Source organism: Candidatus Krumholzibacteriia bacterium, from assembly GCA_035268685.1.
In the GTDB taxonomy this organism is placed as follows: domain Bacteria; phylum Krumholzibacteriota; class Krumholzibacteriia; order JAJRXK01; family JAJRXK01; genus JAJRXK01.
Genome location: DATFKK010000015.1, coordinates 1 through 57,671 on the forward strand (window position 1 = coordinate 1; position 57,671 = coordinate 57,671).

General features: G+C 68.6%; 50 protein-coding genes (1 of these 50 running past the window's edge). 21 read left to right on the forward strand and 29 right to left on the reverse strand.

All coding sequences use genetic code 11. From position 1 onward, the window contains the following. Both VKA86_01230 and VKA86_01235 read left to right on the forward strand, forming a co-directional pair. On the forward strand, positions 1 to 577 hold a 577-nt coding region (locus VKA86_01230), incomplete at its 5' end, for a hypothetical protein (GenBank protein HKK69809.1). Further along, positions 574 to 993 (forward strand): OsmC family protein, encoded by a 420-nt coding sequence (locus VKA86_01235; protein ID HKK69810.1) that lies wholly within the window; start codon positions 574 to 576, stop codon positions 991 to 993. The genes VKA86_01230 and VKA86_01235, both read left to right, overlap by 4 nt. 112 nt (positions 994 to 1,105) lie before the next feature. Here the strand turns inward: VKA86_01235 and VKA86_01240 are convergent, their stop codons facing one another. After that, positions 1,106 to 1,522: a bacteriohemerythrin gene (locus tag VKA86_01240; GenBank protein ID HKK69811.1), complete on the reverse strand. Its 417-nt coding sequence runs from the start codon at positions 1,520 to 1,522 to the stop codon at positions 1,106 to 1,108. A gap of 194 nt (positions 1,523 to 1,716) precedes the next feature. On the opposite strand from VKA86_01240, the gene VKA86_01245 reads away from it, so the two are divergent. The 3 genes from VKA86_01245 (at position 1,717) to VKA86_01255 (ending at position 5,948) form a co-directional block, all read left to right on the forward strand. Beyond that, entirely contained in the window at positions 1,717 to 3,315 is a 1,599-nt protein-coding gene (locus tag VKA86_01245) for a CHAD domain-containing protein (GenBank protein ID HKK69812.1), read from the forward strand. Continuing rightward, the gene (locus VKA86_01250; GenBank protein ID HKK69813.1) at positions 3,312 to 4,127 is read left to right on the forward strand and encodes a ParA family protein; all 816 of its coding nucleotides are present in this window, start codon (positions 3,312 to 3,314) and stop codon (positions 4,125 to 4,127) included. The genes VKA86_01245 and VKA86_01250 overlap by 4 nt, the downstream gene beginning before the upstream one ends. A 69-nt stretch (positions 4,128 to 4,196) precedes the next feature. Further along, entirely contained in the window at positions 4,197 to 5,948 is a 1,752-nt protein-coding gene (locus tag VKA86_01255; GenBank protein HKK69814.1) for a serine/threonine-protein kinase, read from the forward strand. Here the strand turns inward: VKA86_01255 and VKA86_01260 are convergent. From VKA86_01260 to VKA86_01290, 7 genes are all read right to left on the reverse strand, one after another. Beyond that, positions 5,945 to 6,370 carry an OsmC family protein gene (locus VKA86_01260; protein HKK69815.1) on the reverse strand — a complete coding sequence of 142 codons (426 nt, stop codon included), beginning with the start codon at positions 6,368 to 6,370 and terminating at the stop codon, positions 5,945 to 5,947. The two genes, VKA86_01255 and VKA86_01260, sit on opposite strands and share 4 nt — an antisense overlap. Then, entirely contained in the window at positions 6,367 to 6,846 is a 480-nt protein-coding gene (locus VKA86_01265) for an FKBP-type peptidyl-prolyl cis-trans isomerase (protein HKK69816.1), read from the reverse strand. The genes VKA86_01260 and VKA86_01265 overlap by 4 nt, the downstream gene beginning before the upstream one ends. A 188-nt stretch (positions 6,847 to 7,034) precedes the next feature. Beyond that, complete coding sequence (locus VKA86_01270) at positions 7,035 to 8,369, reverse strand: hypothetical protein (protein HKK69817.1); 1,335 nt, start codon at positions 8,367 to 8,369, stop codon at positions 7,035 to 7,037. Further along, the gene (locus VKA86_01275; protein HKK69818.1) at positions 8,357 to 9,121 is read right to left on the reverse strand and encodes a hypothetical protein; all 765 of its coding nucleotides are present in this window, start codon (positions 9,119 to 9,121) and stop codon (positions 8,357 to 8,359) included. The genes VKA86_01270 and VKA86_01275 overlap by 13 nt, the downstream gene beginning before the upstream one ends. A gap of 208 nt (positions 9,122 to 9,329) precedes the next feature. Beyond that, positions 9,330 to 10,601, reverse strand: coding sequence for an arginine deiminase family protein (locus VKA86_01280; protein HKK69819.1), 1,272 nt, complete (start codon positions 10,599 to 10,601; stop codon positions 9,330 to 9,332). 19 nt (positions 10,602 to 10,620) lie between these two features. Further along, on the reverse strand, positions 10,621 to 11,433 hold the full coding sequence (locus VKA86_01285; GenBank protein HKK69820.1) for an exodeoxyribonuclease III: 813 nt from the start codon (positions 11,431 to 11,433) through the stop codon (positions 10,621 to 10,623). Between the two features lie 91 nt (positions 11,434 to 11,524). Continuing rightward, a complete protein-coding gene (locus VKA86_01290; protein ID HKK69821.1) occupies positions 11,525 to 12,289 on the reverse strand; it encodes a hypothetical protein in 765 nt (254 codons plus the stop codon). A gap of 339 nt (positions 12,290 to 12,628) precedes the next feature. Here VKA86_01290 and VKA86_01295 point away from each other — a divergent pair, with 339 nt between their 5' ends. The 6 genes from VKA86_01295 to VKA86_01320 all read left to right on the forward strand — a co-directional run bounded on the left by VKA86_01295 (position 12,629) and on the right by VKA86_01320 (position 18,746). After that, positions 12,629 to 13,120 (forward strand): hypothetical protein, encoded by a 492-nt coding sequence (locus tag VKA86_01295; GenBank protein HKK69822.1) that lies wholly within the window; start codon positions 12,629 to 12,631, stop codon positions 13,118 to 13,120. A gap of 108 nt (positions 13,121 to 13,228) precedes the next feature. Beyond that, complete coding sequence (locus tag VKA86_01300; GenBank protein ID HKK69823.1) at positions 13,229 to 14,224, forward strand: malate dehydrogenase; 996 nt, start codon at positions 13,229 to 13,231, stop codon at positions 14,222 to 14,224. Positions 14,225 to 14,369: 145 nt separating this feature from the next. Beyond that, positions 14,370 to 15,236: a hypothetical protein gene (locus tag VKA86_01305; GenBank protein ID HKK69824.1), complete on the forward strand. Its 867-nt coding sequence runs from the start codon at positions 14,370 to 14,372 to the stop codon at positions 15,234 to 15,236. Beyond that, positions 15,199 to 16,644 carry a trypsin-like peptidase domain-containing protein gene (locus VKA86_01310; protein ID HKK69825.1) on the forward strand — a complete coding sequence of 482 codons (1,446 nt, stop codon included), beginning with the start codon at positions 15,199 to 15,201 and terminating at the stop codon, positions 16,642 to 16,644. The genes VKA86_01305 and VKA86_01310 overlap by 38 nt, the downstream gene beginning before the upstream one ends. Then, positions 16,641 to 17,738: a DUF3524 domain-containing protein gene (locus VKA86_01315; protein HKK69826.1), complete on the forward strand. Its 1,098-nt coding sequence runs from the start codon at positions 16,641 to 16,643 to the stop codon at positions 17,736 to 17,738. The genes VKA86_01310 and VKA86_01315 overlap by 4 nt, the downstream gene beginning before the upstream one ends. Positions 17,739 to 17,987: 249 nt before the next feature. Continuing rightward, positions 17,988 to 18,746, forward strand: a complete 759-nt coding sequence (locus VKA86_01320) for a DUF4114 domain-containing protein (protein ID HKK69827.1) — start codon at positions 17,988 to 17,990, stop codon at positions 18,744 to 18,746. A 69-nt stretch (positions 18,747 to 18,815) separates the two neighbouring features. On the opposite strand, the gene VKA86_01325 is transcribed toward VKA86_01320, so the two are convergent. Continuing rightward, positions 18,816 to 19,496 carry a M24 family metallopeptidase gene (locus tag VKA86_01325; protein HKK69828.1) on the reverse strand — a complete coding sequence of 227 codons (681 nt, stop codon included), beginning with the start codon at positions 19,494 to 19,496 and terminating at the stop codon, positions 18,816 to 18,818. A gap of 77 nt (positions 19,497 to 19,573) precedes the next feature. Between VKA86_01325 and VKA86_01330 the strand changes: the two genes are divergently transcribed. Beyond that, complete coding sequence (locus VKA86_01330) at positions 19,574 to 20,197, forward strand: class I SAM-dependent methyltransferase (protein ID HKK69829.1); 624 nt, start codon at positions 19,574 to 19,576, stop codon at positions 20,195 to 20,197. Positions 20,198 to 20,216: 19 nt separating this feature from the next. Here the strand turns inward: VKA86_01330 and VKA86_01335 are convergent, their stop codons facing one another. Genes VKA86_01335 through VKA86_01350 form a run of 4 tightly spaced genes read right to left on the reverse strand, consistent with a single transcriptional unit; the run spans position 20,217 to position 26,852 of the window. After that, positions 20,217 to 23,432 (reverse strand): efflux RND transporter permease subunit, encoded by a 3,216-nt coding sequence (locus VKA86_01335; GenBank protein HKK69830.1) that lies wholly within the window; start codon positions 23,430 to 23,432, stop codon positions 20,217 to 20,219. After that, complete coding sequence (locus tag VKA86_01340; protein HKK69831.1) at positions 23,429 to 24,628, reverse strand: efflux RND transporter periplasmic adaptor subunit; 1,200 nt, start codon at positions 24,626 to 24,628, stop codon at positions 23,429 to 23,431. Before VKA86_01340 ends, VKA86_01335 begins: the two co-directional genes overlap by 4 nt. Beyond that, the gene (locus VKA86_01345) at positions 24,625 to 26,148 is read right to left on the reverse strand and encodes a TolC family protein (protein HKK69832.1); all 1,524 of its coding nucleotides are present in this window, start codon (positions 26,146 to 26,148) and stop codon (positions 24,625 to 24,627) included. The genes VKA86_01340 and VKA86_01345 overlap by 4 nt, the downstream gene beginning before the upstream one ends. After that, complete coding sequence (locus VKA86_01350; protein ID HKK69833.1) at positions 26,145 to 26,852, reverse strand: TetR family transcriptional regulator; 708 nt, start codon at positions 26,850 to 26,852, stop codon at positions 26,145 to 26,147. The genes VKA86_01345 and VKA86_01350 overlap by 4 nt, the downstream gene beginning before the upstream one ends. Positions 26,853 to 27,047: 195 nt before the next feature. Between VKA86_01350 and VKA86_01355 the strand changes: the two genes are divergently transcribed. From VKA86_01355 to VKA86_01370, 4 genes are all read left to right on the forward strand, one after another. Next, the gene (locus VKA86_01355) at positions 27,048 to 27,710 is read left to right on the forward strand and encodes an alpha/beta fold hydrolase (protein ID HKK69834.1); all 663 of its coding nucleotides are present in this window, start codon (positions 27,048 to 27,050) and stop codon (positions 27,708 to 27,710) included. 37 nt (positions 27,711 to 27,747) lie between these two features. Next, complete coding sequence (locus VKA86_01360) at positions 27,748 to 28,308, forward strand: pyruvoyl-dependent arginine decarboxylase (GenBank protein ID HKK69835.1); 561 nt, start codon at positions 27,748 to 27,750, stop codon at positions 28,306 to 28,308. 151 nt (positions 28,309 to 28,459) lie between these two features. Continuing rightward, complete coding sequence (locus VKA86_01365; GenBank protein ID HKK69836.1) at positions 28,460 to 30,070, forward strand: S1 RNA-binding domain-containing protein; 1,611 nt, start codon at positions 28,460 to 28,462, stop codon at positions 30,068 to 30,070. A 13-nt stretch (positions 30,071 to 30,083) separates the two neighbouring features. Further along, a complete protein-coding gene (locus VKA86_01370; protein HKK69837.1) occupies positions 30,084 to 30,407 on the forward strand; it encodes a Rieske 2Fe-2S domain-containing protein in 324 nt (107 codons plus the stop codon). An 82-nt stretch (positions 30,408 to 30,489) separates the two neighbouring features. Here the strand turns inward: VKA86_01370 and VKA86_01375 are convergent, their stop codons facing one another. Beyond that, a complete protein-coding gene (locus tag VKA86_01375; GenBank protein ID HKK69838.1) occupies positions 30,490 to 31,608 on the reverse strand; it encodes a hypothetical protein in 1,119 nt (372 codons plus the stop codon). Positions 31,609 to 31,974: 366 nt separating this feature from the next. Here VKA86_01375 and VKA86_01380 point away from each other — a divergent pair, with 366 nt between their 5' ends. Both VKA86_01380 and VKA86_01385 read left to right on the forward strand, forming a co-directional pair. Then, positions 31,975 to 33,951 (forward strand): M1 family aminopeptidase, encoded by a 1,977-nt coding sequence (locus VKA86_01380; GenBank protein ID HKK69839.1) that lies wholly within the window; start codon positions 31,975 to 31,977, stop codon positions 33,949 to 33,951. Positions 33,952 to 33,980: 29 nt separating this feature from the next. Next, the gene (locus tag VKA86_01385; protein ID HKK69840.1) at positions 33,981 to 34,649 is read left to right on the forward strand and encodes a hypothetical protein; all 669 of its coding nucleotides are present in this window, start codon (positions 33,981 to 33,983) and stop codon (positions 34,647 to 34,649) included. A gap of 620 nt (positions 34,650 to 35,269) precedes the next feature. On the opposite strand, the gene VKA86_01390 is transcribed toward VKA86_01385, so the two are convergent. After that, a complete protein-coding gene (locus VKA86_01390) occupies positions 35,270 to 36,049 on the reverse strand; it encodes an SDR family oxidoreductase (GenBank protein HKK69841.1) in 780 nt (259 codons plus the stop codon). A gap of 141 nt (positions 36,050 to 36,190) precedes the next feature. Here VKA86_01390 and VKA86_01395 point away from each other — a divergent pair, with 141 nt between their 5' ends. Both VKA86_01395 and VKA86_01400 read left to right on the forward strand, forming a co-directional pair. Continuing rightward, the gene (locus VKA86_01395) at positions 36,191 to 37,699 is read left to right on the forward strand and encodes a sigma 54-interacting transcriptional regulator (GenBank protein ID HKK69842.1); all 1,509 of its coding nucleotides are present in this window, start codon (positions 36,191 to 36,193) and stop codon (positions 37,697 to 37,699) included. An 8-nt stretch (positions 37,700 to 37,707) separates the two neighbouring features. Further along, positions 37,708 to 38,802 carry a VWA domain-containing protein gene (locus VKA86_01400; GenBank protein ID HKK69843.1) on the forward strand — a complete coding sequence of 365 codons (1,095 nt, stop codon included), beginning with the start codon at positions 37,708 to 37,710 and terminating at the stop codon, positions 38,800 to 38,802. A gap of 16 nt (positions 38,803 to 38,818) precedes the next feature. Here the strand turns inward: VKA86_01400 and VKA86_01405 are convergent, their stop codons facing one another. Then, positions 38,819 to 39,106 (reverse strand): DUF1330 domain-containing protein, encoded by a 288-nt coding sequence (locus VKA86_01405; GenBank protein ID HKK69844.1) that lies wholly within the window; start codon positions 39,104 to 39,106, stop codon positions 38,819 to 38,821. Further along, the gene (locus tag VKA86_01410; protein ID HKK69845.1) at positions 39,103 to 39,966 is read right to left on the reverse strand and encodes an alpha/beta fold hydrolase; all 864 of its coding nucleotides are present in this window, start codon (positions 39,964 to 39,966) and stop codon (positions 39,103 to 39,105) included. The genes VKA86_01405 and VKA86_01410 overlap by 4 nt, the downstream gene beginning before the upstream one ends. A gap of 40 nt (positions 39,967 to 40,006) precedes the next feature. On the opposite strand from VKA86_01410, the gene VKA86_01415 reads away from it, so the two are divergent. Further along, positions 40,007 to 40,696: an HAD family hydrolase gene (locus tag VKA86_01415; protein ID HKK69846.1), complete on the forward strand. Its 690-nt coding sequence runs from the start codon at positions 40,007 to 40,009 to the stop codon at positions 40,694 to 40,696. A 6-nt stretch (positions 40,697 to 40,702) separates the two neighbouring features. Here the strand turns inward: VKA86_01415 and VKA86_01420 are convergent, their stop codons facing one another. From VKA86_01420 to VKA86_01475, 12 genes are all read right to left on the reverse strand, one after another. After that, on the reverse strand, positions 40,703 to 41,902 hold the full coding sequence (locus VKA86_01420) for a DHHA1 domain-containing protein (protein ID HKK69847.1): 1,200 nt from the start codon (positions 41,900 to 41,902) through the stop codon (positions 40,703 to 40,705). Positions 41,903 to 42,019: 117 nt separating this feature from the next. Further along, complete coding sequence (locus tag VKA86_01425; protein HKK69848.1) at positions 42,020 to 42,670, reverse strand: hypothetical protein; 651 nt, start codon at positions 42,668 to 42,670, stop codon at positions 42,020 to 42,022. Positions 42,671 to 42,810: 140 nt separating this feature from the next. Next, entirely contained in the window at positions 42,811 to 43,953 is a 1,143-nt protein-coding gene (gene alr, locus VKA86_01430) for an alanine racemase (GenBank protein HKK69849.1), read from the reverse strand. 7 nt (positions 43,954 to 43,960) lie between these two features. Further along, positions 43,961 to 44,899, reverse strand: a complete 939-nt coding sequence (locus VKA86_01435; GenBank protein ID HKK69850.1) for a transcriptional repressor — start codon at positions 44,897 to 44,899, stop codon at positions 43,961 to 43,963. Between the two features lie 119 nt (positions 44,900 to 45,018). Continuing rightward, entirely contained in the window at positions 45,019 to 45,771 is a 753-nt protein-coding gene (locus tag VKA86_01440) for a hypothetical protein (protein ID HKK69851.1), read from the reverse strand. 194 nt (positions 45,772 to 45,965) lie between these two features. Next, a complete protein-coding gene (locus tag VKA86_01445; GenBank protein HKK69852.1) occupies positions 45,966 to 47,453 on the reverse strand; it encodes a SpoVR family protein in 1,488 nt (495 codons plus the stop codon). A 35-nt stretch (positions 47,454 to 47,488) separates the two neighbouring features. Beyond that, complete coding sequence (locus VKA86_01450) at positions 47,489 to 48,592, reverse strand: DUF444 family protein (GenBank protein ID HKK69853.1); 1,104 nt, start codon at positions 48,590 to 48,592, stop codon at positions 47,489 to 47,491. A 19-nt stretch (positions 48,593 to 48,611) separates the two neighbouring features. Next, positions 48,612 to 50,681, reverse strand: coding sequence for a serine protein kinase (locus VKA86_01455; protein ID HKK69854.1), 2,070 nt, complete (start codon positions 50,679 to 50,681; stop codon positions 48,612 to 48,614). A gap of 211 nt (positions 50,682 to 50,892) precedes the next feature. Further along, positions 50,893 to 51,594: a hypothetical protein gene (locus VKA86_01460; protein HKK69855.1), complete on the reverse strand. Its 702-nt coding sequence runs from the start codon at positions 51,592 to 51,594 to the stop codon at positions 50,893 to 50,895. An 82-nt stretch (positions 51,595 to 51,676) separates the two neighbouring features. After that, positions 51,677 to 52,825, reverse strand: coding sequence for an ATP-binding protein (locus tag VKA86_01465; GenBank protein ID HKK69856.1), 1,149 nt, complete (start codon positions 52,823 to 52,825; stop codon positions 51,677 to 51,679). 275 nt (positions 52,826 to 53,100) lie between these two features. Then, positions 53,101 to 53,451, reverse strand: a complete 351-nt coding sequence (locus VKA86_01470) for a hypothetical protein (protein ID HKK69857.1) — start codon at positions 53,449 to 53,451, stop codon at positions 53,101 to 53,103. Positions 53,452 to 53,598: 147 nt separating this feature from the next. Beyond that, positions 53,599 to 57,671, reverse strand: the 3' portion of a protein-coding gene (locus VKA86_01475; protein ID HKK69858.1) for a sigma 54-interacting transcriptional regulator. The gene runs 106 nt beyond the window's last position; 4,073 of the gene's 4,179 nt are visible here — the last part of the coding sequence; its start codon lies off the right edge, out of view; the stop codon is at positions 53,599 to 53,601.

Consider the following 57,671-nt stretch of genomic DNA (forward strand, 5'->3'; position numbering starts at 1 on the left):
CTACGACTCGAGCGCCGGTCGGTGGGAGGTCCAGGGCTCGGCGGCCTCCGGCGACAGCCTGGCGTTCGAGTACTCCGCCACGGTCGCCTACTTCGACTCGCTCGGCCGCCCCATGCCCACGATCGTCGACACCCTGACCGAGCGCGGGGCCCTGATCGAGTCCGTCGACCTGTTCTTCCGCACCGGCGACTTCGACAGCACCGCCTCCTACGAGGCGCGTCTGCGGATGCAGCTCGAGGCCGACGTGCACGTCGGCGGCACGGCCGTGGCTCCGGCCGACACCTTCTTCGTCACGGGCACGTCCTCGGTGTACCGTCGGGCACTGGCCCCCGACGACACCTCCGAGGTCGGGCTCGACGACGTGGGCATGGCCGGCGAGGTCGGCCCCGAGCGCAGCCGCGAGACGCGCTGCTTCCGGGCCAACGAGTTCAACCTGTTCTGGGACCGGTGGCGCGCCGACGTGGCGATCACCAACGCCTCGGTCATCCGCTTCGACTGGCTCGATCCCGACGAGACGATCGGCGACCGCGAGCGGATCCGTTTCACCCAGCAAGTGACCTTCAGGTGCGTGGAATGACGACTTCGATCGACATGCAATGGGACGGCGGCCTGCGCTTCCGGGGAACGAACTCCTGGGGCAACACCATCGTCGCCGACGCCGCCCGCGAGGCGGGCGGGAACGAGAGCGGGATCAAGCCCACCGAGCTGCTGCTCTACGGGGTGGCCTCGTGCACGGGCGTCGACATCGTGCGGATCCTCGAGAAGCGGCGCCAGAAGCTGACCTCGCTGACCATCCGTGTGGAGGCCGATCAGAACGAGGACTACCCGAAGCCCTTCCACACCGTCCGCGTGCACTACGTGGCGAAGGGCGAAGACCTCGATCCGAAGGCCCTGGCCAAGGCGATCGAGCTGTCCGAGGGCAAGTACTGCGTGGTGAGCCAGACTCTGCAGGAGCCGGCGGAGATCACCACCAGCTACGAGATCGTCGACTGACCGTTCACGGTGCCTGCGGTCGGTCGCGCTCGCGGTCGACGATGCAGTACGAGCCGAAGGGCTCGTCGGTCTCGGCGCGCAGCCGGGGACGGGACGGCGGCCGAACCGCGCGTCAGCGGGCGCCGGCCTTCAGGAGGTCCGACGCGTAGGCCATGTCGCTACCCTGGATGTGATGGGTCAACCAGTCCCTCAGGAAGCTCATGACCTCGACACCCAGCACGAAGTCCCCGCGGTCGACCCGCTCCTTCAGCTCGGTGACCTTCTTCCGGAGGGCGTCGTGTTCCCGCGCGTGGCCCGCCGCGTCGCCGTACCCGAACCGCTCGAAGAGCTCCTCTTCGTAGCGGAAGTGCTGATCCGTGTAGGCGACCAGTTCCCGGAAGATCTGGCGCAGGGCCGAGTCGGTCTCTCCGGATTCCATGGCCGTGTTCAGCTCGTTGATCAGATCGACGATCTTCCGATGCTGTTGGTCGATGGAGGGAATGCCCACGCTCAGCGCTTCGGTCCACCCGATCAGGACGTTGGTCGTCATCCTCCGGCTCCTCGTGGATTCGGCATTGATTGGCTCTCGAAGGCGAATTCATGCTGCTCTCGAGTCGAGCCGCGGCACGAGATCGGTATCGGCCGACGCGCGGCGGGCTTGAGTCCGAGCGCGACGGTTTGGACGCCGGCGTTACCCGTGTAGAATGGAATTCGACCACTGCACCCTGCCGGGAGCCGACGCGCGTGCCCAGCACCCGATTCCAGATCCCCTCGGCGTCGACCCTCGACGCCCACGAACGGACCCTCGTCCGGACCCTGGGCCTGTCTCCCGCCTCGGCCGACAGCGACGAAGACGAAGGAGTCCTGCTCGACAGTTTCGACGGCCGCCTGGTCCGCGACGGCGGTATCGCGGTCCGCCGCGACGCCCCGGACGGCGCCCGGCTGCAGTGGACCGACCTCGACCGTGCCGAGGACCGGGGGCTGCTCCGTGTCGCCCCCGCCGATACCATCGGGCCAGCCGACCTTCCCCGCGGTCCGGTCGCGGCACGCCTGGTCGGGATCCTCGACGTCCGATCCCTCGTCGCGCTGGCCCGTGTGCGCGAGCGACGGCGCCGGTGGGAGAAGCGGGACCGCCGCGGCAAGGTCGTGCTGCGTCTCCACGTCGTGGATTCGACCACCGTCATGGCCGAGGGATCGCAGACGTCGGCGTCGCTTCCGCCCCACCTCCACCTGATCGGACTCAAGGGCTTCGACCGGGACTACGCCGCCGCGCGCACGCGGATCGACGCCCTGGAGGACACGCAGCCGGCCGCGACCCCGTGGGCCATCGAGGTCCTCCGAGCGGCCGGACTGGAGCCCGGCCGCGATCCCGCGCGCGTCGAACTCCACCTGCGGGCCGGCACCCCGGTTCCCGACGCACTGCGCGAGATCTTCGGCGCCTACCTCGGCGTGATCCGCGCGCACCGCGAGGGCACGCGGCGCGCCCTCGACCCCGAGTTCCTGCACGACTTCCGGGTGGCCGTCCGACGCACCCGCGCCCTGCTCCGGGGGACGAAAGCCGCCCTGCCCCCGTCGCTGTACGAACGCTTCCGCGAGGAATTCCGGTGGTTGGCGCGGCAGACGAGTCGAGCCCGCGACCTCGACGTGTACCTGCTCGACTTCGACGACTTCACCGGACGACTGCCGCGCCCCGACCGCCCGGCCCTCGAACCCGTCCGCGTCTGGTTGCAACGCGAAACCGAACGCGAACACGAGCGCCTGGCCGACGTGCTCGCCGGCGAACGCGTCGACACGATTCTCGACGACTGGGCGGCGGCGATCCGCTCCGACGCGTTCGGCGCCGGATCGTCGACGCGGGACCCCACGGCCGGCTCCCTCGCCGCCCGCGTCGTCGCGCGCGCCCACCGCCGGGTCCTGCGCGACGGCCGCACGATCACCGCCGACAGTCCCGACGAAGCCCTGCACGATCTCCGCAAGCGGGCCAAGGCCCTCCGCTACCTCGTCGACGGCTTCCGGGGCGCCTTCGACCGCAAGACCGTGAAGAAGCAGATCCGACACCTGAAGGACCTGCAGGACAACCTGGGCCGACACCAGGACCGCGCGGTGCAGGTCGAGACATTGCGTCGCATCGCGCACGAACTCGACGGGACGCCGCCGGCGACGTTCATGGCTCTCGGCTACCTCGTCGAGCAGCTCGATCGCGATCGCCACGCCCTGCGCGACGAGTTCGCCGCCCACTTCGAGGCCTACGACGCTCCGCAGCGTCGGCGGACCTTCGAGCGCATGCTCGACGCTGCTCGCCGCGCCGAGCCCGCCTCCCCGCGCGGCGAGGCCCGAGCATGAAGACCCTGGCCCTGTATTCCATCAAGGGAGGTGTGGGGAAGACCTCGGCAGCGGTGAACCTCGCCTGGATCGCGGCCGAACGCGGAGGCCGCGTCCTGCTCTGGGATCTCGACCCGCAGGCGGCCACCACCTGGTTCCTGCGCGTGCGGGCGCGCATCCCCGGCGGTGGCCGGCACCTCCTCCACGGCGACGGCAACCTCCGCGAGCGTGTGCTCGCCTCCGACCATCCGCGCCTCGACCTGCTGCCGGCCGCACTGTCGTTGCGCAAGCTGGAGCGGCGGCTCGAACGGAAGGGGCCGGCCACCGATCGTATCGCCCGCCGGCTGGCCGGCGTCGCCGAGGACTACGACACGGTGATCCTCGACTGCCCGCCGGGCATTTCGCTCATGGCCGAGAACGTCTTCGAGGCGGCCAACGCCCTGGTCGTACCGGTGATCCCCTCGCCCCTGTCCGTCCGCACGCTCCACCAGTTGGTGCAGTTCCTCGTGCCGCGCCGATGGGACCACCGCACCGTGCTCCCGTTCTTCTCGATGGTCGATCGCCGGAAGAGCCTGCACCGGGACGTGGTCTCCCGCCTCTCGGCCGAGACGCCGGCGGTGCTCGCCGCCTCGATCCCCAACGCGACCGGGGTCGAGCGGATGGGGGTGCACCGGGCCCCACTGGTCGGCACCGCCCCCCGATCCGCCGCGGCGCGCGCCTACGAGGCTCTCCACGACCTCCTCGAGGACGCCCTCTACGGAACCGATCCCGTCGACCGCTCCGCACGCGCGCTCGAACACCGGCTCGACGTTGGCGGTCCGCGACGCATGTGACACCCTGGGCGCAACCCGGCCCTCCGCGGCTGCGTCCTCCTCGCACCGCCGTCCGCCCGAAGGACCTCCATGGATTCCGCTGCCGCGCCGACGACCGACCGCCGCGTTCCCGCCCACTTCCCCGGCGAACGCGGCTCGAGTGGCCCCGACGAGGGGGTCCGGTCCGGATTGCGAATCGCCGGCGCGATCGTCGCCGCCATCGCCGTCCTCGTGGCGATCGCGGAGTTCGCCGTCGGGCCGCGGCTGCTCCCCGCCGCAGCCACGGCTCCGCACGCGGATCCCGGCGTCGCCCTCGTCGCACGCGGGTTGGTCGTCGCCGGAGTGATCCTGGGCCTGCTCGTCCACGTGGTGGCTCGCCACGGACGGATGACCACGCGCCAGCTCGTCCACCTGGGCCTTTTCACGGAACTCCTCGGGGCGCTCCTGCTGGCCACCCACAGCCTGCTGGTGCACCGCACCGAGACGTCGGCGGGCCTGGATCCGACGGTCGACGGTCCCACCCTGGTGGGCCTGTGGGTCCTGCTGCTCCCCCTGGCGGTGCGACCTTCGTGGACCTGGGCCCTGGCCGTCGGCCTGGTGTCGGTGGCCCTCGAGCCGGGCCTGATCCTTCTGCAGTCGACCCTGGCGACCACCCTGGAGACCGACGTCGGAGCCACCGTGTGGGCCTTCCGCGCGAACTACCTGTGCGCGGCGCTGGCCGTACTACCGGCCCTGGCGCTCGAGCGATCCCGGCGTCGCGCCGACGAGGAGCGCCGCCGTGCCGAATACGCCGTCGAGGAGCGGATCGACGGCGCGGGCCCCGGTGAAGTGTGGCGCGCCACGCACCCGCGGCTGGTCCGGCCGGTGGCGGTGCGGATCGTCCGGCCGGCGAGGGGGGCGGCCTCGGAGCCTTCGCCCACGGTCCTCGACGACTTCGCGCGGGCGGCGGCCGAGGCCGCGCAGCTCGAGTCACCCCACACCGTCGCCACCCTCGACCACGGACTCGCGGCCGACGGAACCTTCTACGTCGTCTCGGAGTGGCTCACGGGCCTGGACCTGCAGCGCCTGGTCGAGGACTTCGGGCCCCTCCCGGAGGAACGCGTCGGCTATCTGCTGGGCCAGGTGTGCCACGCCTTGCACGACGCCCACCTCCGCGGGCTCGCGCACGGCGACCTGAAGCCGGCGAACGTATTCACCTGCGTGAAGGGCATCGAGGTCGACTTCGTGAAGGTCGGCGACTTCGGGCTCGACGCGCCGGTGATCCCCGAAGCCGACGGCGCTCGCGGAGTGGCACGCGGGACGCCGGCCGTGCTGGCCCCCGAGCGGGTCTCGGGCGCGCCACCCGACGTGCGCAGCGACCTCTACGCACTCGGCTGCCTGGCCCACTGGCTGCTCTGCGCAGAACCGGTCTTCGCAGGTGGACCGGTCGAGGTCATGGCCCGGCAACTCGGCGACGAGCCGACGCCCATCCGGGAGCGGATCGAACGGACCCTCGACCCCGGTCTCGAGGCCGTGGTCACGGAGTGCCTGCGAAAGGATCCCGCCGCCCGGCCGGTGGACGCGCGCGAGGTCGGGCGACGGATCGCGGCCACGGGGCTCGCGGGTCGCTGGTCCGAATCGGAGTGTCGCGCCTGGTGGCACGACCATGCACCGGAGATGCTCGGCGAATCGGGCGGCCCGTCCGGGGACCCGGTCGAGGCCGGAGAACCTCCGGTGGGCACCACCCTGCGCACGGAGGACGAGTCCGCGGTTCCGGCTGCGCCCGAACCGTCGTTCTTCCGTCGAAGAGCCGCCCGACGACGTGACACGCCCGAGGGACCCGACCACACGTCCGAGGCCTAGAACTCGTCGACGTCGAAGATCTCGATCGGCCCTTCGAGCGTGCGGTGCACCGGGCACCGGTTCGCGATCTCGTGCAGACGCGCCCGCTGCTCGTCGTCGAGATCCCCGGTGACCTCGACCTTGCGACGGAGCCGCGAGAGCTTGCCCTCGCCCGTCTCGCACTCCTCGCAGTCGTCGGCGTGGACACGATCGTGTTCGAGATCGACGCGCACGTCCTGCAGGTCCCAGCCCTTGCGCTCGGCGTACATGCGCAGCGTCATGGCGGTGCAGGTGCCCAGGGCGGCGAGCAGGAACTCGTAGGGCGTCATGCCCTGGTCGTCGCCGCCGACGTCCTTCGGCTCGTCACCGATCACGGAGTGACCGCGCGACGTGGCCTCGTGCTGGTATTTCTCGACGTGAAGGATCTGCATGTGGGTACTCATGGCAACGACACCAACTCGACGTCGAAGACCAGGGTGGCGTCGGGCGGGATCACCGGCGGTGCGCCGGCGGAGCCGTACCCCAGTTCGGGAGGAATGATCAACTTGCGCTTGCCGCCCACGCGCATCGACTGCAGGCCCTCGGTCCAACCCGAGATCACCTGGTTCAGACCGAAGGTGATGGTCTCGCCGCGGTCGACCGAACTGTCGAACTTCGTTCCGTCGGTCAGCCAACCGGTGTAGTGCACCTCGACCCGGGCACTCGGTCCCGCGGGCGATTCACCCGCGCCGGGCTCGAGATCGTAGTACATCAACCCGCTGTCGGTCTTCGTGGACTCGCCCTCGACGGGCGCGCCCGGGAAACGGTTCTTCTCTTCGCTGCTCACGATTCCTCCTGTCTCGAGATCCACCACCACGACGGCGTTCCGTCCATCGGCGAGCGCGACCGTCACGATCGCCTGCATCGAGCCGGCCTCCATGGTGGCGGCATGGGCCCGGCCACCGGCGTGTTCCTCGGCCACCTCGACCGCCCGCGCCAGACCGACGCTCTCCTCGAGCGCCGCGTGGAGACGGGCCGGGTCGGGGGGAACCGTACGCAGGTCGGTCGCGAAGGCCGACGGAGCGACCACAAGGGCCGCGAACGCCAACCGGAGCGTGCCTCGACGGATCAACGATTTCCCGGCGGACGTGGCACCGGTGGGAGCGAATCGACGAGTACGGTACGAGCCGTGCCGACCCGGAAGGTCGGATCGAAGTCGTTGCGGAATCCGGCGAAGATCGTCTTCTCGCCCAGCCCTTCGCTCAGCGTGAACGCAACGGTGTCCGAATAGGCCCGCCAGTCCGCGCCGGCGAAGTCGGGCGACTCGCTCAACAGCATCTCGCCCGCCTCGGTGACGAGGGCCGCGACGGTGACCGTACGCCGGGTGGTCACCCCCGCGCTGTCCACCACGCTCACGTTGGGAGTGCCCACCGGTCCCGCGCGCAGGAACTGCACGATCGACACGGTCGAGAATCCGAGCTCGCTCTCGGCCAGCAACTCGAAGGTCCACTGCTCGGCCTCTTCGTCGAAACCGAACTCCAGGGGAAGACGGAAGGGAACGTAGGGATCGTCGGGCTCGGCCACGACGATCCGGTCGGTGCCGGTGGTGTCCGCCGGATCGCCCACCTGCACCACGACGTCGACCACACCGGGACCGGTCGCCACGTAGGTGACGGTATCGTCCACGGCGACGGATCCCTGCCGCTCCAGCGAGGGAAAGACACCGGAAACGGGCTGGAACTGCGGTTCGAAGCGGGGACGCAGAGTGACCCCGGCGACCGGACCGATCCCGGTGGAACTGCGACCCCGGTACCTGACCCGCAAGGTGTCCGCCGCGTCGTCGAAGGGAGGAATCGGAACATCGACCTCGGTACGCACCCCGGGCGTGATGTCGAAGGTCGCCGGATCGTCGAACGACCCGTCGAAGGAGAACTCGACCTGGGTCGACACCCCACTCCGCACGAGGAAGGGAACGTCGAGACTGCGCGCCTGCGGCGTGCCGGACGCGGTTCGCACCACGAGAGGTGCGTCGACCGCGACGACGTCGCTCGGCACCACCACCACACCCTCGGGGCGCACGCGGTAGTAGTTGATCCGCTCGGGATCGAAGTCGAAGTGCGTGGCTCGGATGGGTTCGCCCGGCAGGGGTTCGGCGTAGCGCAGTCCGGTGGCGGGCGTGTCGACGTCGTCGGGATCGCCGACCGAGTGCAACAACGTGTAGCTGGTTAGAGCCGTGTCGGTGCCGGTCTCGAAGCTGGTCTGGTCGGGCAGGACGTTGCGCCACGTGACGACGACCGAGTCGCCCGCGACCGAAGCTGCGATCTGCCAGCCCGAACCGACGTCGGGGCTGTCCGGATCGAAGGGGTTGCTGTTGTCGGGCGCATCGACGTCGCGCGAGCAGGCCGCGAGGCCGGCCAGCAACGCGAGGACCACCACGGCACGCTTGAGGATCAGAACGTCCATCGCCACCCCATCTCCACTCCGAGACCACGTGTCGGCGTCGAGGCCGACGAGAAGGCGGGGCTGTCCACGGTGGGACCCGCGAAGAAGCTCCCGTGGGCGCGCCAGGCGTCGAAGACGCTGTACGCACCGATCGCGATGATCGCCACCGTCGCGTAGGTGCGCAGATCGTTCTTCGACTCGACGTCGTCGAAGGTCTCGTCCATCGATTCGCGCGCACGTCGGACCTCGGCCGAGGTGATCGCGTCCTCGTACGCGGTGACCGCCTCGAGGTAGTCGTCACGCGCGTCCTGGTACTGCGCTTCGGCCCCGGCGAGCGACAACCAAGCCCCCGCCTGGAGCGCCATCATGGTCCACCCCGACACGGGGCGACGCTGGTAGAGCTGACCCAGACCGGCGAGAACGGACGACGAGCCCATGGCCTGCCATCGGCTGAGTCGGACCAGGTCGAGGTCGATGGTGATCCGGTCCTCGGGCCCGTCCACCTGGACGGGCTCACGATGGACGGCGTAGCCCGGTGCGCGCACGGCCAGCATGCGCAGTCCGGTGGCGATCTCGATGGGTTCGTCCAGTGGCAGTTCGCCGCGGACCTCGCCGTCGATCAGGACCTCCGCGCCGGCGGGGCCCCGCAGATCGAGCCGCGCGGCGTCGGCCGACACCACGGACACCGTGATCAAGAGGATCGTGAGGAGCGCGGCCGTGCGGAACGGCGACCCGGACCGGGCCGGCACGTCGGGACTCGGTGGTTGCATCAAGAGTGGGGACTCCTGCCGGGTTCGTGAGGACGGCCGGGATTCGGCAGCGACATCCGTCGCAGTATAGGGGAGCACGGGCGGGGCCTCAATCGGCGGACCCTTCCGTACCCCCGATCACGGGGTCGAGCGCGGCGCGGCCGCCGGTCGTGAACACGATCCGCGCGGGAAGCCGCGGTCGGAAATCGGAAGGAAGCAGCATCGAACCCGTTCATCGGATCCGGTCGCGCCGCAACGCGTGGCTGAGGCAGTGCGGACCGCCCCGCGCGCGGCTCAATTCGTGGCTGGGCAGGAGGATGCAGGTCGGCTCGGGCCGATCGAGATCGACCGGCACCCGGCCCGCGATCACGTCGTCGGCCTCGACCACGCGGTAGCCGCGCCCCGCCAGACACTCGGCCGTGGCCACGTTGCGCTCGTACAGCACGATCACGCCGGGCGCCAGTGCCAGCGCATTGGCCCCGTCGGTCCACTGCTCGCGCTGTTGCTCGAGGGGATCGTCCCCCCCGCAGGGAACTGCTTCGAGATCGACACCCCGGCCGCGCAGCGCCGTGAGCATGTCCGAGGCCGGGCGCGGTCGCGGGTCCTTCTCGTGCAGATCGAACTCGTAGACGCTCGCCGTGTCGTCGTGGCCGGGCAGGATCACCGGCGGGAAGGCCAGGCAGCTTCCTGCGTCGATCTGCGTCATGACCGTGTCGAGGTGCATGTAGGCGCGCTTCTGGGGCAGCGACGCGACGATCAACCACCGCGGCCCGTTCTCCATGCGCGTGAGGGCCCGCACCACGTGGCGCACGCCCGAGCGGTTCGTCCGCTCGGAGTAGCCGATCACCGCCACGTCCTCCGACAGCACCATGACGTCCCCACCCTCGATACGCGGTTGGTGCATCCCGATGTACAGGGGACGGTCCGGGGAGGCCTCGAGCGGGTCGTGAAGCACGGGCGTGGCCGCGAGATCCGGATGGAAGCGAAACACCGTGCGCGCCAGCAGGACCTCGCGCGTGCGCGTGAGCGTGGCCATGGCCGAGAACAGCACGCTGTCGGCCACCACCACCTGCGGATCGCGCTGGAAGCACCAGTTCGGCACCGGCACGACCTCGAAGAGCTCTTCGCTCGACAGGACGTCGCTACCCTCGGTGAAGCGCACCCCGGCCACGAACATGTCCACGAGGTCCGACGGGCTCGACGCCTGCATGCGCTCGCCCACCGGCGACGACACGTCGTCGAGCATGGCGTTCAGCAGCCACGAGCGCGCGCCCTCGGCCGCGAGTGCCTCGACGAGCAGGTCGCGCATGTCGTGCACCCGGACGTCGACCGCGCCGAGCAGACGCCGGAAGCGTTCGTGCTCCTCGCGGGCCCGCTCTCCGAACAGGATGTCGTCGAAGAGCAGCTCCTCCATCATGTCGGGGACCATGCGGTCGACCTCGGGTCCCGGCGCGTGCACGAGCACCTCGCGCAGTCGGCCCACCTCGGAGCGCACGTCGAGCATTTCGGTTCCTCCGTGCGGCTCAGCGGTGCCGTCGGGGCCGCGGGGTGTGGGGACGGGGATCGAACACCAGTTCCACCGGGCAGTGGTCGCTGCCCGGTACGTCGGCGTGGATCCGGGCGTCGACGATACGATCAGTCGAGGCGGAATCCACGAAGAAGTAATCGAGACGCCAGCCCACGTTCCGCGCCCGGGCCCCGCCGCGCATGGTCCACCAGGTGTAGGCGTCCTCGGTGTCGGGATTCAGGTGGCGGAAGGTGTCGACGTAGCCGGCCTCGACCATGCGGTCGATCCACTCCCGTTCCTCGGGCAGGAAGCCGGTGTTCTTCACGTTCGCCTTGGGGCGGGCCAGGTCGATCTCACGGTGCGAGGTGTTCAGGTCACCGCAGAAGACCACGCGTTTGCCCTGGGAACGAAACTCCTCGCAACGCTCCAGGAAGAGCTCGTAGAAGCGCAGCTTGTAGGGCACGCGGCTCAGATCGTCGCGACCGTTGGGGAAGTACGCGCTGAGCAGGACCCAGTCTCCGTAGTCGGCGACGATGGTCCGGCCCTCGATGTCGAACTCCTCCTCGCCCAGGCCGAGTTCCACGGCGAGCGGCTCGGTGCGCGTGAGGAGGCCGGTCCCGCTGTAGCCCTTCCGAGCCCGCGAGGGGTTCCACACGGCGTGGTAGCCCAGGGGCGAGGCCACGGCAGGATCCATCTGTTCGGGTTCGGCGCGGATCTCCTGCAGGCACAGGACGTCGGGAGCGGTGGCGTCGAGCCAGGGCAGCAGCCCCTTCCTGTGCACCGATCGGATGCCGTTGACGTTCCAGCAGAAGAGTCGGAGTGCGGCCATGGACCTGAACCCACCGGGGCGAACGAAGAAGCCCGGCCGACGGGTGCCGACCGGGACTTCGTGATACCAGCATCGCCCGGAGGCGGCAAGCTCAGCGCTCGAAGCGGAAGAGGTGCTGCTCGCCGTCGATCAGCACGAGCGCGGTCAGCGGGAATCGCGCACCGGCGGGCTCGAAGTAGGTCCAGAAGGCCTTGCCGTCGTCCGGGCGCACGCGCACGCGCGTCGGCGAGGGCATGACCTCGGTCCGGCTCGTCGCGGCGCCGGGTTCGACCGTCGCGTAGCGTCGCAGGTCTTCGCGGTCGCGTCGGGTATCCGACGCCTTTCGGCTCTCGAGCTTCGACCCGCTCCGCAGAGGGTACTCCCGGTAGGCGAGGCCGTCGGGGTCGATTCCGCGCGTCGTGTCGAAGAGTCCGTGGACCTGTGGCCCCGGTCCGTCGGACGCCCGCGCGCCCCGGCCCCGCAGACCGTAGGTGGCGCCGCCCTCGAAGTCGGGCTTCGGCGTCAGCCAGCGTCCCTCGGCGTCGACGAGGTGCAGGTCGCTACGGGTCAGGTCGATCTCGGTGTCGGATCGGTTGAGCACGATCACGTCGAGTGCGAGAACGCCGTCGACCTCGAAAGTGGCGGCCGCCACGAGCACGTCGCGATCGCCGGCGACCAGGGCTTGCCGCATGACCGACTCGGGGCCGAGGAGGTCGAGATCGCCGAGTTCGGCGATCGGCACCGAGTACTCGGTTTCGATCCCGCGCAGGTAGTCGGCGTCGCCGAGGCCCGGATCCGTCTCCGGGGAAGGGGCGTTCGAGCAGCCGGCGACGAGGATCAGACCGAGGCCGGTGGTGAGGAGGGGTGCGCGTCCCATGCTGTCTCCCTGGTGGTGGAGCCGCGAGGTGACGGCCGCGGTCGAGGCGTCGGGCGCAGTGCGGCCGCGGCACCGTGGTGCAAGTTCCGAGCCCTGCAGAGCCGCACCCGCGGATCGGGCCGCAGCGTGTCCGGCCGTGGACCGCAATGCCCCCTCCTGTCCCGCTCGGCCCTCCGGAGAGCCTCCGCGCACCGCCTGTCGGGTCGCGGGGTGCACACCGCGGCTCGGGCGGAGGCCGATCGCGCCCAGTCGTCTACCTTGTCGTCCATGACTGCGCCGAACTCCACTGGACCCTCGCCCCGACGACGGTCCCGCCGCTTCCGCCTGGTGACGCTGAGCGTGGCGGCGGGCGTTCTGCTCGGGGTGGCGATCGCCCTGACCTTCGACCTGTTCGGGCCGCGCGAGACCGGACTCGCGTCGGTCGACGTCCTCATGCTCGATCGCAGCCCGGCCCAGGGTTCGAGCTACGTGATCGAGCTCGAGTCGCTGCGGGCGGGCTACCCCGTGATCCTGCACGTCGACCGCGACGGATTCCCGTCGATCCTGTTCCCGACCGGGCGGCTCGCCCAGATCGGGGCCGGGCACCGGGTCCGCCTACCCGACCCTCAGGGCAACGCCACCTGGTGGGCGGGCCCCGACGACGCCGGCACCCTGCTGACGGTCCTCGCGAAGAGCCCACCGGCCGACGTGGACCGCCTGGTCGAGCTGGTCGAACGGGCAGCGGCGAAGGCCGACGACTCCGAGGACGCGCTGCGCAACGTGGAACGCGTGGTGCGACGCCGCCTGGGGGAGCCCCTCGCGGTCGAACTGCTCCCGGGGCAGGGCGGCTGATCCGGGGCAGAGCAGCCGAAGTGGCCTCCTGCGGAGGCAGGGTCGCGGTACTAGTTTGGCGGGTCGTCACGCACGCGTTCTCGACTCGACCCCAGCGGAGGAGCACTCATGGCCGATGCCAAGGCCGTCAAGCGGATCGCCGTCACCGGTGCCGCCGGCCAGATCGGATACGCCCTGCTGCCGCGCATCGCGGCCGGCGAGATCTTCGGACCCGACCAGCCCGTCCAGATCCAGTGCCTGGAGATCCCCCCGGCCATGGACGCCGTGCGCGGCGTGGGCATGGAGATGCTCGATGCCGCGTTCCCCCTCCTGGCCGGGTTCACCGCCAGTGATGACCCGCGCGAGGCCTTCGAGGGCGTCGACCTGGCCCTGCTCGTCGGCAGCAAGCCGCGCAGCAAGGGAATGGAACGCAAGGACCTGATCCGCGAGAACGGCCCGATCTTCACCGGCCAGGGCAACGCCCTGAGCGACGTGGCGAACCCGGACTGCCGGGTGGTCGTGGTGGGCAACCCCTGCAACACCAACTGCCTGATCGCCCAGCACAACGCCCCGAAGCTGGAGAAGCAGAACTTCAGCGCCATGACCCAGCTCGACCACAACCGCGCGGTGGCGCAGCTGGCCGACAAGGCCGGCCGTCACAACACCGACGTGGCCGGCGTGATCATCTGGGGCAACCACTCGAACAAGCAATATCCCGACTACCACCACGCCACGATCGGCGGGAAGCCGGCGCTCGACGTGATCGGCGACGAGGCCTGGCTCCAGGGCGAGTTCATCAAGACCGTGCAGGAACGCGGCAAGGCGATCATCGAGGCCCGCGGTGCGAGCAGCGCCATGTCGGCGGCCAGCTCGGCGATCGACCACGCGCACGCGCTGTTCCGCGGCACCCCCGACGGCCGCTGGACCAGCATGGCCGTGACCAGCGACGGCAGCTACGGCGTGCCCGAGGGCCTGATCTGCAGCTTCCCCGTGCGCTGCCCGGGCGACGGCACCTACGAGATCGTCCAGGGCCTGGAGATCGACGACTTCGGGCGCGCGGCCTTCGGCAAGAGCATCGACGAGCTGCAGCAGGAGCGCGAGACGGTCTCCGACCTGCTCGGTTGAACCCTGCCACCTTGGGGTCCGTGGCGACGGCGTCCCCATCCGGGGGCGCCGTTCGTCGTCCCGGAAGCGGTGCGAGGTTGGGACGACGGCGATCCGCGGGTATGCTCGGACCACGGTCCCTCCCTCGCTCAGGAGCGTTCCCGTCGTGAAGAAATTCTTCGTCGGTTGCGGTGTCGTCGTGGTCGTCTTCCTCGTCCTGGCCATCGTGGGGATCTACGTGTTCAGTCAGTGGGCGCAGGACATGCTTCCCGAGATCGAAGACTTCGCCCGCAACCGGGCCGAGCTGGTCGAACGCTACGGTGCCCTGCCCGAATACGTTCCTCCTCTCGACGGTGCGTACGATCCGGGCCTCGTGGCCCGGTTCGTCGACGTGCGCGAATCTCTGCAGCCCCGGCAGGATGCTCTGGCCGCGGACTTCGACGAAATCCTGGGGCGCGCGCCGGAGGATCGACCCAGCGGCATCGGTGGGTTCATCGACGAGATGCGTTCGGCCATGGGAATGGTCGCGCGAACCGCCCGCTACACGGCCTTCAGCGACTCGGTCCTGATGGCCCACGAGATGGGCCGCGGCGAGTACGGTCACATCCAGCTCGCGTTCCTGTACGGATGGTCGAACCTCGCCGACGAGCGCGCCGCGTGGTCGGCGGCGCTCGAGACCGGGCGGGCGGACGACGAGGCGGTCGAGGCAGCCGCGGAACTCTTCGACGCCCACGCGCGCCGTTCCCGCGAAGTGCTGCGCGAACACCTCGCGAACCTGCGGCGGGAGATCGACACAAGTGCCGCCGGGGATTCCGCACTCGCCTTCCTCGCAGCAGTCGAGGGCGGCTCGTCGGAGCTCCCCTTCACCGACCCCGTGCCGGCGACCCTCGAGGCCGCGTTCGAGGCCCACGAGGTCCGGCTGCGAGTGACGACGCCCAACACCCTGGGCCAGTGGCTCGCCGAGGCACCGGCCCTGCTCGAGGAGGAGGATTTCGATGAGTCCCGGAGTCGTGAGGTCACCGTCGAGTTCTAGCGCAGGCCTGCGGCTCGTCACACTGGTCGTGGCGGGCCTGCTACTTTCGGTCCCGGCCGGCGCACGAGAGACTGCCGCTGCAGAAACGACGGCGTGGGCCCGCGCTCTTCCCGACCTGGTCGAGCGCGTGGAACCGGCTGTCGTGCAGGTGTTGAGCACACGTTTCGGCCGTCCGGCGTCGGGTCCCACGCAGCCGCCGGGACAGCAGCTCTCCACGGGCGCGGGCGTGATCGTGGATCCTCGCGGCTACGTCCTCACCAACCACCACGTGGTCGACGGGGCCCGCCGGGTCAGGGTCGTGCTGTCGCAGCCGCGGGAAACCGGTCAGCAGACACGGTCGGTCCTCGAGCCGCGTGGCGAGATCCTGGGCGCCCAGATCGTGGGCACCGATCTCGAAACGGACCTCGCGGTCCTGAAGATCGACGCCGAGAACCTGAACGCGCTGCCCTTCGGCGACAGCGAGGCCGTCCGACAGGGCCAGTTGGTGTTCGCGCTGGGCAGTCCGCGCGGCCTGGACGGGTCGGTGTCGCTCGGTGTGGTCAGCGCGACCGCCCGGCAGTTCCAGGACGGCAGTCCCATGATCTACATCCAGTCCGACGTGGCCGTGAATCCGGGCAACAGTGGCGGTCCGCTCGTCGACACCCACGGCCGACTGGTCGGGATCAACTCCTTCATCGTGAGCGGGTCGGGTGGGAGCGAGGGCCTCAGTTTCGCGGTTCCGAGCAACATCGCGCGGACCGTGTTCGAACAGATCCGCAACACCGGGCGCGTACAACGCGGAATCGTCGGCGTGAATCCCCAGACCATCACCCCGCTCATGGCGGAGGGTCTGGGCCTGGGACGAAGCTGGGGCGTGGTCCTGGGTGACGTGTTCCCCGGCGGCCCGGCTGCGATGGCGGGCCTCCGGACCGGCGACGTCGTTCTGAGTCTCGACGGCAAGCCGATGGAGAACGGACGACAGCTGCGGGTGAACCTCTACGGCAAACCGATCGGGGACTCCGTGCGCCTCGAGGTGCTGCGCGGTTCGCGCCGGCTGGCTTTCGACGTCTCCGTCGCCGAACGTCCCGACGATCCGCAGCGCTTCGGTGATCTGGTCGACCCGGAGGACGCGACGGTCGAGCGATTGGGGATCATGGGCCTGGATCTCGATCGCGAGCTGGCGTCGATGTTCGGCGCCGGTCTACGCAGTCGGAGCGGCGTGGTCGTCGCCGCCGTGTTGTTCAGCCTGTCCCCGCTCGAGGGCGGACTGGCACCCGGCGACATCGTCCGTGGCCTGAACGGTGTCACGATCGGCGGCGTGGACGATCTGCGCCGCGCCGTCGACGATCTCACGATCGGTGAACCGGCGGTGCTGCACGTCGAGCGCATGGGTCAACTGCTGTACGTCACGCTGCAGATCGACTCGTGAGCTGGCTGCTGCTCGAGCCCTACCACGACGGCAGTCATCGCCAGCTCGTCGACGGCCTTCGCGAGCACGTGGTGCCGGATGCCGATCTCTGGACGCTCCCGGCCCGCAAATGGAAGTGGCGGATGCGGGGCGCCGCCCTCGAGTTCTCGCGTCGCGTCCACGAGAGCGGTACGCGACCCCACGCGATCTTCGCGTCGAGCATGCTCAACGCCGCGGAGTTCCGCGCCCTGCTCCCGGCCACGCGGCGAACGGTCCCGCTCCTCCTGTACTTCCACGAGAACCAGCTCACCTACCCGGTCCAGCACTTCGATCCACGGGACCACCACTTCGCCTGGACGAACGTGCATTCCGCCCTGGCCGCCGACCGCGTGCTGTGGAACAGCGCCTACAATCGCGATGCCTTCCTCGGTGCGCTCGAACGCCTGATCCACAAGATGCCCGACGCCCGGCCGGACTGGGCGGTGGAAGCGATCGCCGCGCGCTCACGGGTCCTGCCCGTGCCGATCGACGACGCGCAGATCCTGGGCGACGTGGCCGACGTCGAACCCCGCCACGGTGTGTGTCACGTGGTGTGGAACCACCGTTGGGAGCACGACAAGGGCCCCGAACGGCTCCACACGGCGGTGGAGGCCCTGTGCGCTTCGGGACTGGACTTCGAGATGTCGGTCGTGGGGCAGTGCTTCCGGACATCGCCCTCCGTCTTCGGCGAGATCGGCGAGCGTCTCGGGGACCGACGCCGCGCGTGGGGATTCCTGGAGTCCCGGCGGGACTATCACCGGCTTCTCGCCACGGCCGATGTCGTGCTGTCGACCGCGGACCACGAGTTCCAGGGGCTCGCCGTGCTCGAAGGCGCGGCGGCCGGCGCCGTGCCTCTGGTTCCCGACGCCCTCGCGTACCCCGAGATCTGGCCCGGAGCCTGGCGCTACCGCGACGACGAGGACATGGTCACGAAGCTGCTCGACCGTGTCGGGCAGCCTGGGCGATGGCGCTCCGTGGACGCGCGCCCCACCGCGATCGGATACGGCTGGTCACGACTCGCCCACGTCTGGAACGAAGAACTGTCGGCGCTCGGCCACGGCGAGGACGTCCACTAGACCCGAAAGCGTCCGCCATCTGCCCCGTCGCGCCGCCCGAAGCGAACAAAATACGAACACATCAGCACAGCCGAGCCCGGATCGCCGGAGAAATCCGCCCTGGGGGGGTACGCAACGGACTTCGTTTTGATGTAGACTTGTCGGCAGTCAGTCGTGCCTGACACAACACGAGCCAGGGGCAGCCCCATACCCGTTCCTCGCGGTGACGGGGCCCGCGCCTACTTTTTTTTTCGCATCCTTGGAGGACTCATGCGCTCCTGGAGACTGTCCCTCTTCTTCACCCTTGCCCTCGTCCTGATGCTGGCCCCGGCTGCCCATGCGCAGTTCACGGTCAGCTTCGGCAGCAGCTGGGACGGCGTCCCGCTGCAGGACATCCTCGACGCCGAGTTCGGTCCCGGCACGGTCGACATGATGACCGGCTACGAGGGTTATCTGGCCGGCGACGCCGACCCTTCGTACTGGGAGGACCTCGGCGCGCAGTCGATCATCATCCGTGAGATCGCCGGCTACGCTGACAACAACATTCTGGGCTGGTACGAGGAGACCCTCGTCGGTGCACCCACGATCGATGGCGTGGGAGACGGCGTCATCTTCGCGGGCCCCATGTCCGAGGGCATGGAAGTGACCGTCGACTTCACCGAGGTGACCCGCTTCGGCTTCTACCTGAACCCGAACGGCACCGGCGACGGTATCAACGCGCCCGAGCCCGAGCTGTTCTACACCAACCGCAGCTACAACGACCTGGGTGCCGACGGCAGCGGTGCCGTCAACCCGCCCTTCGACGGGGATGCCCAGTTCCTGGTCTACAACGTGAGCCACCTGCGCGGTACCCCCGCCTACGTGGTCGCGGTCGAGGACCTCGACTCGGGTGCAGAGCTGTTCCCGAGCTACACCGCCGGTGGCACCGACAACGACTACAACGATCTCGTCTTCGAGATCCGGGCCGAGTCGCCGGTCGACACCGAGAGCAGCAGCTTCGGCGCCGTGAAGTCGCTGTTCGACCGTTAGGCCGGAACTGCCGAAGAGCATGAGTCGCGGCCCATCGCCTCCCCGGGCGGTGGGCCGTACTCGTCTCCCTCAGTCGTCGAGCAGGGCCTCCACGAACGCTCCGTAGCCCCGCTCCCGATCCACCAGATGCGATTCCAGGATCCATGTCAGCGGCGTCCCGTCGGGGAGCCGCCCGCGGAGGGGCGTGGGATTGCGCGGGTGCAGGTAGCTGGTGATGCGATCGTCGGCGATCCGCTCGTGCGGGAACTCACCGATGAGGTGCCCGCAGTGATGGTTGCCGAACTCGTAGCCCAGGTCCACCGCCGTGGTCCGCATGAAGTCGTAGAGATCCGCCGCCGTGCACTCGGGGTCGTCGCGGAAGCGTTGCTGTCCCCGCCGGAACGCGGTCTCGACCGCCTCGCGCACGGAATGCTTGTGGGGGTCGTCGCCCAGCACGTAGGTGCGGCCGAAATCGGCCTCCCACCCGTCGAACACCGGACCGAGGTCGACGAAGAGGATGTCGTCGGGCTCGATCACACGGTCCGGCGGATGTTCCTGGTACGGATACAGGGTGTTCGGGCCGGTGCGCACGACACGACGGTGCCACCAGCGGGGTCCGCCGAAGGCGTCGCCAGCGAGGTCGTGGATCCGCCGGCTGGCCTCCGACTCGGTGATCCCCGCCCGGAGGATCGCAGCGCACTCGACGGCGTCGAAGAGCCGCTCGGCCAGGCGCTGAGCCGCGAGCAGTCGTTCCTTCACGGGATCGGTCATGCGGACCTCCGGTGGGGGTCGACGTCGGCCGAACCCGAACCTAGACTGCCGGGGACCCTTCGCACCAGGGAGTTCTCGTGAACGACGCATCGCACTTCGACGAGCTGGCCTCGACCTGGGACGACGACCCTGTGAAACTCGAGCGCGCCCGCGCCGTCGCGCGCGCCATCGTCGACCGTGTGGACCTGCAGGGAGCCCACGTGATCGAAGACGGCTGCGGGACCGGCCTCCTGGGCTTCGCGTTGCTCGAGGTCTCGTCGCCGGCCACCATCACCTTCATCGATCCCTCCGAGGCCATGCGGGACCAGGTCACCCGCAAGATCGCGAGCCTTCCACCGCAACGGGCGTGTGTGATCGCCCCGCACGAAGAAGTGGGGGCGGGTCGGGATCTCGTCGCCTCGCTCATGGTTCTGCACCACGTCGACGATCCGGCCGGGACCATTCGTCACTGGGCCGGGTGGCTGGACCACGGAGCGTACCTGGCGATCGCCGACCTCCACCGCGAGGACGGATCCTTCCACGGTCACGATCACGGACACGGCCCCCTTCACCGCGGATTCGACCCGACCCGCGTCGCCGACTGGATGCGCGACGCCGGCCTGGACCCGCAGGAGCCCGTCGACGTGTTCACCATGGAGAAGGACGTCGACGGTGAGACCCGCCATTACCCGGTGTGGTTGATGACCGGCCGGAAGTCCTGAGACCCCCGACCGGATCGGTTCAACCTCTCGACTCGCCACCCTCGACAGCCACCTCGGCCGCCGTCTCGGGTGCGGGTTCCGGAGCGCGTGGCCGGCGCGCGAATCCACCGAACACCCAGCGCAGCCCCCGCCGGAGGGGATCGAGCGACGAATACATCACCGGCACCACCACCAGGGTGAGGAAGGTGGCCACGGCCAGCCCCCAGATCACGGCAACGCCCATCGGCCCCCACCACTGACTCGATTCGCCGCCGATGGTGAAGAGCTTGTCCCACTCGCCGTCGGTCGCGTGGTTGACGTTGAACGACACGCCGGTGGTCAGCGGGATCAGACCCAGGATGGTCGTGATGGCCGTCAACACCACCGGCCGGAAGCGCGTCCGACCGGCTTCGACGATGGCCTCGTACTTCTCCATGCCGGCCGCGCGCAACTGCTGGATGTAGTCGAGCAACACGATCGCGTTGTTCACGACGATCCCGGCCAGCGAGATCACACCGACACCGGTCATGATGATCCCGAAGGGAGTGTTCGTGACCATGAGCCCGAGGAGAACGCCGATCAGGGACAGGAGAACCGTGCTCAGGATGACGAAGGGGATCAGCACGGAATCGAACTGCGTCACGAGCACCACGAAGATCAGCATGACCGCCAGCAGGAAGGCCTTGCCCAGGAAGTCCTGCGCTTCGGCCTGGTCCTCGCTCTCGCCCGTGTACTCGAGACGGTAGCCCGGCGGCAGCGGGAAGTCGGCCAGCCGCTGCTGCGCCTCGGCCAGCAGCGCGTTGCCGTTGTAGCCGGTGGCGGCGTCGCCGCTCACGGTGACCACCCGCTTGCCGTCGATGCGCGAGATCGAGGCCAGGCCGGTGGTGAACTCGACCTCGGCGAAGCTGGTCAGTGGAATGTCTTCACCCTCGTAGAACACGGTCAGGTTCTCGAGGTCCTCGCTCGTGGCCCGGGCCGGCGAGTCGTAACGCACCACGATGTCGTATTCGTCCTCGCCGACGCGGTACTCGCCCACGTCGTCGCCCTTCACGGCCGTGAGCACGGTACTGGCCAGATCCATGGTGCGGATCCCCATGCGCGCGGCCTTGTCGAGGTCGGGACGCACCACCAACTGCGGCAGCCCACGATCGAAGTCGTCCTGGAGGTTCACCAGGCCCGGAACGTCCTCGATCCTCGCCTTGATCCGGTTCGACAACTCACCGAGCCGCTCGAAGTCCTCGCCCACGATCTCGATGTTCACCGGCTTCCCCGTGGGCGGCCCTTCCTCCTGCTTGTCGATCACCAGCTCGGCCCCGGTGAACTCGGTGAGCATGCCCCTCAGCCGTTCCAGCATGGCCCGGGAGGAGTGCTCCCGGTCCTCCTGCGCGACGAACTCCATGCTCACGCGCGTGAGGTGCGGAGGTGCCTCCTGGCTGCCGCCGAACGACTCGTCACCCGCCGCCCCCACCTCGGTCACGTAGACCTTCATGTCGGGGATCTCGCCCACCGCACGCTCCACGTCGCGCGCATAGGCGTCGCTCTGTTCGATGCGGGTCCCACTCGGCGCGCTGATCTGCACGTAGGCATAGGTGGGGTCGGTATCGGGGAAGAGCTCCACACCGGCGTTGAAGTTTGCGTACAGGCCGAACATCACGACCAGCAGCACCACCATCGTTCCGATGGTCAGCGCCCGGTGGTTCAGGGCCCAGTGCAGCGTGGGCTCGTAGCTGCGCAGGCCGAAGTCCATGAGACGATCGCCCAGTCGCTTCTTCGGACCGTCATTGGTGGGAACCCGCATGAACTTGGCGCAGAGCACGGGATTGAAGATCAAGGCGACCAGCAACGAAGACACCAGCGTGACGATCACCGTGATCGGCAGGTACTTCATGAACTCGCCCATGATCCCCGGCCAGAAGGCCATGGGTCCGAAGGCGCAGATGGTGGTCAGCGTCGACGCCACGACCGCGGTCCCGACCTGGGTCGTTCCGTCGCTCGCCGCGCGCGGGCCTCCCTTACCGGCCGTGCGGTGCCGGAAGACGTTCTCGACGATCACGATCGCGTTGTCCACGAGCATGCCCAGCGCCAGGATCAGCGAGAACAGCACGACCATGTTGAGCGTGATTCCGAAGGCGTTGACCGCGGCAAACGTGATGAGCATCGAGAAGGGGATCGCCACGCCCACGAACAGGGAGTTCGTCAGCCCCAGGAAGAGGAACAGTACCGCCACCACGAGGATCAGACCCGAGAGGATGTTGTTCTCGAGTTCGGTGACCATGTCGCGGATCACGACCGACATGTCGCTCATGACCGAAATGGTCGTGCCGTCGGGCAGGGTGGCCCGCAGGCGCTCGAGCTCCTCGTTGACCAGGTCGGCGATGTCGATGATGTTCTCGCCGGTGCGCTTCTTCACGCTCAGGGTGACGGCCTCGCGACCCTCCTTGCGTGAAATGGTGTCACGGTCCTTGGTCCCGAAGGTCACACGCGCGACGTCACGCACGTAGACCGGCGACTCTGCCCCGGGATTGACCACGATGTCGGGAATCGCCGTGACCGATTCGAACTCGCCCGGGACCCGGACCGAGTACTCGTAGGTGCCCAGTCCGATCTCGCCGCCGGGAAGGGTGACGTTCTCCAGGGATATGGAGTCCTCGAGGTCCTCCAGGGACACGCCGAAGAAGCGCAGGCGCTCCGGATCGACGTCGATCCGGACCTGGCGCTCGACACCGCCCGTCAGGTCGACCGAGAGCACGCCGGGCACCTGTTCGAGGTCCTCCTGGACGTCCTCGCCCACCTGCTTCAGCCGGGCCAGGTCGAAGGGTCCGCTCAGCACCACTTGCATGATGGGCCAGTCGGTGCTGCTGATCTCGGAGACCAGCATGTCGTCCTTCACGTCCTGGGGCAGCTCGGGCTTGGCCAGCTCGACCGCGTCGCGCACCTTCTGCAGCGCGTCGCTCATGTCGACGCTGGGCTGGAACTCCATGACGACGGTGCTCACACCCTCGCTCGAGGTCGAGGTCATCTCCTCGACGTCGGCCACGCCCTTGAGCTGGGTCTCGAGCTTCCGTGTGACCAGATTCTCCATGTCCTCGGGACTGGTCCCGTAGTACGGCGCGTAGACCATCACGAACGGGATCTTGACGTCGGGCGAGGACTCGCGCGGCAGCACGACGTAGCTGTAGGCGCCCAGGACGACGACCAGCACCATGAGCGCGATGCTGGTCATCGACTTGCGGATGGCCAGATCGGTGACCCTCATCGTGGTTCCTCGACGGCGGGGGACGTGGGCAGGGGACGGCTCTCACCGGTCATCATGTCGCGAAGACCCTCGAGATTGCCCTCTTCCCGGACCTCGGCCGGATCCGCCGGAATGCTCCCGTCGCGGGCGGTGGCGACCTCCTGTACGATCACGCGGGCACCGCCCTGGAGTTGGCGTTGGCCGCGCACGACCAGGCGTTCCCCTCCGGCGAGTCCCTGTTCGACGATCACCATCATGCCCTGACCCGGGCCCAGCACCACCGGCCGGACGCGGGCCCGGTCGTCCTCGATCACGAAGACCGCGTCGCCGTCGACCGTACGCACCACGGCGTCCCGGGGGATCACGAGTGCGTCGGTGTGCACCAGCTTCAAGACACGCGCACGAGCGACCACGCCTGCTCGGAGTCGGAGATCCGGGTTCTCGACCTGGATCTCGACGGTGAACTTGCCCGACGCGGGGCTGGCCTCGACCGCGACGTAGTTCACCCGGCCGGGAGCGACGCCCTCGACCCCGTCGACGCTCACCATCGCCGGGGTGCCCTCGCTCAGGAAGGCCACCTCCCGTTCGGTGACCGACGTGACGAGTTCGAGCGTGAAGGGATCCACGACGCGGGCCACACGCTGGCCCGGCGACACCAGTTCGCCGATCTCGACGTAGTGCTCCACCAGCACGCCGTCGAACGGAGCCTTGATGGCGGCGCGCTCGTAGCGGAGTTCGGCCACGCGCGCGGACTCGCGAGCCTGTTGCAACTCGGTGTAGACGCGCAGCATCTCCTGCTTGCTCACGGAGTTGGCCTCGAAGAGCGATCGGGTGCGGTCCTCGTTGTACTCGCGCAGGGTGACCGCCGCCTTCGCCGAGTTCATCTCGGCCTCGAGCAGGTCCCGACCGAGGCCCACGACGACCTCTCCCTCGCGCACCACGGCCCCCTTCTCGACGGGCAGCCGGCGGACGACACCCGACTCCTCGGTACTCACGTCGGTGGCCTGCACCGCCTCGAGCCGACCGGTGAGATAGAGGGTCTCGAGCAGGTCACTGCGCTCCAGTTCGAGTGCGCGCACGTTGTGGGGCCGCTCGGTGGGCGTGTCCTCTGCGTTCGCCTCGACCGAACCGTCACCACCGCCGCACCCCGCCACCAGCAGGGGTACCACGAGGAACAATGTCCGGAAGGGCGCGAGTCGGGGATCCGGACGGGTCATCGTGATTCCTCCTGCGCGTTCGTCGGAGCGCCGCCGTCGGCGGCGGCGAGGATGCTGGCCAGTGGCAGGGCGGGCGAGGCACCCATGGCGCGCTTCAGCGTGGCGAGCGAGGTCAGGACGTCGTAGCGGGCCTGGATCAACGTCGATCGGGCCGTGAATCGTTCGGCCTGGGCGTTGAGGACCTCGAGGTTGTCGGCCTTTCCCAGCTCGTAGCGCAGGCTGATCTGGGTGTAGGCGTCGTTCGCACGGTCGAGGTTGAGCGATGCGGCCGTCAGGTCGGCCCGCGCGATCTCCAGCATCTCGAGCGCGTCGAGCACCTCGTCGCGGACCTGGCCCTCGAGCTCGTCCACACGGGCCTCGTTGCGCCGCAGCTGCGCCTGTGCCTCCTGTATCTCGCCGCGGGATCGCAGACCGTCGAACAGCGGGAGGTGCAGGGTCACTCCCGCGCGCCAGAAGTCCTGGCCGTCGTTCGTCAGATCCTCGAGCTCGCGGGTGACGAATCCCCACTGCCCTTCCACCGTGAGGTACGGGTGGTTCTGGGCGTCGGCCACGCCGCGCCGCAACTCGTACAGTGAACTCTCGCGGCGCTGGGCCTGGAGGTCGGGCCGGTGCCGGGCCAGCGCGAGGGCGGTCCCGGCGGGGACGACCTCGTCCTCGAGCGGGAACGACGCGATCACGGCGACCGGCGTGAGCGGGTCGCGACCGAGCAGCAGGTTGAGCTGCTGACCGGCCCGCCGCAGGTCGTTCGCCCGGCGTCGCGCCTCGGGGCGAAGATTGGACAGGCTCACCGCCGCCTGCAGCGTGTCGAGCGGGGTGGCGAACTCCAGACGGAAGCGCCGGCGCGTCACCGCCAGGAACTCCTCGCGCGCGTCGATCTCGCGCTCGATCGCGGCCAGCCGCTCGCGGGCGAGGACGATCGCGTGGTAGGCGCCGACCACGGCCTCCACCGTGCGGTGCTCCGCATCGCGCACCAGCGCCGCCTGTTGCTCGATCGCACCCTCGGCCGCACTCACCGCCCGCCAGACGCGGGTCGGGCGCAGTTCCCAGAACGCGTCGAGGTAGGTCCGCCAGAAGGTCTGGGCGGGAATGTCGGCGGGGTCGGGAACGAACGAGAACTCGGCCACGTCGACGGTGTCGGGGAAAAGGATCGAGAAGAAGTCGTCGCCCTCCTCGCCCCCGCCGAAGGACTCGTCGAGCGCGAAGCTCGGATCACGACTGCGACTCCAGGCGCCCTGCAGCTCGACGACGGGGAAGCCCTCCGACCGGGCCTGTACCTTCCGGGCCTCGAGCTCCGACAGGCCCTGGCGCTCCTGACGCAGCCCGTCGTTGGAACGCAACGCCACGTCGATGCAGGTGTCGAGGTCCAGCGGGGCGGGCTCTTCGCCGATCGCGAGCACGACGTCGCCCTCGGCGATGAAGCGGTCCTCCGCCGCGTCCTGCGCTTCCGCCGGCGCCGCGGCCGTCGACCCCAGGAGCAGGACGATCAGCGCCGCAGCGCCGCGAACTCGCGGATTCGTCATCGATTCGACTCCTCGGGGCTCGAGTCGTGGAGAACTCCCGCACCGGCGAAGAACTGCTCCACCAGATCGTCCACGCGATCGGTCCCGTCCTCGCGCAGCATCTCGAAGAGAGCCGGGTCCGCCGCCAGGAAACGCTGCTCCTCGTAGGTCGACATGACGTCCATGTGGACCAGGTTGAAGAGGTAACGCATCAGACGCTCCGGGGTTGCACCGGGACGCACCTCCAGTTCTCCGGACTCGACCGCACGATGGATCCGCACCGCCAGCCAGCGGATCACCGGTCGCCAGTAACCGACCAGATCCACGACGGGCTGCCCCTCTTCGGGACCGTAGGCCAGGGCCAGGACGAAACGCAGTCCGACCGAGTACTCACGCGCGATGTCCAGATGGACCTGTGCGAAGTGCCGGACGATCGAGCGCAGGTCGGCACCGTCGAGGTCCGTCTCCAGGATCGCTTCGGTCGTCGTGAGCATGACGACATCGGCGCAGGCGTGGAACAGGCCCTCCTTGTTCCCGAAGTGGTATCCGATCAGGGGCGCGGTGACCGATGCCTCGGCCGCGATCGAGCGGGTGCTGGTCCCGCCGTATCCGCGACGGCCGAAGAGTTCGATCGCCTTCCGAAGGATCTCGTGCTCGGCGCCACCCGCGGCGGGCGCACCCTCGGGGGGCCAGAGATCTGGAAGTCGGATCTTCGATTCCTGCACGGTGTCTCCGACGGGTTCGGCCTCGGGGCCGAGCCGGCAGGGGGCGCGAGTCCGGCCTCGGGGAACGGAGCTGAACGTACGTAAAGGCCTCCTGAACAAGTGTCAAGGCATCGCCCGTCGTGGAGATTCTCCTCAGGGTTGATTAGCTTTCCCCGCCGATGCCCCTCCTTCGTTCCGTTCCATCCTCCCTGCGCCATGAACCGACCTGCACCGGAGTCCTCTCTCGGACTCGAGGGCCCGAGCGGCTATCTGGAGAACCTCTACCGTCCCGTGCCGGCGGGGGTGCAAGCCCGTGCCGCAGCCGTCCTGTGCCATCCGCACCCCCTGTTCGGCGGCACGATGCACAACAAGACCCTGTACCGGCTGGCCAAGCGCCTCTCGGTCGAGGCCGACATGCCATCGCTCCGGTTCAATTTCCGGGGAACGGGTCGGAGCCTCGGCCGCCACGACAACGGCATCGGTGAGGTGGCCGATGTCCGTACGGCCTCGGATCGCCTGGCCGAGGAGCATCCCGGGCTGCCGATCGTGGTCGTCGGCTACTCCTTCGGCGCGGTGGTCGGGCTGCGGGCCGGTGCCGGCGACCCCCGGGTGACGCATCTCGTGGCCCTGGGCACGCCGGTCGGCGAACCCGACTGGGAGGTCGAACACCTGCGGACCACCGAGAAGCCGCGATTGCTGGTCCAGGGCGAGAACGACGAGTTCGGCGACGCCGATGCCATCCGCGCGTTCGCGGCCTCGGCCAAGGGGCCGGTCGACGTGGAGGTCGTCGCCGGAGCCGACCATCTCTTCCACGGGGTGGAGGACGCGGCGGTCGAAGCCGTGGTGGCCTATATTCAGCGCCACGCGATGTCCGTCTGATCCGCTCGTCCCAGCCCCGGAGCGTCCCTGCTTGCTCGTGCCCGTTCAGGCCTACCTCACGCGTGGGGTGGGCGTCCACCGCGAGGAACTCGTGGCGTTCGAGATCGCACTGCGCGACGCCGGGATCGCCGCGCAGAACCTCGTGGCGGTCTCGAGCATCCTCCCGCCCGCCTGCGAGCTCGTGGCGCGCGAGGAGGCCGAGAAGCACCTGATGCCGGGCCAGATCCTGCACGTGGTCATGAGCCGCGAGGAGACCGACGAACCCCACCGGGCCGTGGGCGCGAGTATCGGGATCGCCCGTCCGCGCGACACCTCCCGGCACGGATTCATCGCCGAGCACGGAGGATTCGGACTGGGCGAGGACGAACTGCGCACGCACGCCGAGGACCTGGCCTCGACCATGCTGGCGAGCACGATGGGCGTCGACGTCGACGCCGATCTCCCCCCGCGGGAGCGCGCTCGCCTCTTCGAGGAGGCCGGAGTCGTCGATTTCCGCGATTCGGTGGTCGCCACTGCCCGCGGCGACGAGCGGGGGCGAACCACCTGTGTGGTCGCGGCTGCGGTCTTCGTCATGGATTGGATGGTTCCGAGCCCCTGAGGGGCACCGTCAAGATCGCATCAAATCGTACGCCCCCACTTGTCGGTACCACCGTCAACCTTGCTATACTCCGGGGCCCGGTCGTCCGATGGTCCAGCGACGACCGGACCCGACACCCGTCCCTTTGCTCTCCCGCGAGGCCCGTTTGCCCATGACCGATCATTCCGAACGTCCGGACGAGACGCCGAACCAGAAGCCCGACACGATCGGCGAAGACGCCGCGATCACGCCCGCCGACGCGACCGGCCCCGAGGCCGGCACGCCGGACGCGGCCACGCCCACCGACGAGCCGAAACGCGAGCCGCCCGAGGCCGAGCCGGAGAAGGACGCCGAGGAAACCTCGGCGACGCCTCCTCCGGCGGCCGATGACGCGGTGGTCATGGAGTCGGCCGATACGGAATCGACTCCGGCAGCCGCGGCCGCGGCTGCGTCGAGCCCGACGAGTCCTTCGTCCGACGAGGAGACCACCGATCCCGCGGCGAGTGCCGAACAGGCCGACGCCGTGGCGAGCGACGAACGTCTCACCTCGAAGTACAAGAGCGGGCAGCGCATGGACGTGAAGCTCGTCCAGATCGGCGAGAAGGATTCCTTCGTCGACTACGGCGGGACCGCCGAGGGCACCATCGCCACCGCCGAGTTGAAGAACCCCGACGGCGAGATGCGCGTCGACGAGGGCGACACCTTCCCCGCGATCGTTCGCAAGGCCGGTGAGACCCTCGAGTTCACGGTGGGTCGCGGCAAGGGCAAGGGCGGCGACCTGCTCCGCATGCGCGAACTGCAGGGTGCACACGAGGGAGACATCCCCGTCAGCGGCAAGATCAAGTCGACGAACAAGGGTGGATTCGAGGTCGACCTGAACGGCGTGCGGGCCTTCTGCCCGTTCTCCCAGATCGACACGATCTACTGCGACAAGCCCGAGGAACACGTCGGCAACGAGTACACCTTCCAGATCATCGCCTTCGAGCGCGGTGGCCGGAACATCGTGTTGAGCCGCCGCAAGATCATCGAGGAAGAGAGCAAGGCCGCCGCCGAGACCACGCGCGAGAACCTCGCGGTGGGCGAGATCTTCGAGGGCACCGTCCGGCGTCTGCAGCCCTACGGGGCCTTCATCGACCTCGGTGGTGTCGACGGTCTCGTGCACGTCAGCGAGATCAGCCGCGGGCACGTGGCCGATCCGCGCGACGTGCTGTCGGTCGGCCAGAAGGTGCGCGTGCAGATCATCAAACTCGACGACATCGGTGGCGAGCGTGAGCGCATCAGCCTGTCCATGAAGGTGCTCGAGACCGACCCGTGGGACAAGGCCGACGAGAAGTGGGCCGTGGGGTCGATCGTGTCGGGCAAGGTCGTCCGCCTGACCGACTTCGGTGCCTTCGTCGAACTCAGTCCCGGCGTCGACGGTCTGGTGCACGTCTCCGAGATCAGCACCGAACGCGTCGATCACCCCGGTTCGGTGCTCGAGCCGGGGCAGTCCGTCGACGTGCGGATCCTGTCCGTCGATCCCGATGGGCGCCGGATCTCGCTGACCATGCGCCCCGAGGGCGAGGAGCGCGCGCCCCGTGCTCCGCGGGACGACGCCGATCGTGGAGGCCGCGGTGACCGCGGCCCGCGCGGCCGACGGGGTCGCGACCACCACGACAACCGGCCGGGCGAGTCCTACACCTTCGGTGCCGAAGAGGAGCCGAAGGACCCGGACGTCGACGTGAACGAACTCGACTTCAGCGACGCCGTCGAGCTCCTGAAGCAGAAGTTCAACCGAGACTGAGTCGCCCGGGACCTTGGACGACCACCTCCGCTGGATCGACGTGGCCGGCCTCGACGAGATCGCCGAGGACCGGCCGCTCGCTCGCACCGTCGGTCGGACGGGCGTGGCCCTGCTGCGCCGTGGCGATCAGGTGGTCGCCGTGCTCGATCGCTGCCCGCACATGGACTTCCCCCTGAGCCAGGGTCGCGTCCACGAGGGCAGGCTCGAGTGCTCCCTCCACCACTGGCGTTTCGACGTCTTCGAGGATCCCCCGGACTCGGTGCCGCCCGAGGCGCGCTGCGTCCACGTCCCCGTGCGTGTGGTCGAGGGCCGCGTGCTCCTCGGCGCGCCACGCTGAACGAACGCGCGACGGGCCCCGGAAGCGGGACCCGTCGTCGGCCACACCCTCGAACGGGCGCGGAAAGCCGCGAAGACCGGATCTAGGGTGCCGTCGAACAGATCTCCTCGTAGCGGCCCTCGAAGAAGCCATCGCCCGGTTCGTTCGCATCGTTCTCGAGGTAGCGACCCTGCACGGTGCCCAGGTGCAAGCCATTGCGGTTCACCCAACGGGCCTGGAAGGTCCCCATGCCGTCGCCGCTCGTCCCTGGATCCCAGGTCCCGCGGATCAGGCCCTTCACCCGGCCACCGCGTCCGATGTACTTGCCGATCATCACGCGCTCACCCTGGCTGTCCAGGCCGTAGAGGCCCATCAGGAAGCCGGTGGTCGAGCCGCTGCGACCCACGTAGCGACCGCGGAAGGCCCCCATCTCGATGGCGTCGGTCTCGGGCCGATCCTCGACACCCTTCCAGAACCCGGTGACGAAGCCCTCGCCGCAGAACCGTTGGTCCTGCACGTGGGCCTGGATCGACACGGCGTTGCCGACGTCGTCGACCGCCACGATCCGCTCCGTCCCGTCGAGGGTGTCGATCGTCAACGAAGTCCGGAACAGGGGCGTTTCGAGGATCAACTCGCCGGGCGCGACGCCGTCCTCCACGCGACTCATCACGCAGACCAGCACGCCATCGTAATGGGGACCGGTCCGGCTGACCCACGCCAGACTGTCGCGTTCGACGCGCGGCAGACGATGATCGAAGGGACGCTCGAACAGGATCGTACGCTTCAGCGCGATCACGCCGTCGGTGACCTTCAGCGAACCGCTCCAGTCCAGGCCGGCCTCCGGGGTGGCCGACACCGTCTCACGGTCGAACTCGCCGTCGAGCTGACCCCAGAGGATCCGCACGAAGGTCCGGCGCATCCGCGGGTCGGCGAGCGAGGGATCGCGGTCGGTCAGGCTGTCCTCGTCGTCCTCCGCGAGAGCGGCCTCGTCCTCGACCACGGCCGCGCTCACGAGCGCGGCGTCTCCGAAGCCCTCGGCTTCGTCGGTGTACGCCAGGCCACCGTACTCCTGGTCGAGGTCGAGGGTCTCGAGGGTCTGGGTCCCGCTCACGTCGTCGTCACCACTCGACAGGGGACCGCTCGTGTCGTCGGAACAGCCCGAGAGGACGAGTCCGAGGACCAGTGCGAACAGGGGGAGCATCGGGATCGGGGTGCGCTTCATCGGTTCGTTCCTCCTGGGGTGTGGCCACGGCCACGTTGGATCAAAGGTCAGCACCCCGGCTCCCAGCATCGCCGGGGCCCAATCGACGTCGAAGGGCGCAGGTGGCTCGGAGTCAACCACTTGCACTGCCGGACAGGCCTCGCGACTGCCCTCGCGATCGTCCCTCCTCGTACACCAGCGACGCAATCGGTACGTCGACGGGCCGACCACCTTGACCCCGAGGGTCCCGGCTTGGCACAATCACCCGGCCTGTCCGATGCCCTCCGTGCTCTGTCATCCGGGTTCCACCACGGGATCCGCTGCCGTACTCCTCCGAAGGTCGCTCTCGGGCGCCGGCTCCCATCCATGAGATCGAAACAGCTCGTCTTGTTCCTACTGTGCGGCGCGCTCGCCCTCACTGCCCGTGACGCGCCGGGTTTCGTCCCCCCGTGGGCGATCGATCCCGAGGCCACCGCGGCGGACTCGCGGACCGTGTCGAGCAACGTTCCTCCCGACGACGAATCGCAGGCGGCGAATCGGGAGCAGTTCGACGTCCTCGACTACGAGATCAACCTCGTGCCGGACTTCGACACGGAGTCACTGACGGGAACGGTGAAGATCTCGCTGCGGGCAGAGGAGGACGGGGTCGTCTTCGTCGATCTGGACCTGTCGAACACGCTCACGGTGGGATCGGTGACCAGCGCCGGCACGGCCCTGCCCTTCGACCACTCCGACGACGTCCTGCGGCTCTACCCCCAGGCGCCACTCCGCGAAGGCGACACGTGGACGGTGACCGTCCACTACGGCGGCGTACCTCAGCCGACCGGATTCCTGGGATTCTCGTTCGGAACGACGCCGGCCGGGGATCCACTGCTCGCCACCCTGAGCCAACCCTACGGCGCGCGGAGCTGGTGGCCGTGCAAGGACACGCCGAGCGACAAGGCCACGGTCCTGCTGCGGGTCGTCGTCCCCACCGGCATGTACGCGGCGAGCAACGGGATTCTGGAACTCGAGGCGCCCAGCGGCGACCGGACCCTCTTCCAGTGGCGCCACGACTACCCGATCTCGACGTACAACGTGAGCCTCGCCGTGGCCGACTACGTGAGCTGGGAAGAGACATGGCGCTCACCCGGCGGCCGTGAACTCCCGATCGAGTACCACGTGTTCCCCGAGCACGAGGAAGCGGCGCGCTTCGACTTCGGTCGAACCACCGACATCCTCGACTACTACACGGAACTGTTCGGCGAGTACCCCTTCGTCGACGAGAAGTACGGCATGGCCGAGTTCGTGTGGGAAGGTGCGATGGAGCACCAGACCATGACGAGCTACGGCGACGTGTTCCTGACCGGAGACCGGTTCTACGAGCGGATCATCGGTCACGAGCTCGCGCACCACTGGTGGGGCAACTCGATGACCCTGTCCGATTGGGGAGAGCTGTGGGTCCACGAGGGCTTCGCCACCCTCGCCGAGGGCCTGTGGGTCGAGCGCGCCGAGGGAACCGCCGCCTACCGCACCTTCCTGCGTCGACGCTCGAACGGCTGTTGCGGCTTCTCCGGGCCGATCAGCCCGCCGGACCGGCTGTTCAACCAGACCGTCTTCAACAAGGCCGCCTGGATGCTCCACATGCTCCGTGGGTTCCTCGGCGACACGGACTTCTTCGCCGCCATGTACGATCTCGCCCAGCGGCCCGAACTGCAGTACGGATCGATCGTCACCGAAGACGTCGTGGAACAGTTCGAGACGTCGACGGGGCGCTCGCTCCAATGGTTCTTCGACCAGTGGTTGTACCGCATCGGGCGTCCGACCTTCACGGTGGAGTGGACCACGAAGTCCGTGGGTGACCGGACGCGCGTGCAGGTGGAGATCGACCAGTCCGATCTCGCCGCGCCCTGGACCTTCCCGTTGCGACTGCGCGCCGTCACTCCGTCGGGCACGGTCGACCTCGAGACCTTCGTGGCCAGTGACACGCACCAGTTCACCGCCTTCGTCGAAGGCGACGTCCAGGACCTCCAGGTCGATCCCGACGAATGGTTGCTGAAGTTCGTCGTCGAGACGGCGACCGACGCCCCGGCGCCCATCGGCGCGACGGCCCAACTGCTGCCCAATGCCCCGAACCCCTTCAACCCGCGGACCGCACTGCGCTTCGAGTTGCCGACACCGCAGGACGTCCGGCTCCGAATCCTGGACGCCCGGGGGCGTGTGGTCGACGTGCTCGATCCCGGCCCCATGCCCGCCGGTCGGCACCGGATGCCCTGGTCGGGGATCGACCGGAAGGGGAACCCGGTTGCCTCGGGGACCTACCGCGTGGTACTCGAGGCCGACGGGACGGTGTCGTCGGTGCTTCCGATCACACTCGTCCGCTGAGACCCGGACCCTCCTCCGAAAGACCCGACGTGCTGCGTATCGGCCTTCTGCTCTCGGGCTGCGGGGCGCTCGACGGCAGCGACCCCACGCAGGTCGTGCTCTGGCGCCTCGTGGCGGCCCGCGAGGGCCACGTTCTCGTGCCCATGGCCCCCGACGTCGAACAGCACGACGTCGTGGGCCCACAGGGCGTCGTGGGGGGACCCGGCCGTCGGGCCCGTGACGAGGCCATGCGGTTGACCGGAGGCGTGATCGAGTCCGCGGCGGCGATCCGCCCCGACGAGATCGACGTGCTCGTCGTGCCCGGAGGCATGGGAGCCGCGAAGACCCTGTGCGATGCCGCAGTCACCGAACCGGTCTCGGTGCTGCCCGAACCCGGGGCGCTGGCCCGGGGTCTCACCGAGGCCGGGGGTGTCGTCGTCGCGGTCGACGAAGCCGTGGTCTGGGCGGCGTACGTGTTCGCCGAGCACGCCCCTCTCGACCTCGCGACCGACGACCGTTTCCCGGTCGAACGGGACCTCCGTGCCAACGGGCATCGACCCGTCGACACGCAGACCGCACCGGTGGTCGACACGACCCATCGTGTGGTCTCGCACTGGATCCCCGCCTCGCTCGACGTCGCCGGCGTCCTCGAACACATCGGAACGCTGCTCGACGCCGCCGACCGGCTGCTCGCGCGAGACCGAGAACAGCACACGTGAGGACACCCCCCGGCAGGAGCGGAGGGTGCCCTCGGTTCCGGGTCGCCGAACCCGGATGCATGGCCCAGATGGATGGGTTCCGGGAAGTGGATGCTCCCTGCGGTGAGACACCTCACACACCCACTCCCCGGCTCCCGGTCGTGCGCCGCGGCCGAGCATCGGATTCCGACGCGACTCTTCCCCAGACGGATCGACTCCGATGCCTTGCCTCGACGACACGGATCCACCCGAGGGTGGATTCGGGGCGGGCGTCGTGCGACCGCGGTCGGTCGCACTCGCGTGCCCGCTTCGGGACGACGATCCGTACTCGTGCAGGCGACGCCGGCGAAGGGCGCAGGGCGATGGTGTGGGCCGACGTGCGCCGTCCCGGGCCATCGGCCCGGACGACAGGAGCACGGCCGTTGGTCGTGTTCGTGGACCGCGGCGGCTCGACCGGAAGTGGGATCGCGTCAGGCGGTGCGACCATCACCCGCGGGCGAGACGGGTCGGGTCCTCACGGGAGCGCGCGCGGAGGGCTGGATAGGCGACCTGGCCACGTCGACGCTGCCGTGGAGTGAACTTACGGAGTCGATGACTGCCCGGTCAATATGCTCCCGACGCAGCGCGGGACGAGCGGGGACTCATCCGCGCAGCGAGAATCCGCCATCGACGGACAACACCTGACCCGTCACGTACGGGGCCGTCGCCAGGTAGAGCAGGGCGTCGACGACATCGTCGGGGTCGCCGTACTCACCCAGGGGGATCCGGCCGGCCGGCGGTCGATCGCCTCCGTCCTCCTCGCCCTCGAGCCGCAGGATTCCCGGTGCGATGGCGTTCACCGTGACCTCCGGCGCCAACGCCAGCGCCAGGGACCGGGTGGTCATCACGAGTCCAGCTTTGCTCACGCTGTACGACAGGTGCTGGCGGTAGGGGCGCAGCCCTCCCGTGCTGGCCACGTTCACGATGCATCCCTCCCCCCGGGCCCGCATGCGGCGACCGCACGCCAGCGACAGCAGATAGGGCGCACGCAGGTTGACCGCGATGCTCTCGTCGAAGTCCGCAGCGCCGCTGGCCTCGACGTCGGCGTGCAGCAGGACACCCGCATTGTTCACCAGCAGGCCGATCGGGCCCATGTCCCCCTCCACCGCGTCGACCAGGCCCTCGATCGCCGAGGTCGACCGCAGATCGGTCTCGTAGGCGCCTGCCTCGGTGCCGTCCCGGTCGAGTTCGTCGACGAGACGGCGGGCCTGCTCCCCGCTGCGGTGGTAGGTGAAGGCCACGTCGAAGCCCTCGTTCGCGAGGGCGCGCACGAAGCGGGCGCCGAGACGGCGGGCCCCTCCGGTGACCAGGGCCAGTACGGGCGCCGCTTCGGCGTCTGGATCCGCGGACGGGTTGCGATCGAAGGAGCTTTCGTCGGACACTGCTCGTACTCCCGTACGGGACACCGTGGTGCGGGCGCCGCCCGGCGGGGGATCGGCGCTGCGTGCGTCCCACGAGTGTATACCTTGTCGACCGGGTCGCGCACCTGAGCGTTTCCCCGGCTCTCCTCCCCTGGCGCCACCATGCAGAACATCCGAACGCTCGGCGAGCTCGAACGCACCGATTACCGCCCGTCGGCGGTGAAGGACGAGCTCCGACGCAACGTACTGCGCCGTCTGGGCGAGGGCAGCGAGCTCTTCCCCGGCGTGGTCGGCTACGACCGGACGGTGATCCCGGAGCTGATCAACGCGCTGCTCAGCCGCCACGACTTCATCCTGTTGGGTCTGCGGGGGCAGGCGAAGACCCGCCTCGTGCGCGGACTGACGGCCTTCCTCGATCCGCTCGTCCCGGCCGTCGACGGCAGCCCCTTCCACGACGATCCCATGAATCCGGTCAGTGCCGTGGGCCGCCGGATCGTGGCCGAGGCGGGTCCCGACACCCCCGTGATCTGGGTCACACCCGAGGATCGCTTCGTCGAGAAGCTGGCCACGCCCGACGTCACGATCGCCGACCTGATCGGAGACATCGATCCGATCAAGGCGGCCAGCGAGGGCCGTCACCTCGACGACGAGGAGATCATCCAGTACGGCATGGTCCCCCGCGCACACCGCGGTATCTTCGCGATCAACGAGCTGCCCGACCTCGCCCCCCGGATCCAGGTCGGCCTGCTGAACATCATGGAGGAGAAAGACGTCCAGATCCGCGGCTTCCCGGTGCGCCTGCCGATCGACGTGCAGATGGTCTTCACCGCGAACCCAGAGGACTACACCAACCGCGGTTCGATCATCACGCCGCTGAAGGATCGCATCGACAGCCAGATCCACACGCACTACCCGCTCGTCCTCTCGCAGGCGATGCAGATCACCGAACAGGAGAGCTGGAAGGACCGGGACCTGGAGGTGCACATCCCCTCCTTCCTGCGCCGTGTGGTCGACGAGGTGGTCTTCCTGGCCCGTGAGAGCGAGTTCGTGGACCACGCCAGTGGCGTGAGCGCCCGCGCGTCGATCAGCGCCTACGAGAACCTGATCAGCAACGTGGAGCGTCGCGTGGCCGAACACGGCCCGGACGCCGCCACGGTGCGCGTCTGCGACCTCGACTCGATGATCCCGGCCCTGGTGGGGAAGATGGAGCTGGCCTACGAGGGCGAACAGGAGGGGGCCGTCACCATCTGCCGGAATCTCATCGGCAAGGCGGTGCAGCGGGCCTTCGTCGACGTCTTCCCCGATCCGACCGCACGGAGCGGTCGACGCGAACGCACGGCGCTCGACGACGACACCTCGTCGCACGGCTCCGAGCTGGACACGTCGATCTACGGCAGTGTCACCGGCCACTTCAGTGGAGGGACACGAGTCCGGCTCGGAGATCGGATGAGCGAGTCCGAGTACCGGGAAGCCCTCGACGCGGTCCCGGGCCTGGAGGAGCTCGTCCGTCAGCACGTCGACGACGTCGACGAACGCGATGTCCACCCGGCCATGGAGATGGTGCTCGAGGGTCTCTTCCAGAGCAGCTTCGTGGCCAAGGAGAACCTGGACCGCAACACCTTCTACTCGGACATGCTCCTGCGCATGATGCAGGGCATGGGCAACGACTGAGGACCCGCGTGCTCTACGAGTACTTCGAATGGGATCCCGAACTGTGGAAGGACCTGGTCTCCTTCGACCAGATGAGGAAGTTCTTCCACTACCTCGTCACCGTCACCGCGGGCGACGTCGACGAAGCCCTGCGAATCATGGAACGGTTGCAGCAACAGGGCTACCTCCCGCAGGACGTCGACCTGCAACAGTTCCGTCGTGATCTCGAGGGGCGCGAGGAGATCCGCGCCAACGACGAGGGTGGCTTCGACCTGACGGCGCGTGGCGAACGCGTACTGCGCCGCACGGCGCTCGAACAGATGTTCGGCCGACTGCGCAAGCGCGGCGGCGGCGACCACCGGCTGCCGCAGGAAGGCCGCGGCGGGGAGGCCACGAGCGAGACCCGTGAGTGGCGTTTCGGAGACGAGGTCAGCAAGATCGACTTCCGACGCAGCTACCAGAACGCCCTGCGCCGGGCCGGCCTGCAGAACCTGCACCTGAGCGAGCAGGACCTCGAGGTGCACGACACCGAGCACCTCACCAACTGTGCCACCGTTCTACTGCTCGACATCAGCCACTCCATGATCCTCTACGGCGAGGACCGGATCACGCCCGCGAAGCAGGTCGCCCTGGGGCTGGTCGAACTGATCCGGACGAAGTTCCCGAAGGACTCGATCGACGTGGTCCTCTTCGGCAACGAGGCCTTCCCGGTGTCGATCGAGGAGCTGCCCTACGTGCAGGTCGGACCCTTCCACACCAACACGCGTGCCGCGCTGCAGGCGGCACGCAAGATCCTGCGGCGGCGAAAGCACAGCAACAAGCAGGTGATCCTGATCACCGACGGCAAACCCACGGTGATCGCCGACGAAGAAGGGGTGATCTACCGCAACACCTTCGGCCTCGACCCGAAGATCGTGAACAAGACCCTCGACGAGGCCGTGGCGCTGCGCAAGGAACGCATCCCGATCACCACGTTCATGATCGCCAGCGATCTCTACCTGCAGCAGTTCGTGCACCGGCTCACCGAGTTGAACCACGGCAAGGCCTACTTCAGCGAAGCCGGGAACCTGGGCGAGTTCGTGCTCGTGGACTTCGTCCGCAACCGGCGCGGGCGGATGCGTTGAGCTCCGCGACGCGGCGTCAGACGCCCTCGACCACGATCATCCGGGACTCGGCGACCGCCTGTCGTAGCGCCTTGGCCTCGCGGTAGTCCTCCGACGACCACCAGGCCTTGGCCCTCTCGTAGGTGGGGAACTCCAGCACCACCACCCGCTGCGGTTCCCAGGCTCCCTCGAGCGGCTCCGATCGCCCACCACGCACCACGTAGCGACCGTCGTAGCGTTCGACACTCTCGGCAGCCATGGCTTTGTAGTCCTCGTAGCGCTCGGGATTGCTGACGGCGATGTCGACGATCACGTAGGCACTCACGGCGTTCCTCCCCGCAGGTGGCGGTCGAACCAATCGAGCGTGGCTCCGAACACACGGTCGAGATGCGGCGTGCTCCCCTCGTAGGGATGCACGGCGCCGAAGGTGTGCGTGCCGCCCTCGACCTCGACCAGTTCGCACCCCTGTTCGGGCGTGCGACCGGCACGCAGCAGACGAGCTTCGTCGAGTGGCACGGCCATGTCGCGCGTTCCGTGCAGGATCAGGTGCGGCACCTCCATGCGCTCGGCGCACAGGGCGGGCTCGACGCGGCCGGCGTGCTCGCGGGCGTCGACCACGTAGTCCCACGACATGGTCATGCGCTGGCCGGTGCGGGCGTTGGTGAACTCCATCACCCCATCCTCCTCCCAGCGCTCGAGCTGCCCCTCGGTGTAGCGAAGGGCGCGGCCGACACCACTCCAGGTCACGACCGCGCCGACCTCCTCCGGACGCTCCGAAGCCACGGCCATGACCGGGATCGACCCGCGGCTGTGCCCGAGCAGTCCGGCTCTCGCCGTGCGCGCTCCGGGATCGATCGGTGCCTCCGTCCGCGCCCACTCGAGCACCTGCTCGAGATCCGCGACCTCGCGGGTCAGGGTGTTGCGCTCGAAGAGGTCGAGTCGGGAGAACTGTTCGGGGTCGTCTCCGATCCCGTTCATCGAGAAGTCGAGAACGATCGACGCGAAGCCGGCCGCGGCCAGTCGCTCGCCGAGGTCGGGAAAGAATCCCCAGCGCTTGAATCCCTTGAAGCCGTGGGCGACGATGACGATCGCACGCGGCGGCCGCTCCGGATCGACCCGAAGGTCGAGACGCAGGGGGAGGTCGTCGGGAGTCCTGAGTTCGATGGTCTCGAGTCGCGTGGCCATGATGCACCCGCTGCCGTGGCGACGAAGCGATGGAGCTCGCATGACGAGAACGCGCGTGGAAGCCGTCGTCTTCGACCTCGACGGAACGCTCGTCGATTCCGGGACCGCGGTGATCGGAGCGGTCGCCACGGGAATCCGTGAAGTGGCGGAACGGCACGGGCACGGAAGGATCGACGTGGATCCGTCGGTGCTGCGTGCCGCGCTCGGACGACCCGCGCGCGAATACTTCCGCACGGTCCTGCCGCGGAAGCTAGTGGATCTGGCCGACGAGGTCAAAGAGGTGGCGACCCGACACGAAGTCGATGCGCTGCGCGAAGGCCACGGGCGCACCTTCGACGCGGTCCTTCCCACTCTCGATGCCCTTCGCAGCTCTGGACGTCGTCTGGCCTGCGTCAGCAACGCCCAGGCTCCCTACTTCCGTGCCGCCCTGGACCACCTGGGACTCGGATCCCGCTTCGCGTTCACCGAGTGTCAGGAGGAGCTCCCGGCGGGCGCGGACCCACCCTTCAAGGTGGCGATGTTGCGTCGTGCCCTGGCAGCACTGGACGTCGCTCCGGCCCGGGCGGTGATGGTCGGGGACCGCGAGGAGGATCTCGTCTCCGGGCGGACCGTCGGATGCCGGACGATCGGAGCCGTCTACGGTTTCGGCGAACCGGACGAGTTCGTCGACGCGGACGCCACGGTGGAACGCTTCGCCGCACTCGTGGACGTGATCGACGCCTTCGAATGAGGGAGGTCAGCCCACGGCTGCGGCCAGCGCCCGCCGCACCGCATCGACCTCTGCGGCCGGAAAACCTCCGCGTGCGTGATCCGGGCGGCCTCCCCCGCGCCCCCCGACGGGGGTGAGCACCTCGCGTAGCACCGTCGACGCGTCGATCTCGAGGTCGTCGCTCCGCGCCACCGTGAGCGCACCCCGATCGCCGTCGACGGTGATCAGTCCGACGAAGGTCCCTTCGTGCTTCGTCAACAGCCGCACCGCCGTGGGCACCGCCAGGGCCTCGTCCTCGTCGAGCTCCCGGATCACCGCGCGCACGCCCGAGTCCTGCGGCTCGGTCCCGGCCCACCACCGCTCGCACCGCGCCGCCACGAGCTCCCGCGCAAGGGCCTCCAGCCGGCGCAGGCGCTCCTTCGACGTGCGCATCAGCTTCTCCACCGTGGCGTCGACGAACTCGGCTCCGGTGGTCAGGCGCAGCGCCACGGCATCGAGCCAGCGCTGCCGCTCGCGGCGATGGTGCAGCGCCCGGTCGCCGCACCAGAAGTTCACGCGCGTGCCGCCCTTGATCTTGTCGGTACCGGTGATCACCACCAGCCCGACCTCGGCCGTGTTCGCGACGTGCGTACCTCCGCACGGACAACGGTCGACACCCTCGACCTCGACCACCCGGATCGGTCCCGATCGCTTCGAGATCTTGCGCGGACCCATGGCCGCCACTTCGTCGTGTGAGAGCTGATGCACGTGCACCGGCCGGGCGTCCCACAGGAAGTGGTTGGTGGCGTCCTCGATCTCGTCGAGCTGCGTGTCGGTGAGGGAGTCGGTGGCCAGGTCCAGGGTGTTGCCGCTCTCGCCCAGGCGGGAACTGACCGTCTGCAGTCCCAGACGGGTGAAGAACACCGCACTGAGGACGTGCTGACCGCTGTGCTGCTGGCGGTGGTGCGCGCGGCGCTCCGCGTCGATCGTCGCGTGCACCGTCGACCCGGCCGTCGGCGCCGGGCCCTCGACCACGTGGACGATCGTCCCGTCGTCTCCTTCGACCACGTCGACGACCCGAGCGTCGCCCAGGGTTCCGGTGTCATGCATCTGTCCGCCGCTGGTCGGGTAGAAGAACGATGCGTCGAGCACGACGTGGCTGAGCCCTCCCTGTCCGGAGACGACGTCGCGCACGACGGCGTCGAATTCGGTGCGGTAGGCGTCGTCGTAGTACAGGCGTCGGGTCATCGGGCACTCCGGGTCCGGGGCGACGGTCGACCGGTCAGGGTAAGCGCTCGGCCGCACACACGAAACCCCCGCACGCTCGCGCGCACGGGGGCTCCGCGCTCTCCGCTCGTGGAGGGGTCAGCGATCCTCGAGGCGCTCCAGCCGTCGTTGCAGACGTTCGAGTTCCCGCTCGAGCACGCGGATCTCGTCGCGGATCGCGTCGGCCGAGTCGTCGGAGCGACCGGCCTCGCGCTCGTCGCGACGATCATAGCGATCGAGGTGGTCCCGGCCACCGCGACGCTCGTGACGCTCGACGTCCCGCAGCGCCCGCTCGACCTGCCGTTCGACCCGCCGGCTGATGCGCTCGGCCATGCGGCCCAGGTGCTCGAAGTCCTGATCGTCGAGGTGCTCGAGCCGTTCCTCGAGGCGACGGGCGAATCGTTCCATGTTCTCTTCGAAGCGCTCGGCGTCGAAGTGGGTGGGGGCGCCGTCATCGCCGTGGACCCAGACCCGGGAGCGTCCGTCGACCTCGACATCGATGTCGAGGTCCAGGTCCTCGAGCATCCGGATCACGTCCTCGGCGATCCCGGTTCCGAGCTCGCCCATGTCCTCGGCCAGACGTTCGATCTCGCGGGTGTCGACCTCGTGCACCACGCGGCCGTCGTCGCCGAGGATCACGATCCGGTCGCCGCCCGTGGCGGGCGTGTCCATCCCGGCGAGGAGGGCGACCGCGCCGATCACGAGCAGCGCGACTCCCACGGCGGCGTTGGCGTTGCGACGGATTCTCATGGGCGGACCTCCCCGGTGTGGGCGCGGACACCACGGCGGCACCGCGCAGTTCGTGGACGGGACTACGGGCGCGGGCGGAGAAGGTTACAGGGAAGCTGCGGAGAATCTCGCCGCCGGAGCCCCCGGGGCACCGCACCGCCTCAGACCACGGCGTCGCGTCGCTCGATCTCGGGCGACAGTCCCGCGACGATCTCGTAGTGGATGGTCTGGGCCCACTCGCCGAGCTGCTCCGCGGTGAGTTCCTCGTCCCCCTGGCACCCGAGCAGGACCACCTCGTCGCCGTCGCGGGGATCGTCGAGATGGGACACGTCGACCATGATCAGATTCATGCACACCCGCCCGCGAACCGGGCAGCGGCGACCCTCGACGAGCACGTACGCCCGGCCGCTCATGGTGCGGCGGTAGCCGTCGGCGTAGCCCACCGGAACGATGGCGATCCGGGCGTCGACCTCGACCTTGTGCGTGCACCCGTAGCCGATGAAGCCACCGGCCGGAACGGTCTTGATCTCGGTCAGGACGCTCTTCCAGGTGAGAGCGGATTCGAGGACCAGGCCGGCGGCGCCCTGTTCCCGCGCGCTGATCAGGGTCTCGCGGCTGGGCCAGTAGCCGTAGGCCGCGATCCCCGGGCGGACCATGTCGTAGTGCGTCTCCGGGAACAGGATCGCAGCCGCGCTCGACCCGATGTGACGCACGCGTGGCTCGAGGCCCATGTCGCACGCCAGGTCCGACGCAGCGTCGAAACGCGCGATCTGACTGCGAGCGAAGTCGTGGCGGGTGGTGTCCTCGATGTTGGCGAAGTGACTGTGCAGGCCCACGAACTCGAGACCGGACTCCCCCCGGATCCGTTCGAGGCAGCTACGGAGCCCGTCCAGGTCCATGCCCTGCCGGTGCGTGCCGGTCTCGACCTTGAGGTGGAGCATCGCGGGCCGTCCCGCGGCGGCCGCGGCAGCGACCGCGGCATCCAGACGCCCCGGCACGCTGAGGGTGAGATGGACACCCCGGCGGACGAGTTCGGCCAGCGACTCGGTGTCCCAGGGACCCACCATCAGGACGGTGTGGTCGAGGCGCAGGTCGAGAACGCGAAATGCCTCGTGGGGCGCGTGGACGCAGATCCAGTCGGCACCACCCGAGACGAAGGCCCGCGCGGCACGCTCCAGGCCGTGCCCGTAGCCATTGCTCTTCACCACCGGGGCGAGCAGGACGTCGGGCCCGATCCGACGACGAAAGGCCGCTGCGTTGGCGGCCAACCGCGACGCGTCGACCTCGATCCACTGGTTGCTCATGACCGCTTCAACCCGAGGCCGGGCGGGACACGCCGAACAGGTCCTGACGGTGGCGGACCAGCGCGAAACCGTGCGCACGGGCGATCTCGTCCTGCCGGCGTTCCATGGCCTCGTCGCGGAACTCCTTCACGTCGCCCGTCTGCTCGTCGATGAAGTGGTCGTGGTGCTGCTCGTCACGGGGCTCGAACCGCGTGAGACCGTCGCCGAAGTGGCGACAGGCCGCGAGCCCCGAGTCGACCAACAGCTTGAGCGTACGGTACACCGTGGCGTAGCCGATCGAGGAGTCCCGCGTCTTCACACGGCCCAGCAGATCCTCGACGCTCACGTGGTCCTCGACACCGGCGAAGAGCTCGGCGATGAGATCGCGCTGCTTCGTGTACTTGAGGCCCTCGCGGTTCAGGTACGTCCGGAACGCCGCGGGAAGGTCCGGCGCCACGTCGTCGGGCGGGGAGGGCCGCAGTTCGTCGACGATCGCCCGGCCGTGCTCCTCCAGGCAGGCGGGGCACACCCCGAAGAGTTCGTGGCGATGGTGCGTGAGCCGGTAGCCGAGGTCTTCGGCCACCTGCTCCTGCCGCCGCTCGATGAACTCGTCGTGGAACTCCACGATGGTCTGGCAGACCAGGCAGATCAGGTGGTCGTGGTGGTCCTCGTCGAGCGGTTCGTAACGCGCGAAGCCCTCGCCGAAGTTCCGCAGCGATGCCATCCCGCCGTCGACCAGCAGCTTCAGCGTGCGGTAGACCGTGGCGTATCCGATCGAGGAATCGCGCTCGCGCACCCGCAGGAGCAGGTCCTCGACACTGACGTGGTCCTCGACCCGAGCGAACTCGGCCGCGATCAGCTCGCGCTGGCGCGTGGTCTTCATGCCCTCGCGCGAGAGGTAGTCGCGGAACGCGGCCACGAGCGCTTCGCTGCGCGGATCCTGGGCTTCGGGCTGCACTCGGTTCACGGCGTCGACGCGGGGCTGGGGAATCGTCGGCCCAGAGTGGGCCCGCTCGCGGGAGGTGTCAAGCGAGCGGGAGCGGAGGGCACCTCGAGTCCCTCCGCTCCCGTGTCGGGAATCGCCGGTCAGCAGTGGTCGGCCGCACCCGACATGGCGCCGGCGAGCAGCCCGATGAAGCCACCGCCTCCGGCCCCCAGGCCCACGCCGACGGGCCCGCCGGCCAGACCGAGTCCTCCTCCGACACCGGCGCCCATGAGGCCAGCGCGCAGACTGTCTCCGACGACACCGAGCACACAGGGGAGGAGCCCTTCGTCCTCCCGCAGGAGAACGGTTCCACGCTGTGCGATCGCCTCGAAGCCGCGTTCCTGGACGTCCAGGTAGAGCCGGACCGCCTGCCGCTCCTGCACCGTCCAGGGTGCCGACGTCAGGGTGATCCGTTTGCGCGTCGCCCACCGGCAGAACGTCGCGACGTCGCCGGTGCCCGCCACCGCGGCATCGATCTCGTCGAGTGCGTTCTGCACCCCGGGGCTCGGGGACTCCGCGCCACTGCGCGGGAACGAGTCACCCTCGGAGGCGCGGTGGAAGCTCTCGAGGGCCGCCGCGCGAGCCTCCGGGTCGTCGGCGAAGTGTCGATCGATGAAGTCCAGGCTGGCCCGGCGGAGATCCGCCGAGTCGCCCCGAAGGGCACCGGTGAGCTCGAGGTGGTCGAAATAGGCGTCCACGGACGCGATCATCTTCTCGAGTCCCGGTGCCACGTCGGGCTCCGGCGGTTCCGTGGTGACGATGTCGACGGGCTCTTCGCCACAGGCGGTGACGACGGTCAGGACGAAGAGGGACAGGAGCGTGCGGAAGGGCGTGATGCCCGTTCGGGTTCTCAATGGGGACCTCCGGTCTCGGGAGTGGTCGCGGGAGGCGTCCACACACACCGGCGGAGGCTCACGGTTCGGCAGAGGGAGGCGGGCCGAGCTCGCAACGGATCCGGTGCACAGCCTTCGTATAGCCATCCGGACGGACGTATGTCAACGCACCCGTGCGAATCGTCACCGCACGTGGACAGAAGACATCGTCTGGTTCACGCCGCCTCACCCAGCTGCTCGACCTTCGGCTCGCCTCCGTCGCAGCGGATCCGGATCTTGTTCTCCTGGTAGACCGTGTCGACGTGCACGGGCCGCTGCCAGAGCCGTTGCAGATTCTGGACCGTCGCCTGCGCGTAACGGATGTCCAGGGGAATCCCCTCGAAGGCGTGCTCGAGGTGCAGCTCGCCCCGCCCTTCGAAGTCGGCGTCGACGATCGAGATCAGCGGTTGCCCCCCGTTCGTCAACTGGGCGAGCAGGTGCTTCTTGATCTTGTCGAACTCACGGCTGGCGATCACGTACTGATCCTTGTCGAGATCGTACTGGTAGACGAACAGCCGGTGTTCCATGCAGAACTCTTCGGTGAGGAAGGTGTCGATGAAGGTCACGTCGTTGTAGATCTTCCGCACCTCGAAGATCTTGTCGCGCCCCAGGCCGAGCTGACGGTTCCAGCGCTTGCGTTCCTCGAAGCTGTCGCAGGCTTCGTATTCCTCGCCGAAGCGACCGCGATTCCAGCGGTCCTCGATGTCGCGGAAGAGGTAGAGTCCGATCTTGTAGGGATTGAAGCCCTGGCCGCCCACCGTTCCGGAGTGGTGATCGGCGAAGTCCACGATCTCGGAGTCGTCCATCACGCGTTCGGTCATCATGCGCGAGTGCCAGTAGGTGGCCCAGCCCTCGTTCATGACCTTGGTCTGCCACTGGGGCGCGAAGTAGTAGCTCTCGTCGCGCACCATGCCCAGGATGTCCCGCTGCCAGCCCGTCAGCGGGGCGTAGTGCATGAGGAAGAGCAGGATGTCCCGTTCGGGATTCACCGGGAAGGACTTCTTGGCCCGGCGTGCCTCCTCGTAGGCCTCGCGCTGCTTCGCGATCACCTCTTCGGGATTGATGAAGGCGTCCATGTACGGCTTCGCCTGGAACCGGAAGTCCGGCGGCGCGGTGACGCGGTCGTCCTCCGGCGCCTCGAAACCCGACCGACGGCGTTCGATGAACTGCCCGTGCACGTCGATCAAGCGGTCGAGCGACAGACACAGGTCGAGGAAGCTCTCCACCTCCTCGAGTCCGTACAGATCGATGTAGCGCCGGATCCGCGAGGCGTGGTTCGCGATCTCGTCGATCATCTTCCGGTTCGTCTTGCTGAACCAGATGTTGTTCTTGAAGAAGTCGTTGTGTCCGTAGACGTGGCACATCACCAACTTCTGGTCGATGATGTCGTTCTCCTTCATCAGGTACGCGTAGCACGGGTCGTTGTTGATCACCATCTCGTAGATCTTCTGCAACCCGTACTGGTAGCCCTTGTTCAGCCGGTCGAACTCCATGCCGTGCGACCAGTGCGGGTAGCGCACCGGGAAGCCGCCATAGGCCGCGACCTCGTTCAACTGGCGGTAGTCGACCAGCTCGAAGACCTGCTGGAAGCAGTCCAGTCCGTAGTCGAGGGCGTGACCCTCGATCTTGTTCTGCCAGCGACGGAGATCGTCGACGTTCAGCACTGTCGATCACCGGCCTCTCTGTTCACGATCCCGACCTAGCGTCCCTTGCCCAGGAAGGTCTTGATCGACTCGGGGATGTCGTCCTTGCTGTCGACCTGGCTGGTCACCAGGACCTCGTCCTCGCCCAGACGCGACTCGAGATCGCGCTTGAACTGTCCCGAGCCGTAGGTGGAAGTCACCTGCCCGTAGCTGAACTGGTTCACGCGCGGCAACAGGAATTCCGACAACAGCTCGATGCAGATCTCGGTGTCGCCGCCGCCCCAGTTGTCGCCGTCGGAGAAGTGGAACGGATAGATGTTCCATTCCTGGTGGGGGTAGTCTTCGTGGATGATCTCGGCGGCCAGGGTGTAGGCGCTGCTGATCTTCGTTCCCCCGCTCTCGCGGGTGTGGAAGAAGGTCTCGCGGTCGACCTCACGCGCGGTGGCGTCGTGGATGATGAATCGGAAGTCGACGTTCTTGTACTGGGTACGAAGCCAGGTGTCGATCCAGAAGGCCTCGGTGCGCACGATCTCCTTCTGCTCGTCGCCCATCGATCCCGACACGTCCATCATGTACAGGATCGCAGCGTTGCTCGACGGCTCCTGCACCCGGTTCCAGCTCTTGTAGCGCATGTCGCGCTTGATCGGGACGATGTTCGGATCCCGGGGATCGTAGGTCCCGGTGGCGACCATGCGCTTGAGCGCCTGCCGGTACGTGCGTTTGAAGTGGCGTAGACCGGGCGGACCGACCTCGCTGATCCCGGTGTACTTGTCGCGGTAGTTCTGGATCTGGTTCTTCCCGCGCGGCTCGATCCGGGGGAGTTCGAGTTCCTCACCCAGCATCCGGGCCAGCTCCTCGAGCGTGACCTCGACCTCGAGGACGTGGTCTCCCTCGCCCTCGCCGGCCTCGCCCGTACCGTCCTGACCGGCGTCGACGGGTTGGCCCTCGCCACCCTCACCCATGCCCACGCCGCCCTGCTCCTGCTGACCGAAGCGGAAGTGCGGGATGTCGATCGTGGGCACGGGAATGCTGACGAGGTCCTTGCCCTTCTTCCCGGTCATGGACCCGTGCGAGATGTACTTGCGGAGGTTCCCCTTGATCTTCCCACGCACGATGTCGCGGAAGCGCCCGAGGTCCCGGTCGATGCGGCTGATTTCCACGGCTCCCCCCGAACCCCGGCTAGGACTGCTCGCCCTTCACGTCCCCACGCGCGAAGATCGAGCTGACGAAGTTCAGCACGTCGGTCGCGCTCTCCTCGTTGTATCCGTAGTTGCGGATCAGGCGGTCCTTCACGATCTCGATCTTCTTCTGGGTGTCCTCGTCCATGACGTTGGTCACCAGGCTGCTGAGCTTGATGCTGTCCTTCTGGTCCTCGAAGAGCTTCAGCTCCAGCGCCCGCTGCAGGCGTGCGTTGGTCTTGTAGTTGAAGGTCTTGCCCTCGAGGGCCAGGGCCCCGATGTAGTTCATGATCTCGCGCCGGAAGTCGTCCTTGCGGCTCTCGGGGATCTCGATCTTCTCCTCGATCGAGCGCATCAACCGCTCGTCGGGCTCCTCGTCCTGGCCGGTGTACTTGTTCCGCACCTTCTCCTTCTGCGTGTACGCCTTGACGTTGTCGATGTAGTTGGCGCACAGGCGGGCGATCGCCTCCTCGTCGGCGCTGATCGCGCGCTGGACCTCGCCCTTGACGATGTTCTCGTATTCCTCGCGCACGGGGATGAACAGCTCCTTGTAGTGCTTGCGCTGTTCCTCGCTGGTGATCAGCGTCGACTGCCGCAGGCCGCTCTCGAGCTCGTTCAGCACCATGAAGGGATTGATGCTGGTCATGGTCTCGTCGCTCACGAGGGTGTTGCTCAGCTTGTCCTGGACATAGCGCGGGCTGACCCCCTCCATGCCCTCGCGGTCGGCCTCCTTGCGCAGCTCCTTGACGTTGTCCTCGGTGTAACCGGGCACGCTCTGGCCATTGTACAGCTTGAGCTTCTGCATCAGCGTGAGGTTCGCCTTCTTCGGCTGCTCCAGACGCGTGAGGAGGGTCCACATGGCCGCCATCTCGAGGGTGTGCGGCGCGACGTGTTTGCCCTCGACCTTCTCGTTTGCGTAGTCCTTCTCGTAGATCTGGATTTCCTTGTCGAGCTTGGTGATGTACGGAATGTCGATCTTCACCGTGCGGTCGCGCAGGGCCTCCATGAACTCGTTGTTCTGGAGCTTGCGGTACTCGGGCTCGTTCGTGTGACCGATGATCACCTCGTCGATGTCGGTCTGCTGGAACTTCTTGGGTTTGATCGTGTGTTCCTGGCTCGCGCCGAGCAGGTCGTACAGGAACGCCACGTCGAGCTTCAGCACCTCGATGAACTCGACCAGACCCCGGTTGGCGATGTTGAACTCGCCGTCGAAGTTGAAGGCACGAGGATCGCTGTCGCTGCCGTAGATCGCGATCTTGCGGTAGTTGATGTCACCGGTGAGCTCGGTCGAGTCCTGGTTCTTCTCGTCCTTGGGCTGGAAGGTGCCGATGCCCACGCGGTCCTTCTCGCTCAGGATCAGGCGCTTCACGCGGATGTGGTTCATCACCTGCGTCCAGTCGCCACCGTAGCGCTCCATGAGCAGGTCGAAGGTGTGACGGCAGGCCGGGTTGAGCTCACCCTCGATCGACACCGGGTACGGGGTCTTCGCGTCGCCGAGCAGGTCCTTCACGATCTGTGCGCGGAACTCCGAGGGAATCAGTTTGAGGGGCTCTTCGTGCATGGGGCTCATGTAGCCCTGCTCTTCCATGCCCTCGATCCCGCTCAGATCCCAGCGGTAGGTGAAGAGCATGCCCTCGGGGCTGCGCGAGTACTCCTCGAGACCACGCTTGAGCAACCGGACGATGGTGCTCTTGGCGCTGCCCACCGGGCCGTGCAGCAGGATCACACGCTTCTCTGTCCCGTAACGGTAGGCCGCGCTCTTGAAGACGTTGACCAGCTTCATCAATGGAATGTCGAGTCCGTAGATCGCGTCTTCGCCGTCGGTGAAGGGATCGTTGAAGAAGTTGTAGTGGACGATCTTCTTCTTGTACTCGGTGTACTCGTCGCGACCGTAGGCCAGGATCATGTCGTACAGACGCTGGTGCGCGTTGCGCACGATTCGCCAGTCGTTGCGCACCAGTCCGAGGTAGTCCTCGAACGATCCCTCCCAGTGCTGTTCGCGATACGCGTCGATGTTCTGCAGGCTCTGGATGTATTCCGTCCAGCTGCCGTGTCCGTTCGGCACCACCATGATGGGTCCTCCACCGGGGGCTCGGGCTGTGCGCCTCGTGACCGTCGCCTGCTCCCCGAGGGCGACGTCGTTCGCCGCGGCGCGGATCCGCCCGTCCGCGTCGATCCGAACCGCACGAGGCGTGCTCATGGTGAAAGTAGACCGTTGGTCGAACGCGCGGCAAGCACCATGCGTTCCCACCGACTCCGAGCGAGGCCCGTGCCAGGCGCCCTCAGCGGAGGATCTCGTACCGGATCACGACGCTGTCCGAGGCCGCAGCGGTCCAGAGCAGCTGTCCGTCCCAGCCCAGGGTGAGGTACTCGTCGGGACGGTACAGGACAGAGGGATCGATCACGCCGTCGGCACGCCCGTTGTAGGCGCGCACGCGGATCACACGCCCGGTGGCGGCGTCGGCATTCCAGAAGTGGTAGCCGTCGTAGGCGAGACCCGTGGGGAAGAAGGCCTCGGTGGGGAATCGGCGCGACACCTTGCCCTCTTCCGGCTCGATCCGGGCGATCTGCCGGGCGTCGGCGTCCACCTGCCAGAGGTACTCCTCGTCCCACGCCAGGCCGGCCGGGTGGTAACCCGCGGCCGGAATCGTCGCGCTGAGACTCCCGTCCTCGCGCTCGATCCGGTACAGGGCCTCGGCACCGCCCACACGGTAACCACCGGCCCACAGACCCTCACCGTCGAAGGCCAGACCGGTGTCGAAGGAATCGGGTTCCCGCGAGAGGGTGTCGACGGTTCCCGTCTCGCGGTCCCATCGCAGGATCGCGGCCTCGCCGACGGAGTCGGGCACCGAGATCCCCTGGTTCGAGGCCATCAACATGAAGACGGTCGAGTCCCGGAACGCGAGCCCGCGCAGACCGGCCGACGGCAACGACAGCGTGTCGACCACGACGGCATTGACGACGGGCAGGTCGTCCTGGGCCACCGACGGCTCCGGAGCGACCGCCGCGAGCAGACCCACGACGAACAGGAGGACGCCGGCGCGCGGAAACGGCCGGCGACCGCCCTCAGGCGCCACCGCGTCGCGCGCCTGAGTTCCGGCGCCGCCGCGTGAGTTCGTAGACCTCGTGGAGGCAGGTTCGCAGTGCATCGAGTCCCAGGGGCTTGGTCACGAGGCGATCGAACGCACGGCTCGGCGCTGCCTCCCGCGTGACGGGGTCTCCGGTGAGCAGCACGATACCCACGGCAGGGTCGAGTTGTCGAATCTCGATTGCGAGGACGTCTCCCAGGACCCCGCCCAGCTGTCGATCGAGGAGGACCACGTCGAAGGCACCGGCGGTGAAGGCCGTGCGCGTGTCGTCGGGCGAACCGACGGGCACCACGTGCTCCACGCCGGTGGCGTCGAGCATCTCGGCGAGCACCAATCGGACGTCCGGATCGTCGTCGACCAGCAACACCCGTGGCGGCACGGTCCGCACGGCGGAGGAGGTCTCGGCCGGCACGTCGGACGCCCCCGCCTGGAGCCGGAGCGTGAAGCGACTGCCTCGCCCCGGACGGGTGGACAGTTGGAGTTCGGAGCCCAGATCACGCGCCAGAGCGGCCACACGGGCCAACCCGACCCCACGCCCCGGAGCCTTCGTGCTGAAACCCGCCTCGAAACACCGACGCCGGGTCTCGTCGTCCATTCCCGGGCCGTCGTCCTCCACGCCCACCGTCATCGTTCCGTCTTCGAGCCGGTGGACCACCAGGCGGATCTCTCCGTCGGGCTGCTCGCCCATGGCTTCGTCGGCATTGCGGACCAGGTTCAGGAGCACGTCGCGCAGGAGCCCGGGCCGGGTCGACGCCGGACAGGTCGAGCGAGGGACTTCGGGCCGGATCCGCGCCCCGGGACAGAGCGCGCGGGCGTCCTCGACGAGGTCGTGCACCACGTCGCGGAGATCGACGGTCTGCATCTGCGGTTCGGCGGTCCATCCGCCCAGGGCGTGCTCGGCTCCCTGCAGGGACCTCCGGGCGGCGGCCAGACGAACGTCGCCGGCTCCTCCGCAGGTCACGAGCAGATCGAGATGCCCCCGCAGGACGGCGAGCCAGTTGGCGGCCTCGTGGATCCGCGCCCGAAGGTCTTCCGGGGTCGGAACGAAGGAACCGGACTCCGCAGTGGAGTCCGGTTCCTCGTTCGAGCGATCCAGCGCTTCGCGATCGTGGGAGCGATGGTGCATGGTGGACTCACTTGCTGGTCGAGCGGCGGAAGCCCCTCGTATGCCTGACACACTTCCGACCGCTCGGCCCAGCAAGGTGGCCTGTCTGCCTATCCGGTCGGAAGAAACTGCAATCTCCGGGCCAGGATCTTCCTCGACGAGCCCTTCCCGGAAATCATGGGGAATCCTTTTCCCCCAAACGACTTACGATCTCGTCGATGAGTCGGACCCATGGCAAGCGCCCCAGGAGCCGGCGAGCCCCGTAAATCTAATTTACGGAGCGTAAAACAATCTTTCTACTGCTCGCCCCGTCCCGTCTCTTCGTGGAAGAACAGGTCGGCGAAATCGTCGGCCCCTCGGATCCACCCTTCGAAGATCACCTCGTCGGGATCCTCCGCCAGGGAGATCCGGACCGCGGCGCCGTCGACCCCGGGCAGCAACGCCACATCGGCCACGATCCCGTCGGGGTCGGACCGGAACTCGATCGCCACCGGTGCACTGGCCTGCACGACCAGGTCGCGGCCGTCGAAAGCCACGGGGGTCACACCTGCGTCGACCACGATCTGGAGGGTGGTCACCGCGGCCACCAGCGGCGCGGCACCGAGAGCGAGGACGAGCAACGCGGAGAGGAGGCGACGTGTCGACACTGTGGACCTCGGATCGATGCAGAGACACGTGCGCGCAGCGGAACTCCGGGGGACGGCGCGAAGCGACGTGGAACCGCGAGTGCGCTTCTGCCCAGCAGCTTAGTGCTTCGCCGTGCGAAAGGGAAGACCCCCGGGGGATCCCCTGGCTCAGCGCTCGTCCGCGCGGACGGGGCCGAACAGGGCCTCGTAGCGCCGGAGCCGGTCGTAGAGCGTGGGCTTGGTGATGCCGAGCAGCTTGGCCGCGCGGGTCTTGTTCCCGACGCGGCGGACGACCTCGTGCACCAACAGCAATTCGATCCTCGGAAGGATCGGCCGGTCCGCGCTCCAGCGCTCGTCGGCGGCGATGGCCTCGATCGCGGTCTCCAGAGTGCCGTCGGTCGCCGCCCCCGGACTCGAGCCCAGAGGGAAGTCCTCGGGGCGCAACGACGTGCCCTGTCCGAAGACCAGGGCATTGCGCACGGCGTTCTCGAGTTCCCGTACGTTGCCCGGCCAGTGGTAGTGCCGGAGATGCTCGATCACGTCGGAATCGACCTCCACCGGACCGCCCCGATACGCGGCTGCGTCGCGCGCCACGAAGTGACGAACCAGGGGCTCGATGTCACCGAGACGTGCACGGAGCGGCGGGATCTCGATCGTCACGACGTTCAGACGATAGTAGAGATCCACCCGGAAGTGGCCTCGCTCCACCTCCGTCCGCAGGTCCCGGTTGGTGGCGGCCACGATCCGCGCGTCGGAGCTCAACTGCTCGCTCCCTCCGACACGGGTGAAGGTCCGCTCCTGAAGCACACGCAGCAGCTTCGCCTGCATGTCGGGTGGCATCTCGCCGATCTCGTCGAGGAACAGCGTCCCCCCGCGCGCCTGCTCGAAACGACCCACACGCTGGGCGTGCGCGCTGGTGAACGCACCCCGCTCGTGTCCGAAGAGCTCGCTCTCGAGCAGGCTGGCCGGGATCGACGCGCAGTTGATGGCCACGAAGGGGCCGTCGCGCCGCGGACCGGCGTCGTGCAGCGCCTTGGCCACCAACTCCTTGCCCGAGCCGTTCTCGCCGAGGACGAGCACGGCGAGGTCGGTGTGGGCCACCCGATGGATCCACTGCACCACGCGCCGCATGCCCTCGCTCCGGCCGATCAGACCGAAGTCGCCGTCCGGGGTCGCGGCGTGCACGGCTTCCGCCGGACTCACGGTGGGCGCATCGGTCGACCGAAGGGCATCGACGGTCTGCCAGACGCGAACCACCCCTCGAACCAGGTCGCGCTCGTGGGCACGGAGCCCGGCGCTGCGCTCGATGATCAGATGCCCCCCTCCGGGCACGCCGTAGACGTCGCACCCGTCGCGCCGCTCGAAGGAATCGTCGCCCACGGAGGCGCGCAAGACCCGGGGAGACGCGTCGCTGGGATTCCAACCACGCGCCTCGGCCACCGAGGCGTCCCCCGCCGGGTCGACCCAGAACAGGCGCTCGGCTCCCAGGGCCGTCCGCAGGCCGGCCGCATGACGACCCGCCCCGGAGAGTCCGCACCCCGTCTGCCCCAGGGACTCGAGCAGGAGCGCCATGCTGGCCTCGGGGGTCAACGGCCGCACCCTGGTCTCGTCGTCGCGGATCAGGGTCTCGAGCCGCCCGAGACCGGGCGGCGGGCGGTGGACGTCGAAACGCGCGATCAGTTCGTGGATCTCGGCCACGGAAGCCCGCACGCGCTCGAGCCTCCCCCGTTCGGCCTCCAGTTCGGCGCGGCGGATCGAGGCGCGGATCTGATCGCGATGACGTCCCGAGGTCGAGAAGCCCCGAATCGCGGAGGCGAGGCTCTCCACCGCCAGATCGAGCTCGCCGGCCCGGACCAGCAGCTCCGCCTCGAGCATGTCGACCTTGGCTCCCTCGAAGCGGGACGGTTGGGTGTCGAGCAGCGTGCGCGCCCGCTCCAGGGACTCGGCGGCCTCGTCGTCGCGATCGAGCTGCAACAACACCGCCCCCAGCCTCCGAAGAGTCAGCAGGCGTTCGGTGTCGTGTCCGTTCGCCTCGCACAGGGCGAGGTTGCGCTGGAAGCAATCGAGGGCCCGGAGTGGGTCTCCGCGGGCGAGAGCGACGTCGCCGAACAGACCGAGGGCCTCGGCCTCGGTCTCGGGGTGGTTCCGCAACCGCGCGATCTCCAGCGCCTGCCCGGCGACGTCCTCGGTCCCGTCGAGGTCCTCGCTCTCGATCCGCACGCATCCCAGGTTGATCAGACTCGCCGCAATCGAAAGATCGTCTCCCACGCTGCGCTTGCGCCGCAGGCTCTCGAGCAGCGCCGACTCGGCCTCGGCCGTCTGCCCGAGCGCCATGAAGCTCAGGGCCATGTTGTTCTGCGTACGCGCGACGCCGAGGTCGTCACCGAGTTGCTCGCGCAGACGCAACGCCCGTTCGTAGTGCGCGATCGACTCCGGATACTCGCTCTGGTTGTAGAGGGCGAAGCCCACCAGGTTGTGCAGCCGCGCGACCAGGGCGCCGTGCTCGAGGGGATCGAGACGGCGCAGCGCCAGCTCGGCGGTCCGGACCGCCTCGCGCGTGCGGCCGCGGTGCAGTTGGGCCCACGCGAGTTCGGCGTTGGCCAGGGCCCGCGGTTCGGCCGGCAGATCGTTGCGCACACGAGCGAGCAGGTCCTCGAGACGACGTTCGGCCGCCACGAAGTCGGAACGGTGGAAGTCCAGCTGGACGGCGCGGAACACCAGCTCCGCCCACGCCGATGGGTCGACGGCGTCGGGCATCCGCTCGATCCACGCGAGCGCATCGGACAAGCCCTGCTGGGCTGCCTCGACGTCACCGGTCCTCTGGTCGGCCTCGCTGCGCAGACGCGCCCGTCGGATCACGTCGTCCGCCGTGACGTCGGTGTCGAGATCGAGGATCCGGTCGAGGGCGCTCAGCGCCAGGAGCGGGAGTTCCGCGTCCTCGGCACGACGCGCGGCTTCACGGAGCAGACGAACGCCATCCGCGGGATCGGCTCCTCCACTCGCGACGCGAGCGCGCCACCAGGCCGCCCCGGCGTCCCGCCCTCCCGTGTGCCGCAGATCGTGGGCGATCAGCCCCCGCAGTTCTCCGGCCCGGGCCGGATCGACACGACGGGAACGCCGCAGGGCCACCGAGGTCTGGCGGCGTGGCTCGCTCACGTGGTGGCCGCTCACGATCCGGACCTCGCCCTCGCGCCACAGCTCCTCGAGGGTCACGGCCAGACCGGCGGCGTCGAGGCGCGCCAGGCGCAGGAGCAAGGCCAGTGGAACGAAGCAACCGAGTACGGCCAGGGCGTCCAGGACGAAGCGGGCCGTGCCGCTGGCCCGCAGCGCCTCGCGGGACGGCGCGCCCGGCCAGTCGTGCACCCGGAGCCCCGATCCGTACCGTGCCTGCAGGAACAGGCCGAAGACCCCGTCGAGTTCCTCGCCGGGCGAGAGCACCACCAGGCGCTCCCGCCCGTCCATCCATCGGGCCCGGACGAGACGGTCCAGGGTCTGGACCACGTCAGCGTAGCGCTCCGCCCCGTCGACCAGCACCAGGGCCGGTCGGGCCGGATCGGCGGCGGGGACCTGCACACGATGATCCGGCGTCGCGCGGATCACCGTCAGGCCACGCGATGCTCCCCAAGCGGCCAGCGCCTCCCCGCGGCCGTCGTCCACCATCCCCGGCAGGCCTTCCCCGGAGCGGCAGGGTCCCGTCAGGTGCAGCGCCTCGCCTCCGGACATCGCGTCGAGGACATCGGCGAGATCCGCGGGCACGAGCGGAGGAACGGGCTCGGGGGGTACCGTCATGCGCGGTCCCCCGCGCCGGGCCAGGAAACGGACGATTTCGCCCACCGCCCGCTCGGGTCCCTCCGTCGACCAGTCCACGGCCGACATCCCGTCGGGCACCGACGGAGGCACCAGCCACGTCGAGGGCAGCAGGCGCGGACCGTCCGGCGTGGCGACCAGTGCCACGGGATCGATCGAACCCAGCGGTAGACGCAGGTCGAGCAGTTCGGCCAGCGCGCTCTCCAACCGGGTGCGCATGGCTTCGCGGGGACCGGAGTCGGCGCGTTCGTAGGCCGCGATCCAGGGCTCGGTCGACACCGGTGTCGCTCTCGCGGTACACAGGGTCTCTTCGCCGGCGTCCTCGATCTCGAAGGAAGGCCACCGCAGCAGCTCGGCCGCGCCGAACACACGTTGGCGCAACAGCAGCGACACGGCCGCATCCCGGGGCTGGAGCCCCTCGGCGTGCAGCAACC

Excerpts from the sequence above, each read along its gene's own strand:
- VKA86_01235 (HKK69810.1), top strand. The coding sequence starts at position 574 with ATGACGACTTCGATCGACATGCAATGGGACGGCGGCCTGCGCTTCCGG.
- VKA86_01240 (HKK69811.1), bottom strand. The coding sequence starts at position 1,522 with ATGACGACCAACGTCCTGATCGGGTGGACCGAAGCGCTGAGCGTGGGC.
- VKA86_01250 (HKK69813.1), top strand. The coding sequence starts at position 3,312 with ATGAAGACCCTGGCCCTGTATTCCATCAAGGGAGGTGTGGGGAAGACC.
- VKA86_01255 (HKK69814.1), top strand. The coding sequence starts at position 4,197 with ATGGATTCCGCTGCCGCGCCGACGACCGACCGCCGCGTTCCCGCCCAC.
- VKA86_01260 (HKK69815.1), bottom strand. The coding sequence starts at position 6,370 with ATGAGTACCCACATGCAGATCCTTCACGTCGAGAAATACCAGCACGAG.
- VKA86_01265 (HKK69816.1), bottom strand. The coding sequence starts at position 6,846 with ATGGAGGCCGGCTCGATGCAGGCGATCGTGACGGTCGCGCTCGCCGAT.
- VKA86_01270 (HKK69817.1), bottom strand. The coding sequence starts at position 8,369 with ATGGACGTTCTGATCCTCAAGCGTGCCGTGGTGGTCCTCGCGTTGCTG.
- VKA86_01280 (HKK69819.1), bottom strand. The coding sequence starts at position 10,601 with ATGCTCGACGTGCGCTCCGAGGTGGGCCGACTGCGCGAGGTGCTCGTG.
- VKA86_01285 (HKK69820.1), bottom strand. The coding sequence starts at position 11,433 with ATGGCCGCACTCCGACTCTTCTGCTGGAACGTCAACGGCATCCGATCG.
- VKA86_01290 (HKK69821.1), bottom strand. The coding sequence starts at position 12,289 with ATGGGACGCGCACCCCTCCTCACCACCGGCCTCGGTCTGATCCTCGTC.
- VKA86_01300 (HKK69823.1), top strand. The coding sequence starts at position 13,229 with ATGGCCGATGCCAAGGCCGTCAAGCGGATCGCCGTCACCGGTGCCGCC.
- VKA86_01310 (HKK69825.1), top strand. The coding sequence starts at position 15,199 with ATGAGTCCCGGAGTCGTGAGGTCACCGTCGAGTTCTAGCGCAGGCCTG.
- VKA86_01320 (HKK69827.1), top strand. The coding sequence starts at position 17,988 with ATGCGCTCCTGGAGACTGTCCCTCTTCTTCACCCTTGCCCTCGTCCTG.
- VKA86_01325 (HKK69828.1), bottom strand. The coding sequence starts at position 19,496 with ATGACCGATCCCGTGAAGGAACGACTGCTCGCGGCTCAGCGCCTGGCC.
- VKA86_01335 (HKK69830.1), bottom strand. The coding sequence starts at position 23,432 with ATGAGGGTCACCGATCTGGCCATCCGCAAGTCGATGACCAGCATCGCG.
- VKA86_01340 (HKK69831.1), bottom strand. The coding sequence starts at position 24,628 with ATGACCCGTCCGGATCCCCGACTCGCGCCCTTCCGGACATTGTTCCTC.
- VKA86_01345 (HKK69832.1), bottom strand. The coding sequence starts at position 26,148 with ATGACGAATCCGCGAGTTCGCGGCGCTGCGGCGCTGATCGTCCTGCTC.
- VKA86_01355 (HKK69834.1), top strand. The coding sequence starts at position 27,048 with ATGAACCGACCTGCACCGGAGTCCTCTCTCGGACTCGAGGGCCCGAGC.
- VKA86_01365 (HKK69836.1), top strand. The coding sequence starts at position 28,460 with ATGACCGATCATTCCGAACGTCCGGACGAGACGCCGAACCAGAAGCCC.
- VKA86_01375 (HKK69838.1), bottom strand. The coding sequence starts at position 31,608 with ATGAAGCGCACCCCGATCCCGATGCTCCCCCTGTTCGCACTGGTCCTC.
- VKA86_01395 (HKK69842.1), top strand. The coding sequence starts at position 36,191 with ATGCAGAACATCCGAACGCTCGGCGAGCTCGAACGCACCGATTACCGC.
- VKA86_01410 (HKK69845.1), bottom strand. The coding sequence starts at position 39,966 with ATGGCCACGCGACTCGAGACCATCGAACTCAGGACTCCCGACGACCTC.
- VKA86_01415 (HKK69846.1), top strand. The coding sequence starts at position 40,007 with ATGACGAGAACGCGCGTGGAAGCCGTCGTCTTCGACCTCGACGGAACG.
- VKA86_01420 (HKK69847.1), bottom strand. The coding sequence starts at position 41,902 with ATGACCCGACGCCTGTACTACGACGACGCCTACCGCACCGAATTCGAC.
- VKA86_01425 (HKK69848.1), bottom strand. The coding sequence starts at position 42,670 with ATGAGAATCCGTCGCAACGCCAACGCCGCCGTGGGAGTCGCGCTGCTC.
- alr (HKK69849.1), bottom strand. The coding sequence starts at position 43,953 with ATGAGCAACCAGTGGATCGAGGTCGACGCGTCGCGGTTGGCCGCCAAC.
- VKA86_01455 (HKK69854.1), bottom strand. The coding sequence starts at position 50,681 with ATGGTGGTGCCGAACGGACACGGCAGCTGGACGGAATACATCCAGAGC.
- VKA86_01465 (HKK69856.1), bottom strand. The coding sequence starts at position 52,825 with ATGCACCATCGCTCCCACGATCGCGAAGCGCTGGATCGCTCGAACGAG.